Source organism: Rhodococcus sp. NPDC055024 (assembly GCF_053608585.1).
Genome location: NZ_JBSGVT010000018.1, coordinates 56052 through 112223, shown reverse-complemented (window position 1 = coordinate 112223; position 56172 = coordinate 56052). Strand labels below are relative to the sequence as shown.

At 62.7% G+C, this 56172-nt stretch carries 60 protein-coding genes (2 of these 60 running past the window's edge); 16 read left to right on the top strand and 44 right to left on the bottom strand.

The genetic code is table 11. From position 1 onward, the window contains the following. The 3 genes from ACWF6P_RS28210 to sigE form a co-directional block, all read right to left on the bottom strand. Positions 1-716, bottom strand: the 5' end (the start) of a protein-coding gene (locus ACWF6P_RS28210; protein WP_452623245.1) for a S1C family serine protease. The gene continues 763 nt to the left of window position 1, outside the view; the window shows 716 of its 1479 coding nt (coding positions 1-716); it begins with the start codon at positions 714-716; its stop codon lies off the left edge, out of view. A gap of 75 nt (positions 717-791) precedes the next feature. Beyond that, the gene (locus tag ACWF6P_RS28205) at positions 792-1151 is read right to left on the bottom strand and encodes a hypothetical protein (protein ID WP_003945180.1); all 360 of its coding nucleotides are present in this window, start codon (positions 1149-1151) and stop codon (positions 792-794) included. A 52-nt stretch (positions 1152-1203) separates the two neighbouring features. Further along, entirely contained in the window at positions 1204-1800 is a 597-nt protein-coding gene (sigE, locus tag ACWF6P_RS28200; protein ID WP_029255812.1) for an RNA polymerase sigma factor SigE, read from the bottom strand. 330 nt (positions 1801-2130) lie between these two features. On the opposite strand from sigE, the gene ACWF6P_RS28195 reads away from it, so the two are divergent. Continuing rightward, entirely contained in the window at positions 2131-2766 is a 636-nt protein-coding gene (locus tag ACWF6P_RS28195) for an O-methyltransferase (protein ID WP_007736091.1), read from the top strand. Here ACWF6P_RS28195 and glgC read toward each other — a convergent pair. Next, on the bottom strand, positions 2763-3977 hold the full coding sequence (glgC, locus tag ACWF6P_RS28190; RefSeq protein ID WP_003945185.1) for a glucose-1-phosphate adenylyltransferase: 1215 nt from the start codon (positions 3975-3977) through the stop codon (positions 2763-2765). The genes ACWF6P_RS28195 and glgC overlap by 4 nt on opposite strands. Before the next feature lie 132 nt (positions 3978-4109). Between glgC and glgA the strand changes: the two genes are divergently transcribed. Next, entirely contained in the window at positions 4110-5282 is a 1173-nt protein-coding gene (glgA, locus tag ACWF6P_RS28185; RefSeq protein ID WP_452623244.1) for a glycogen synthase, read from the top strand. 6 nt (positions 5283-5288) lie between these two features. On the opposite strand, the gene ACWF6P_RS28180 is transcribed toward glgA, so the two are convergent. The 10 genes from ACWF6P_RS28180 to dapE form a co-directional block, all read right to left on the bottom strand. Further along, positions 5289-6128, bottom strand: a complete 840-nt coding sequence (locus ACWF6P_RS28180) for a putative RNA methyltransferase (RefSeq protein WP_452623243.1) — start codon at positions 6126-6128, stop codon at positions 5289-5291. A 117-nt stretch (positions 6129-6245) separates the two neighbouring features. After that, positions 6246-6413, bottom strand: a complete 168-nt coding sequence (locus ACWF6P_RS28175) for a DUF3117 domain-containing protein (protein WP_003945169.1) — start codon at positions 6411-6413, stop codon at positions 6246-6248. Positions 6414-6564: 151 nt separating this feature from the next. Beyond that, positions 6565-7134, bottom strand: coding sequence for a DNA-3-methyladenine glycosylase I (locus ACWF6P_RS28170; RefSeq protein WP_452623242.1), 570 nt, complete (start codon positions 7132-7134; stop codon positions 6565-6567). After that, on the bottom strand, positions 7134-7517 hold the full coding sequence (locus ACWF6P_RS28165; protein WP_452623241.1) for a DivIVA domain-containing protein: 384 nt from the start codon (positions 7515-7517) through the stop codon (positions 7134-7136). The genes ACWF6P_RS28170 and ACWF6P_RS28165 overlap by 1 nt, the downstream gene beginning before the upstream one ends. 32 nt (positions 7518-7549) lie before the next feature. Beyond that, a complete protein-coding gene (locus tag ACWF6P_RS28160) occupies positions 7550-8491 on the bottom strand; it encodes a glucosyl-3-phosphoglycerate synthase (RefSeq protein ID WP_283301488.1) in 942 nt (313 codons plus the stop codon). Further along, a complete protein-coding gene (gene folP, locus ACWF6P_RS28155; RefSeq protein WP_452623240.1) occupies positions 8488-9387 on the bottom strand; it encodes a dihydropteroate synthase in 900 nt (299 codons plus the stop codon). Before folP ends, ACWF6P_RS28160 begins: the two co-directional genes overlap by 4 nt. Before the next feature lie 30 nt (positions 9388-9417). Continuing rightward, complete coding sequence (locus ACWF6P_RS28150) at positions 9418-11190, bottom strand: long-chain-acyl-CoA synthetase (RefSeq protein WP_452623239.1); 1773 nt, start codon at positions 11188-11190, stop codon at positions 9418-9420. Between the two features lie 88 nt (positions 11191-11278). After that, positions 11279-11836, bottom strand: a complete 558-nt coding sequence (locus ACWF6P_RS28145) for an LOG family protein (RefSeq protein ID WP_452623238.1) — start codon at positions 11834-11836, stop codon at positions 11279-11281. Continuing rightward, positions 11830-12633 carry an LOG family protein gene (locus ACWF6P_RS28140; RefSeq protein ID WP_003945176.1) on the bottom strand — a complete coding sequence of 268 codons (804 nt, stop codon included), beginning with the start codon at positions 12631-12633 and terminating at the stop codon, positions 11830-11832. The genes ACWF6P_RS28145 and ACWF6P_RS28140 overlap by 7 nt, the downstream gene beginning before the upstream one ends. Positions 12634-12649: 16 nt before the next feature. Further along, a complete protein-coding gene (dapE, locus tag ACWF6P_RS28135) occupies positions 12650-13720 on the bottom strand; it encodes a succinyl-diaminopimelate desuccinylase (RefSeq protein ID WP_378449042.1) in 1071 nt (356 codons plus the stop codon). 49 nt (positions 13721-13769) lie between these two features. Here dapE and dapD point away from each other — a divergent pair, with 49 nt between their 5' ends. Beyond that, complete coding sequence (gene dapD, locus ACWF6P_RS28130; protein ID WP_452623237.1) at positions 13770-14723, top strand: 2,3,4,5-tetrahydropyridine-2,6-dicarboxylate N-succinyltransferase; 954 nt, start codon at positions 13770-13772, stop codon at positions 14721-14723. Then, a complete protein-coding gene (locus tag ACWF6P_RS28125) occupies positions 14723-16105 on the top strand; it encodes an amino acid permease (RefSeq protein WP_230817386.1) in 1383 nt (460 codons plus the stop codon). Before dapD ends, ACWF6P_RS28125 begins: the two co-directional genes overlap by 1 nt. A gap of 9 nt (positions 16106-16114) precedes the next feature. Here the strand turns inward: ACWF6P_RS28125 and ACWF6P_RS28120 are convergent, their stop codons facing one another. Beyond that, positions 16115-16873 (bottom strand): ABC transporter permease, encoded by a 759-nt coding sequence (locus ACWF6P_RS28120; RefSeq protein ID WP_452623236.1) that lies wholly within the window; start codon positions 16871-16873, stop codon positions 16115-16117. Beyond that, positions 16873-17877 carry an ABC transporter ATP-binding protein gene (locus ACWF6P_RS28115; protein WP_452623235.1) on the bottom strand — a complete coding sequence of 335 codons (1005 nt, stop codon included), beginning with the start codon at positions 17875-17877 and terminating at the stop codon, positions 16873-16875. Before ACWF6P_RS28115 ends, ACWF6P_RS28120 begins: the two co-directional genes overlap by 1 nt. 125 nt (positions 17878-18002) lie before the next feature. On the opposite strand from ACWF6P_RS28115, the gene ACWF6P_RS28110 reads away from it, so the two are divergent. After that, positions 18003-19295 carry a DUF222 domain-containing protein gene (locus tag ACWF6P_RS28110; RefSeq protein ID WP_452623234.1) on the top strand — a complete coding sequence of 431 codons (1293 nt, stop codon included), beginning with the start codon at positions 18003-18005 and terminating at the stop codon, positions 19293-19295. Here the strand turns inward: ACWF6P_RS28110 and ACWF6P_RS28105 are convergent. The 8 genes from ACWF6P_RS28105 to ACWF6P_RS28070 form a co-directional block, all read right to left on the bottom strand. After that, on the bottom strand, positions 19292-20893 hold the full coding sequence (locus tag ACWF6P_RS28105) for a substrate-binding domain-containing protein (protein WP_452623233.1): 1602 nt from the start codon (positions 20891-20893) through the stop codon (positions 19292-19294). The genes ACWF6P_RS28110 and ACWF6P_RS28105 overlap by 4 nt on opposite strands. A gap of 213 nt (positions 20894-21106) precedes the next feature. Then, complete coding sequence (locus tag ACWF6P_RS28100; protein ID WP_452623232.1) at positions 21107-22519, bottom strand: acyl-CoA synthetase; 1413 nt, start codon at positions 22517-22519, stop codon at positions 21107-21109. A gap of 12 nt (positions 22520-22531) precedes the next feature. Beyond that, complete coding sequence (locus tag ACWF6P_RS28095) at positions 22532-23212, bottom strand: rhomboid family intramembrane serine protease (protein ID WP_378539213.1); 681 nt, start codon at positions 23210-23212, stop codon at positions 22532-22534. A 64-nt stretch (positions 23213-23276) separates the two neighbouring features. Next, positions 23277-24380, bottom strand: a complete 1104-nt coding sequence (gene dapC / locus ACWF6P_RS28090) for a succinyldiaminopimelate transaminase (protein WP_003945226.1) — start codon at positions 24378-24380, stop codon at positions 23277-23279. Between the two features lie 5 nt (positions 24381-24385). After that, entirely contained in the window at positions 24386-24709 is a 324-nt protein-coding gene (gene fdxA, locus ACWF6P_RS28085; RefSeq protein WP_003945248.1) for a ferredoxin, read from the bottom strand. 146 nt (positions 24710-24855) lie between these two features. Continuing rightward, the gene (locus ACWF6P_RS28080; RefSeq protein WP_452623231.1) at positions 24856-25614 is read right to left on the bottom strand and encodes a hypothetical protein; all 759 of its coding nucleotides are present in this window, start codon (positions 25612-25614) and stop codon (positions 24856-24858) included. Further along, the gene (locus tag ACWF6P_RS28075; protein WP_452623249.1) at positions 25614-28172 is read right to left on the bottom strand and encodes a bifunctional FO biosynthesis protein CofGH; all 2559 of its coding nucleotides are present in this window, start codon (positions 28170-28172) and stop codon (positions 25614-25616) included. The genes ACWF6P_RS28080 and ACWF6P_RS28075 overlap by 1 nt, the downstream gene beginning before the upstream one ends. A 118-nt stretch (positions 28173-28290) precedes the next feature. Continuing rightward, on the bottom strand, positions 28291-28479 hold the full coding sequence (locus ACWF6P_RS28070) for a hypothetical protein (protein ID WP_283301526.1): 189 nt from the start codon (positions 28477-28479) through the stop codon (positions 28291-28293). 82 nt (positions 28480-28561) lie between these two features. On the opposite strand from ACWF6P_RS28070, the gene ACWF6P_RS28065 reads away from it, so the two are divergent. Beyond that, positions 28562-29065 (top strand): PH domain-containing protein, encoded by a 504-nt coding sequence (locus tag ACWF6P_RS28065; RefSeq protein WP_214885416.1) that lies wholly within the window; start codon positions 28562-28564, stop codon positions 29063-29065. After that, positions 29062-30633: a PH domain-containing protein gene (locus ACWF6P_RS28060; protein ID WP_452623230.1), complete on the top strand. Its 1572-nt coding sequence runs from the start codon at positions 29062-29064 to the stop codon at positions 30631-30633. Before ACWF6P_RS28065 ends, ACWF6P_RS28060 begins: the two co-directional genes overlap by 4 nt. On the opposite strand, the gene ACWF6P_RS28055 is transcribed toward ACWF6P_RS28060, so the two are convergent. The 6 genes from ACWF6P_RS28055 to typA form a co-directional block, all read right to left on the bottom strand. Then, positions 30593-31438, bottom strand: a complete 846-nt coding sequence (locus tag ACWF6P_RS28055) for a uroporphyrinogen-III synthase (protein ID WP_378539217.1) — start codon at positions 31436-31438, stop codon at positions 30593-30595. The two genes, ACWF6P_RS28060 and ACWF6P_RS28055, sit on opposite strands and share 41 nt — an antisense overlap. Positions 31439-31489: 51 nt before the next feature. Next, entirely contained in the window at positions 31490-31906 is a 417-nt protein-coding gene (locus tag ACWF6P_RS28050) for a hypothetical protein (RefSeq protein WP_378632539.1), read from the bottom strand. A gap of 93 nt (positions 31907-31999) precedes the next feature. After that, positions 32000-32158, bottom strand: coding sequence for a hypothetical protein (locus ACWF6P_RS28045; RefSeq protein ID WP_003945210.1), 159 nt, complete (start codon positions 32156-32158; stop codon positions 32000-32002). 107 nt (positions 32159-32265) lie between these two features. Then, entirely contained in the window at positions 32266-33150 is an 885-nt protein-coding gene (mshB, locus tag ACWF6P_RS28040; RefSeq protein WP_452623229.1) for an N-acetyl-1-D-myo-inositol-2-amino-2-deoxy-alpha-D-glucopyranoside deacetylase, read from the bottom strand. Continuing rightward, the gene (locus ACWF6P_RS28035) at positions 33147-34931 is read right to left on the bottom strand and encodes an ABC transporter family substrate-binding protein (RefSeq protein ID WP_452623228.1); all 1785 of its coding nucleotides are present in this window, start codon (positions 34929-34931) and stop codon (positions 33147-33149) included. The genes mshB and ACWF6P_RS28035 overlap by 4 nt, the downstream gene beginning before the upstream one ends. Positions 34932-35082: 151 nt before the next feature. After that, complete coding sequence (gene typA, locus ACWF6P_RS28030; protein WP_378449029.1) at positions 35083-36990, bottom strand: translational GTPase TypA; 1908 nt, start codon at positions 36988-36990, stop codon at positions 35083-35085. Positions 36991-37314: 324 nt separating this feature from the next. Between typA and ACWF6P_RS28025 the strand changes: the two genes are divergently transcribed. Then, entirely contained in the window at positions 37315-37491 is a 177-nt protein-coding gene (locus ACWF6P_RS28025) for a hypothetical protein (RefSeq protein WP_019744526.1), read from the top strand. Here ACWF6P_RS28025 and ACWF6P_RS28020 read toward each other — a convergent pair. Then, entirely contained in the window at positions 37469-37894 is a 426-nt protein-coding gene (locus tag ACWF6P_RS28020) for a (deoxy)nucleoside triphosphate pyrophosphohydrolase (protein WP_452623227.1), read from the bottom strand. The two genes, ACWF6P_RS28025 and ACWF6P_RS28020, sit on opposite strands and share 23 nt — an antisense overlap. A 16-nt stretch (positions 37895-37910) precedes the next feature. Between ACWF6P_RS28020 and ACWF6P_RS28015 the strand changes: the two genes are divergently transcribed. From ACWF6P_RS28015 to ACWF6P_RS28005, 3 genes are all read left to right on the top strand, one after another. Next, positions 37911-38213, top strand: coding sequence for a 4a-hydroxytetrahydrobiopterin dehydratase (locus ACWF6P_RS28015; RefSeq protein ID WP_283301546.1), 303 nt, complete (start codon positions 37911-37913; stop codon positions 38211-38213). A gap of 270 nt (positions 38214-38483) precedes the next feature. Then, positions 38484-39227 (top strand): Rv1157c family protein, encoded by a 744-nt coding sequence (locus ACWF6P_RS28010; RefSeq protein WP_095972224.1) that lies wholly within the window; start codon positions 38484-38486, stop codon positions 39225-39227. Between the two features lie 78 nt (positions 39228-39305). After that, positions 39306-39707, top strand: coding sequence for a hypothetical protein (locus ACWF6P_RS28005; RefSeq protein ID WP_347874272.1), 402 nt, complete (start codon positions 39306-39308; stop codon positions 39705-39707). Here the strand turns inward: ACWF6P_RS28005 and ACWF6P_RS28000 are convergent. Continuing rightward, the gene (locus ACWF6P_RS28000; RefSeq protein WP_230814148.1) at positions 39698-40156 is read right to left on the bottom strand and encodes a MarR family winged helix-turn-helix transcriptional regulator; all 459 of its coding nucleotides are present in this window, start codon (positions 40154-40156) and stop codon (positions 39698-39700) included. The two genes, ACWF6P_RS28005 and ACWF6P_RS28000, sit on opposite strands and share 10 nt — an antisense overlap. An 86-nt stretch (positions 40157-40242) precedes the next feature. On the opposite strand from ACWF6P_RS28000, the gene ACWF6P_RS27995 reads away from it, so the two are divergent. Both ACWF6P_RS27995 and ACWF6P_RS27990 read left to right on the top strand, forming a co-directional pair. Then, complete coding sequence (locus ACWF6P_RS27995) at positions 40243-41688, top strand: MFS transporter (RefSeq protein WP_452623226.1); 1446 nt, start codon at positions 40243-40245, stop codon at positions 41686-41688. A 235-nt stretch (positions 41689-41923) separates the two neighbouring features. Further along, the gene (locus ACWF6P_RS27990) at positions 41924-42424 is read left to right on the top strand and encodes a nuclear transport factor 2 family protein (protein WP_448277485.1); all 501 of its coding nucleotides are present in this window, start codon (positions 41924-41926) and stop codon (positions 42422-42424) included. Here ACWF6P_RS27990 and ACWF6P_RS27985 read toward each other — a convergent pair. Then, positions 42411-43193 (bottom strand): DUF1906 domain-containing protein, encoded by a 783-nt coding sequence (locus ACWF6P_RS27985; RefSeq protein WP_452623225.1) that lies wholly within the window; start codon positions 43191-43193, stop codon positions 42411-42413. The genes ACWF6P_RS27990 and ACWF6P_RS27985 overlap by 14 nt on opposite strands. 893 nt (positions 43194-44086) lie before the next feature. Here ACWF6P_RS27985 and ACWF6P_RS27980 point away from each other — a divergent pair. Further along, a complete protein-coding gene (locus ACWF6P_RS27980) occupies positions 44087-44317 on the top strand; it encodes a PLD nuclease N-terminal domain-containing protein (RefSeq protein WP_452623224.1) in 231 nt (76 codons plus the stop codon). Here the strand turns inward: ACWF6P_RS27980 and ACWF6P_RS27975 are convergent. The 8 genes from ACWF6P_RS27975 to ACWF6P_RS27940 form a co-directional block, all read right to left on the bottom strand. Next, positions 44305-45246, bottom strand: coding sequence for an antibiotic biosynthesis monooxygenase (locus ACWF6P_RS27975; RefSeq protein WP_452623223.1), 942 nt, complete (start codon positions 45244-45246; stop codon positions 44305-44307). The two genes, ACWF6P_RS27980 and ACWF6P_RS27975, sit on opposite strands and share 13 nt — an antisense overlap. A gap of 1 nt (position 45247) precedes the next feature. Then, the gene (locus ACWF6P_RS27970) at positions 45248-46648 is read right to left on the bottom strand and encodes an amidohydrolase family protein (RefSeq protein WP_452623222.1); all 1401 of its coding nucleotides are present in this window, start codon (positions 46646-46648) and stop codon (positions 45248-45250) included. A gap of 69 nt (positions 46649-46717) precedes the next feature. Beyond that, positions 46718-47416, bottom strand: coding sequence for a CPBP family intramembrane glutamic endopeptidase (locus ACWF6P_RS27965; protein WP_452623248.1), 699 nt, complete (start codon positions 47414-47416; stop codon positions 46718-46720). 168 nt (positions 47417-47584) lie between these two features. Continuing rightward, a complete protein-coding gene (locus ACWF6P_RS27960; RefSeq protein ID WP_452623221.1) occupies positions 47585-48547 on the bottom strand; it encodes an ABC transporter substrate-binding protein in 963 nt (320 codons plus the stop codon). 110 nt (positions 48548-48657) lie between these two features. Further along, on the bottom strand, positions 48658-49137 hold the full coding sequence (locus ACWF6P_RS27955; protein ID WP_452623220.1) for a VOC family protein: 480 nt from the start codon (positions 49135-49137) through the stop codon (positions 48658-48660). 85 nt (positions 49138-49222) lie between these two features. Continuing rightward, positions 49223-50209 (bottom strand): alpha/beta hydrolase, encoded by a 987-nt coding sequence (locus ACWF6P_RS27950; RefSeq protein WP_452623219.1) that lies wholly within the window; start codon positions 50207-50209, stop codon positions 49223-49225. After that, positions 50206-51210 (bottom strand): alpha/beta hydrolase, encoded by a 1005-nt coding sequence (locus ACWF6P_RS27945; RefSeq protein ID WP_452623218.1) that lies wholly within the window; start codon positions 51208-51210, stop codon positions 50206-50208. The genes ACWF6P_RS27950 and ACWF6P_RS27945 overlap by 4 nt, the downstream gene beginning before the upstream one ends. 332 nt (positions 51211-51542) lie before the next feature. Further along, positions 51543-51674 (bottom strand): hypothetical protein, encoded by a 132-nt coding sequence (locus ACWF6P_RS27940; RefSeq protein ID WP_285236466.1) that lies wholly within the window; start codon positions 51672-51674, stop codon positions 51543-51545. A 272-nt stretch (positions 51675-51946) separates the two neighbouring features. Here ACWF6P_RS27940 and ACWF6P_RS27935 point away from each other — a divergent pair, with 272 nt between their 5' ends. Beyond that, on the top strand, positions 51947-53068 hold the full coding sequence (locus ACWF6P_RS27935; protein WP_452623217.1) for a winged helix DNA-binding domain-containing protein: 1122 nt from the start codon (positions 51947-51949) through the stop codon (positions 53066-53068). 114 nt (positions 53069-53182) lie between these two features. After that, positions 53183-54880, top strand: coding sequence for a fumarate hydratase (locus ACWF6P_RS27930; protein WP_452623216.1), 1698 nt, complete (start codon positions 53183-53185; stop codon positions 54878-54880). Positions 54881-54941: 61 nt separating this feature from the next. Here ACWF6P_RS27930 and ACWF6P_RS27925 read toward each other — a convergent pair whose 3' ends face one another. The 3 genes in view from ACWF6P_RS27925 to ACWF6P_RS27915 are tightly spaced (at most 53 nt apart) and all read right to left on the bottom strand, a layout consistent with a single transcriptional unit that may run on beyond the window. Next, positions 54942-55292 carry a hypothetical protein gene (locus tag ACWF6P_RS27925; RefSeq protein WP_192712331.1) on the bottom strand — a complete coding sequence of 117 codons (351 nt, stop codon included), beginning with the start codon at positions 55290-55292 and terminating at the stop codon, positions 54942-54944. Positions 55293-55345: 53 nt separating this feature from the next. Further along, a complete protein-coding gene (locus ACWF6P_RS27920) occupies positions 55346-55909 on the bottom strand; it encodes a mismatch-specific DNA-glycosylase (RefSeq protein WP_452623215.1) in 564 nt (187 codons plus the stop codon). Between the two features lie 20 nt (positions 55910-55929). After that, positions 55930-56172, bottom strand: the 3' portion of a protein-coding gene (locus ACWF6P_RS27915) for a WS/DGAT domain-containing protein (protein ID WP_452623214.1). The gene runs 1086 nt beyond the window's last position; 243 of the gene's 1329 nt are visible here — the last part of the coding sequence; its start codon lies off the right edge, out of view — the gene reads right to left on this strand; it ends in the stop codon at positions 55930-55932.

The window sequence follows — 56172 nt, the reverse complement described above, 5'->3', positions numbered from 1 at the left end:
ATCACGTGGTTGTTGGTGACGATGTATCCCTCGCCCGAGATGACCACACCCGATCCCGTACTTCCCTGGTCACCGACGGCAACCTGAATCGACACCACGGAAGGCAGCACCGCGTCGGCGACCTTCGCCACCTGCGACTCCGGTTGTTCCCCACCGCCGGATTGGACGAGCGTGACGCGTGAGCTGGTGAGTGAACTGCGATCGGCGGTGATGACCGTGGCGAGTAAGCCGCCGACGAGCGCGATGACGAGCGCCATCCCGGCGAGTGCGGCCAGCGCCGAGGGAGCGACCTTGCGACCGAACAACACCTCACGCACATCGAGCTTCCGGGCGGGCTGCAACTGCACCGGCGTCTCGGACTCTGCGGGATTGCCCAGGGAGACCGCGGATTCCGGATCACGCCACGGATCGCTCGGCGGCTCTTCTTCGGGCGCGTTGTTCGCCGACGCCTCGGGATCGCGGCCGATCGACTCGGTGGCGTCCGCTGGTCGTCCGAATGCCTCGGCCAGAACCGGGTCCGGAGCGCCGATCACGACGTCGGAGGACGGGGTCGATCGCGCGGCCACCGGAGTGAACGAGCCTTCCACTCCACTCGGCCGACCGAACACCTGGCGCGAGGCCGGATCGATCTGGGGTCGATAGACCGGACGGGGGTCGAGAACCGGCGCATCTGCCGGTCTGTCCACCGAACCGTTTGCCGAAGAATCCGAACTCACTCCGGAGTGCCCCCTTTTTCCGTCAGTCACATCGTCCAGTATCACTGATCCGCGCCGGGAAGCAGGCGCGCGGCGTCATTTGCGCCAGCGACGGGACAACCTCTTGCTGATGGTGGAGAAGCCGGCGGGCTGATTACCGACGGAACTGTCGGCGTTTTCCGAATTGGGTCCGGTAGTCGGACTGTTGCACGAGGGAATCTGGCTGAGAAGTCCCACCAGGGACAACGGCATCGTCATCTCGCCGCTTCGACGCAGCGCACCACGCGCCTGCTGCTGAGCATCGACGGCTGCTGCGCACTCGGCGCAGATCGAGATGTGATGGGAGGCCCTCAGGTAGGCCTGCATTCGGAGCTCTCCGTCGACGTAGGCAGCGATTGCCTCGCTGGCCAGATGTTCGGTCGAACCGAACTGGCGATGTGCCCGCGCCTCCGTCATTCGTCCCTCCAGGTGATTGACCACGTCCCGCTCTGTAGCTCGAACCCGACCGTCAGAAACCGACGAGTTCGGATTCGGCTGCGCGCTGCGCTGCCAGATGATCACGAATCGCCTGTCGCCCACGATGGATACGGCTACGAACCGTTCCGAGCTTCACTCCCAGTGTGGCACCGATTTCCTCGTACGACAGACCTTCGATGTCACAGAGCACGACAGCGGCACGAAATTCGGGTGCAAGCGAGTCCAGTGCGGCCTGCAGACCTGCGTCGAGGCGCGCGTCATGGTAGATCTGCTCGGGGTCAGGACCGGGTGAGGGAACGCGGTCGTAGTCCTCGGGCAGTGCTTCCATACGAATGCGGTTGCGTCGGCGAACCATGTCGAGGAACAGGTTTGTGGTGATGCGGTGCAACCAGCCCTCGAACGTTCCGGGCTGATAATCGGAGAGCGAGCGGAACACCCGGATGAAGGTGTCCTGCGTCAAGTCCTCGGCGTCCTGGGCATCGCCGGACAACCGGTAGGCCAGGCGGTACACCCGGTCACCGTGCTGACGCACGAGTTCGTCCCAAGACGGCATGGAGGACTTCTCACCAGTTGCATCGAACACAGCTGTGCCGATCAATTCGGAATCCACAGCCGATTCCGTCGTCAAAACTTCCGACTCTCGAGGGCGAGGCTCGTCGTTGACCTGGTAAATAAGTTGATCCTCCTGCTCGGGATCGCGTAGTTCGATCACCGCGTTGTCCGAATCACGTGATGCGCGATATTCGGGAGAACCAGCCGATGCTGTGATTTGTTCCCGATCACCGAGCTGCGAAAGATCAACTTGGTAGAAATCGATACCGCCGTGCGATCTTCGATCCGGCGATGTATACACCTTTTCTCATCGCGGTGTGCACGCCATATGAGGAGCCTGAGGGATTCCTGAGAATCCTGGTGACTGCGCGCCTTGCAGCGACAATCCGAACCGCCCGATAACCTCATGAGCGTGACCCACGCCGAACAGATACTCCGCCACGTCGAGGACGTAGTTTCCGAGGACGAGATTTTGACCGCGGCGCGAGATCGAGCGCTGGATCTCGGAGCCCATCCGGTGACGCCCGCCGTCGGCGCGACTCTCGCCATGTTCGCGAGAATGCTCGACGCGAAGACAGCCGTCGAGGTGGGCACCGGAGCCGGCGTGAGCAGCCTGTGGCTTCTGCACGGCATGCGCGACGACGGCGTCCTGACCACGATCGACAGCGAACCCGAACACCAGCGGGCGGCCAAACTGACCTTCCGCGAAAGTGGAATCGCTCCGGCACGCACTCGCCTGATCAACGGACGCGCACTCGACGTCCTTCCCCGTCTCGCCGACGGCGGCTACGACCTGGTGTTCGTCGACTGCGCCGCGATCGACCACCCGCACTACGTCCGCGAAGGTGTCCGCCTGCTGCGCTCCGGCGGAGTCATCGTTCTGCACAACGCCCTCGCCGACGGCCGTGTTGCCGACAGCTCCGCTCGCGATGCGACGACTGTTGCGGTCCGAGAAGCAGCGAAGGCCGTGACCGAGGACGAGCGACTCATTCGAGTGCTCCTCCCCCTCGGCGACGGCCTCCTCTGCGCGAGCAAGCTCTAGATCCAGACGCCTTTCCCGATGGCGACGACGCCACCCTGACTGACGGCGAACCGTTCGCGGTCACGTTCGAGGTCGACGCCGATGATTTCGCCGTCACCGACCACGACGTTCTTGTCGAGGATCGCGCGCCGTACGACGGCACCCTTGCCGATGCGCACACCCGGCATCAGCACGCTGCCCTCGACGGTTGCGCCGTCCTCGATCATCACGTTGGAGCTGAGTACCGAATTGCGGACGGTCGCGGCAGAGAGGATCGACCCCGCACCGACCACCGATTCCTGGGCGAGTCCGCCCTTCACGAACTTGGCGGGCGCGAGGTTCTCGGTGGCGCCGCGGATGGGCCAGCGACGGTTGTAGAGATTGAAGATCGGATGCACGGACACGAGGTCCATGTGAGCGTCGTAGAAGGCGTCGAGGGTACCGACGTCGCGCCAGTAGCCACGGTCTCGATCGGTGGCGCCGGGAACGACGTTGTCCTTGAAGTCGTAGACCGACGCCTCACCTGCGGCGACCAAGGCGGGAATGATGTCGCCGCCCATGTCGTGGTCGGAGTCGGAGTTCTCCGAATCCGCGCGGATGGCGTCCACGAGCACCTTGGTGGTGAACACATAGTTACCCATGGACGCGAACGTCGAGTTGGGGTCGTCCGGTGTCCCGGGAGGATGGGCGGGCTTCTCGAGGAACTGGGTGATGCGTCCGGACTCGTCACTGTCAATGCAACCGAAAGCAAAAGCCTCGCTTCGCGGTACACGAATTCCCGCGACGGTCACCCCTGCCCCGGATTCGATGTGATGCTGCACCATCTGTTCCGGATCCATCCGGTACACGTGGTCGGCACCGAAAACCACGATGTACTCGGGGTCCTCGTCGTAAACGAGATTGAGCGACTGCAGGATTGCGTCGGCGCTGCCGGTATACCAGCGCGGCCCGAGCCGCTGCTGGGCCGGGACCGGAGTGATGTACTCACCCGCGAAACCGGACAACCGCCACGTCTGCGAAATGTGGCGGTCCAGTGAATGTGACTTGTATTGCGTCAACACACAAATACGCAGATATCCCGCGTTGACAAGGTTGCTCAACACGAAGTCGATAAGTCGATATGCACCTCCGAAGGGCACTGCGGGCTTCGCTCTGTCCGCGGTCAGCGGATACAAGCGTTTGCCCTCGCCCCCGGCGAGCACGATTCCAAGCACATGCGGCTGGCTTCTCACACCGCTAACCTATCCGCACTGGTGAACTCCCGCTAGCGAAGCAGTCCGAGAGGTCCGATCGTGTCCCTCTCCGAACGGGCGGGGAAAGCGCGATCGGTAGCCGGATCGACCACGGGCGGTTAGGTTTAGCGCGTGCGAGTCGCGATGATGACCAAGGAATACCCGCCGGAGATCTACGGCGGCGCAGGAGTACACGTAACCGAGCTTGTCGCTCAGATGAAGCGGTTGTGCGAGGTCGACGTGCACTGCATGGGCGCCCCGCGCGAAGGCGCGATCGTCCACTCTCCCGACCCCGCACTCGCCGGATCCAACCCCGCCTTGACTACGCTCTCGACCGAACTGCGGATGGCGGACGCAGCGGCGGGCGTCGACATCGTCCACTCCCACACCTGGTACACCGGACTGGCCGGACATCTCGCCTCGGCGCTCTACGACGTACCGCACATCCTCACTGCCCACTCACTCGAGCCCAGACGCCCGTGGAAGGCCGAGCAGCTAGGTGGTGGCTATCGGATCTCGTCGTGGTCCGAACGCAACGCCGTCGAGCACGCAGACGCGATCATCGCCGTCAGTTCCGGAATGCGACTCGACGTCCTCGACGCGTATCCCGCCGTCGATCCGAGTCGCGTGCACGTGGTGCGCAACGGAATCGACACCGCGGTATGGCATCCCGGCGGATCTGCGCCGGGAGCGCCGTCCGCGCTCGCGTCGATCGGTGTCGATCCAGCCAAACCCGTCGTGGCCTTTGTCGGACGCATCACCAGGCAGAAGGGAGTTGGTCACCTCGTCGCGGCGGCACACCACTTCGACCCGGAGATTCAACTCGTGCTGTGCGCCGGCGCTCCCGATACACCGGAGATCGCCGCCGAGACGGAGAAGGCGGTGGCCGAACTCGCCAAGCATCGAGGCAACGTCTTCTGGGTGCGCGAAATGCTCCCGACCGAACAGATCAGGGAAATACTGTCGGCAGCAACGGTATTCGTCTGCCCCTCGGTGTACGAGCCCCTCGGGATCGTCAATCTCGAGGCCATGGCGTGCGAGACCGCCGTGGTCGCTTCCGATGTCGGCGGCATCCCCGAGGTGGTCGCCGACGGCATCACCGGGCGACTCGTGCATTACAACGCCTACGAGCCGAACGCATTCGAGGAGTCACTCGCGGCCACCGTCAATGCCGTTGTCGCCGACCGAGAGGGCGCCGAAGCGATGGGCCGGGCGGGCAGAATCCGTGCGATCGACGAGTTCTCCTGGGCCGAAATCGCCAAGCAGACGCTCGAGGTCTACGCCGACGCCGTCACGAGACGCTGATCCAGGTCAGATTTTGCGGTAGGTCGAAATCGTCGCCGACGCGGTCACGGTGCTCGGCTGCGGCAGCTTCGCCACGGCGGCAGCAAGATCGGCGGGCGTCAGGTGTCTCGCCGACGGTCCCATACCCACCAGGTCGAGGATGTCCTGGTGCGACAACGGCATCGTGAACTCGACCTCGTCGCTGCTCACGCGGTCGAAGTAGCCGGCCATCGAGGATTCGAGGCGTTCCACCTTGCGATCGTCGACCCGCACCATCTCAAGGATGTCGATCAGCTCGCGCAGATGCCTGTCGGTGGGCGTGAGCACCACCAGAACGCCGTCATCTGCGAGAACGCGATGGGACTGCGGACCGTTGCGCGGAGCGAACACACAGAGCACGTGAGACAACGCTCCGTCGCGAATCGGTAGTGGTTGCCAGACGTCTGCGACGATCGAGCCGATTCTTTCGTGGACCTTCGCAGCTCGCCGTGCCGCGAACTTGGACACATCCAAGGCTATTGCGCGAGAATCACGCAGAGAATCCACCACGTGCGCGAGGTATTGACCTGTGCCTGCACCGATTTCGACGATCCGCGCAGGATCCGACCCGGCCGTAGTCGAACAGGCCCGGGAGACGGCATCCATCAGTGGGTCGAAATGGCCCGCGCCGAGCAGTCGTGCACGCGCCGCGATCATCTCGGCACTGTCGCCGGTGAACTTCGTGGCTCCGCCGCTGATCAGGCTCACGTAACCCTGGCGAGCCACGTCGAATCGATGTCCGCGGTTGCACTCGGCGGCGCCGTCCACCAACTCCAACTCGGCAGCGCACTGCGGGCAGGACAGAAGATCGATCACGGCAGCAAGCATTGATCCGTCCTTTCGGCTACCTGTGGTGCACACACACTTCAGGCCCCGTACCGAAACGGATACGGAGCCTGCGTGCAATCACGTGCTGTTGTTCGTACTGCTACAACCTGGACCCGACTAGCTGGTGACGTTCGTGAGTTCCACACCGAGCGCTGCAGCTTCATCCGGGGTCAGCTCGACGACGAGGCGTCCGCCACCCTCGAGTGGAACCCGCATGACGATTCCTCGTCCCTCTTTGGTTGCTTCGAGGGGACCGTCCCCGGTCCGGGGCTTCATGGCCGCCATCCTCTGCTCCCTCCAGATCTGCGCTGCATTGCTCTGCGCCTCGACTAACGGTGCGCCCCGCCAACAATCAGCGAGGCTCGTACCCTCCATTGTTCCCTATGGATGCGGGAACCGGGAATCTGAGTCACATTTAGGGGTGTTCAGTCGACCATCACACCTGCGTCGGAACCCAACAATCAGCCACGTGATCATCGACCATTCCGGTGGCCTGCATGAGCGCATAAGCCGTGGTAGGACCCACAAACTTGAACCCACGTCGCTTGAGTTCCTTAGCCATGGCAGTCGACTCGGGAGTGACCGCCGGAACCTCTGCAATTGATGTCAGTCGTCTGGTGCGTCGAGGCGGCGAGAACGACCAGAGTAACGAATCGAGGTCCAGATCGGGTGAATTCACGAGCACTCGGGCGTTGGAAATCGTCGCTTCGATCTTCGCGCGATTGCGGACGATCGCGGCATCAGAGAGCAATCTATCGACATCCGCAACTCCGTACGCTGCGACCTTGTCCGGATCGAACCCGTCGAAGGCTTCGCGGAAGGACTCGCGTTTGCGCAAAATCGTGATCCACGAAAGCCCCGATTGGAATGCCTCGAGAGCGAGCCGCTCGAACAATTCGTCGCGTCCGTGCAGTGGACGCCCCCACTCCTCGTCGTGATAGTCGCGGTAAAGCGTGTCGCCGGGCGTCTCGACCACCCAGCCGCATCGAACCAGTCCGTCTGCCATCAGCCCTGAGGATCCTTCGATTCGGACTCGGACGCGGTCTCAGGGTCCTCGTGCGATGCTTCGGCCACGGCGGGAGCATCCGCCTTCACCAGGACCTCAGACCGCTCGTCACGGCCCAGTTGTGCACGCAGAGAATCGATTTCCAACCCGAGGCGATGCAGAGCCCAATCGACTTCGCTCGCCTTGTAGCCCCGCAGCACCTGCTGAAAGCGCAGAGCGTCGACATCCGCCCCCGTGACGTCCTCCGCCGGCAGCACGGTCGCCGTCGTGCCGGGAGGCAGCGGCGGCAGCTCTTCCGAGCGCCCGAACACAGCGCTGGCGGCGAGGAAGATCATCGCGCCGACCAGTGCCATGACAATCAGGTACAGGAGGATCGTCATCATGGACCGATACTCCCATACCCGTGGGTAAGCGGTCAGACCCCCGCGGTGCGCACTATCGAATTCATCGGGGGTCGATCGACCAGAGATACCTCCGTGGTCTCGGGCACGAAAGAATCACCGTCGACCAGGAATTGGGTCAATCCGGCACCCGAATCCTCGATCCCACACCGCCTGAGCATCGTTCCGATGATCTGCCGACTCATCACGCCGAGGTCGGCGAGTGGCCGGTTGCGATGCTTACGCACGCCCAGATTGACCTGACCGATCGCCGCCAGTCCCAACGTGTCGTACGTATCGAGCAGCAAGCCGATCTCGACACCGTAGCCCGGGGCAAACGGGACTGCGGAGAGCAACTCTCGGGTGCCCGCGTATTCACCACCCAATGGTTGCAGCACCGATGTGAGTTCGGGCCGCAGCGCAGCCAACATGGGCCGCGCCACCAATTCAGTGACTCGTCCGCCACCGTTGGCGTCCTCCGTGCCGCTCACGCGCAGCGGACGGCGGTAGTAACCCTTCACCAGATGGATGCCGTCAACGGTGAGTAGCGGCCCCAGCAATTTGGGCACGAACGCCGGATCGGGATTGATGAGGTCGGAGTCGACGAATGCGATCAGATCGCCGGTCGTCGCGGCGACCGAACGCCAGAGCACCTCACCTTTGCCCGCGGTCGGCGGGATGGACGGGACGGCGCTCTCACGACTGATCACCGTCGCTCCGGCCGCGCGAGCACGCTCGGCGGTACGGTCGCTCGAACCCGAATCGAGAACGATCAATTCGTCGACCAGGCCGCCGAGCAACGGATGAATGGTGTCGACCACCGCAGCAACGGTGTCTTCTTCGTTGAGCGCGGGCAACACCACCGAGACGGTTCGGCCACCCTTTGCCCGTTCGAGTTCGGCCACCGTCCAACTCGGATGGTCCCAACTGTTGGCTTCTGCCCATACGCGGGTCGGGCCCGCACCGGTGATGCTCATGCCAGACCTCGAACCGTACGTACCGGGGCGCGGCGTCCCTGGATCGCGGCCACCATGTCGACTACTCGACGGGTGGACGCCACCTCGTGAACACGGAACACCCGGGCGCCGCCCGCCGCGGCCATTGCTGTCGCTGCCAATGTTCCCTCCAACCTCTCGGAAAGCTCCACACCAAGAGTCTCCCCGATGAAGTCCTTATTGCTCAGTGCCATCAGCACTGGCCACCCGGTGTTTACAAGAACGTCCACTTTTCGCAACAACTCGAGCCCGTGGAAGGTGTTCTTGCCGAAGTCGTGGGTGGGATCGATCAGAATCGCGTCACGCGGAACACCGAGAGCCAGGGCGCGTGCTGCCGCCGACACCACCTCGGAGACCACATCTGCGACGACGTCGTCGTAGCGAACACGGTGCGGGCGGGTGCGCGGAACCGCGCCGCCCGTGTGCGAGCAGACGATGCCGGCGCCCGTCTCGGCGGCGACCACAACGAGTTCGGGATCCGCACCGGCCCACGTGTCGTTGATCAGGTCGGCGCCTTCGTCGCGTGCCAGCCGTGCGACGCCACTACGCCAGGTGTCGACGCTGATGATCAACTCGGGGTACTTGGCCCTGATCGCGGCGACGAACGGGACCACCCGCCTGACTTCCTCGTCGGCGTCGACGAGGTCACCCGGTCCGGCTTTCACTCCCCCGATGTCCACCAGATCGGCGCCCTCGTCGACGGCACGATCGACGGCAGCCATCGCCGCCGAGTCCGAGAACGTCGCGCCCCGATCGTAGAAGGAATCGGGAGTGCGATTGACGATCGCCATCACCAATGCACGGTCGACCGCAACCGGACGCCCACACAGGGTGGGCGCCGGACCTGGCTGCGCGGTAGAACCGGAGAGTGAAGACATGCCACTCATACTGGCATGACGGAACTCGGTCTAGCCCTTGGGTACCGAGCCTGCCGCGACCTTTCCCACGTATTCGTCGTACGAGTCCACGTAACCACCCTGGCGGCCTTCGAGAACGTGCAGAGTGTCGGCGCCGACGTCGTAGCCCTCATTACGCAATTCCACCTTGCGCGACTTGAAAGTGCTGGTGTGTTCGAGTGAGTCGACGATGCGGATGAACAGCGGGACCGCGTAGTTGGGGAGCTTGCCGTAGAGGTGAGCCGCGACTTCACTTCCCTCCAAGCTTTGACCGTCCCGCAGCTTGACCGCCGCCATGCCCGCGCGCCCGTCGGTGCCAGGAATCTCGACGCCGTAGACAACCGCTTCCTCGACGGCCGGGTGCGAACTCAGCGCGCCTTCGACCTCCGTGGTGGCGACGTTCTCCCCCTTCCAACGGAAGGTGTCACCGAGGCGGTCGACGAAGGCGACGTGGCCCCATCCCTGCTTGCGCACCAGGTCTCCGGTGTCGAACCAGGTGTCGTCGTCCTTGAATCCACCCCGTACGAGTTTGCTGTTGCTCGCCGCTTCGTCGGTGTAACCGTCGAAAGGCGCCCGATCCGTGACCTTGGACAGCAGGAGCCCGACCTGACCCGTGGAAACCTTGCGGAGTCGACCGTCGGCTCCACGCAACGCTTTTCCGGTGTCCTCGTCGAACTCCACGACGGCGTGCGGCAGCGGGCAGATGCCTGCTGTCTTGTCGACGTTGAGTGCGTTGACGAACGCGATGTTGCATTCACTGGCACCGTAGAACTCGGCGACGCGGGGAATCCCGAAGCGCTGTGTGAATTCGGCCCAGATCTCCGGGCGCAGACCGTTGCCGACCATGAGCCGAACAGCGTTGTCACTGTCGGTCGGCTTGGCCGGCTGGTTGAGCAGATAGCGGCACAGCTCACCGATGTAAGTGAAGGCGGTCGCTTTGTTGACTGCGATGTCCTCCCAGAACCGCGAGGCGGAGAACTGACGTCCGATCGCGATGGTCGCACCGGATGCGAGCACCGAGGACAACGAGACCGTCAACGCGTTGTTGTGATAGAGCGGCAGGCAGCAGTACAGAGTGTCCGAGCCGCGCAAGCGCACGCCCATCAACCCGAGCCCGGACATCGACTTCAACCATCGGAAGTGAGTCATCAAGCTGGCCTTGGGCATTCCGGTGGTGCCCGAGGTGAAGATGTAGAACGCTTTCTCCTTCGCCAGCACCTCGGCGGTGACCGCTGGGTTGGCCGGATCAGCCGTCTTCGCCAGATCCGAAAGTTCACTGACCAGAAGTTGATCGGGCCCGGCAAATCCGGCAGGCAACGATTCGAGGGCTTCTTCGCACTCGTCGGCGACCACCAGGACGCGAGCGTCGAGCAGCTTAAGGCTGTGTGCCAGAACGTCGTCACGCTGGTTGTAGTTCAGCATGCCCGCTGCCGCACCGAGTTTGACGGCAGCGAGTGCGATCAACAGGGCTTCGGGAGTGTTCTTTGCCAGCACTCCGACGACGTCTCCGCGGTCGACTCCTCGGCCGCGGAGAACGTCCGCGTAGCGGTTCACCAGTTCGTTGGCCTCGGCATAACTGGTCGCGTGGCCTTCGAACCGGATGAACGGGCGCGACGGGTGAGCGTGCGCAGCCTTCTGGAAGATCAACCCGATCGATTCCTTGGCCGAAGGCTTGCGGGTGAGGCCGGCGGCCCCCCGCGCCAGGATCGGCACCTCGGTGATCATCGACGGCAGTTTCGCCGCCAGATCCAGCAGGCCGACGGTCGAACGGGCTTCCGAACTCATGGCTCCCCTAACACGTATCCGGCGCCCATTCGGCCGCCCAGTCTGCGGCCACCTTACTTCACGGTAATAAAGCCTGCCATGCCCCAGGTCAGCGTTTCACGCACGCGTCGAGTGCTGCCTCGACGTCCGTCCTCACCAGCAGGGTGTCAAGCGCCTGACGCCCGACGAAGCCGGTCCCGTCGAGCTTGTTCAACCACTCGAGCAGGCCGGTGAAGTGCCCGACCGGATCGAGCATCACCACTGGTTTCTCGTGCATTCCGAGGTAGCCGGCGGTCCACGTTTCGAACAACTCTTCCAGCGTCCCGATTCCGCCCGGCAGCGTGATGAACGCGTCGGCGTGATCTTCCATCAGCTTCTTGCGTTCGCGCATGGTGTCCGTGACGATCAGCTCGTCGGCATCGACGTCGGCAACTTCCTTGTGCACCAGGGCCTTCGGAATGACGCCGACGGTCCAAGCGCCCGCCGCGCGAGCGGACTCGGCGACCGCGCCCATCATCGAGACGTTGCCACCGCCCGAGACCAACTGCCATCCGCGTCGACCGATCGCGGTTCCCACCTCTGCCGCCAACGCCAGGAACGACTCGTCCACCGGCCCCGACGCGCAGTACACGCAGATCGAGTACTTCTTGTCGGAATCGGTCACCATTCTTCTTCTTTCCCCAGATCTGCGGCCTCGTCGACGCCCTTGTCTGCGTTGAGGACGATTCGTACTGCTTCTTCGACGCTGTCGGTGACGTGCAGCAGATTCACGTCACCCTCGGAAATCTTGCCGTCACGCTCGAGGGTCCCGCGAATCCAGTCGACGAGTCCGGACCAGTACTCGGTGCCGAACAGGACGATCGGGAAGCGCGTGACTTTGTGGGTCTGCACCAGGGTGAGGGCTTCGAACAGCTCGTCGAGTGTTCCGAAGCCGCCGGGCAGGCAGATGAATGCCTGGGAGTACTTCACGAACATCGTCTTGCGTGCGAAGAAATACCGGAAGTTGATTCCGAGATCCACCCACTCGTTGAGTCCCTGCTCGAACGGCAACTCGATGCCGAGACCGATCGAGTATCCGCCTGCTTCGCTGCAACCACGGTTGGCAGCTTCCATGACTCCCGGCCCACCACCGGTGATGACGGCGTACCCGGCTTCGGCCAAAGCGGTTCCCAGTTCACGGCCGGATTGGTACTCGGGATGATCGACCGTGGTGCGGGCCGAACCGAACACCGTCACCGCACGTGGGACCTCGGCGAGCGCGCCGAAACCTTCGATGAATTCGCTCTGGATGCGCAGCACACGCCACGGATCGGTGTGTACCCAATCCGTGGGTCCGCGCTTGTCGAGCAAGCGCTGATCCGTCGTGGTCTTCTCGTCCTTGCGCTTGCGTCGAAGCTGAACCGGCCCGCGGTGCTTGATCGACGAGCTCTGCTTCTTCGAAGCCGAATTCTTCTCTGGTGCCATGCGGCAAGGCTAACGGTCAGGCCGACAGATACTTCCTCAGCACGGCCGCGACGTCGGTGATCTGCTGCACCGGAACGTGCTCGTCGCGCTTGTGCGCGAGATTCGGATCACCCGGTCCGTAGTTCACGGCAGGAATGCCGAGCGCCGAGAACCTGGACACGTCGGTCCACCCGTACTTCGCACGGAACTGACCACCGGCCGCCTCGATCAGGGCGGCAGCGGACGGGTTCGCCAAGCCAGGCAGCGCGCCGGGTGAGGAGTCCGTGACCTCGAATCCGAGGCCCAGACCGTCGAACACTTCGCGTACGTGTGCCTCGGCTTGTGCCTCGCTGCGATCGGGCGCGAATCGGAAATTGACGTCCATCTCGGCTTCGTCCGGGACGACGTTTCCGGCGACACCGCCGGAAATCCGCACCGCCGACAAACCTTCGCGGTAGCCGCAACCGTCGATGTCGACCGAGCGCGGCTGGTAACTCGACAACCGCTCCAACGCACCGCCGAACTTGTGAATGGCGTTGTCCCCCAGCCAGGACCTGGCCGAATGTGCGCGAGTTCCCGAAGCCGTCAACCGAACCCGCATCGTGCCCTGGCACCCGGCCTCGATGAAACCGGCCGTCGGCTCACCGAGAATCGCGACGTCGGCCGTGAGCCATTCCGGGATCTCGCGTTCGATTCTTCCCAGGCCGTTGTACGTCGCGGCGATCTCTTCGCAGTCGTAGAAGACGAGAGTCAGATCGTGGGCCAAGTTCTCGATGGTCGCAGCCAGGTGAAGAAACACCGCGTCCCCCGACTTCATGTCGACGGTCCCGCATCCGTGCAGAATGTCGCCTTCGCGTCGCGAAGGAACATTGTCGGCGATCGGCACCGTATCCAGATGTCCGGCGAGCATGACGCGACTGGGCAAACCGCGCGACGTACGCGCCAACACGGCGTTGCCGTTGCGGATGATCTCGAAGCCCGAAGTCTGCTCACGCAGCGCATCCTCGACGGCCTGCGCAATGACGGATTCGTCGTGTGAGACGCTGGGGATGTCGACCAGGGCGGCCGTCAAGTCGATGGGGTCCGAAGCAAGATCGAGGATGCTCACACGCACCAGCCTAGGCCGGTGCACCCACCACCCAGTAATCTCTAGTCCCGTGAGCGCACAGGGAGCAACAGCAGTAGGTATCGCCAACGTGACCGCGGACGGAACCGTCCTCGACACCTGGTTCCCGGCACCGGAGCTGGGAACATTCGACAAGACCGGTACCGAGAACGTCGAGGGAACAGACATTCCCTCCGATCTTGCCCTGCTGGCAGGCACTGACGACGCTCGCGAGGTCTCGCAGATCGTCGTGCGCACCACCATCGCCGATCTCTCCAAGGCACCGGTCGACGCCCATGACGTCTACCTGCGCCTCCACCTCCTCTCGCACCGTCTCGTCGCCCCCCACGGCGTCAATCTCGACGGCCAGTTCGGCCTGCTCAGCAACGTCGTGTGGACCAACTTCGGTCCGTGCGCCGTCGAGGGCTTCGAGCAGGTTCGCTCGCGTCTGCGCATCCGCGGAGTCGTCACCGTGTTCAGCGTCGACAAGTTCCCCCGCATGGTCGACTACGTCGTGCCGTCCGGAGTTCGCATCGGTGACGCGGACCGTGTCCGACTCGGCGCACACCTCGCCAGCGGAACGACCGTCATGCACGAGGGCTTCGTCAACTTCAACGCCGGCACCCTCGGCAACTCGATGGTCGAAGGCCGCATCTCTGCGGGCGTCGTCGTCGACGACGGATCCGATGTGGGCGGCGGCGCCTCGATCATGGGCACCCTCTCCGGCGGCGGCAAGGAAACCATCTCCCTCGGCAAGCGCTGCCTCCTCGGCGCCAACGCCGGCCTCGGCATCTCACTCGGCGACGACTGCGTCCTCGAAGCGGGCCTCTACGTCACCGCGGGCACCAAGGTCACCGGCCCGGACGGCACCGTCGTCAAGGCCAAGGAACTCAGCGGCAAGTCAAACCTTCTCTTCCGTCGTAACTCGGTCTCGGGTGCCGTCGAGGTCGTGCCGTGGAAGGGCACCGGCGTCGAACTGAACGCTGCTTTGCACGCCAACGACTGATGAGTAGCACCGACGTCTCCGACGGAACAACCACTGCTCTCGGCCACGGTCTCAAGGTCCGCCATCTGACGATGATGGGCCTGGGCTCGGCCATCGGCGCCGGCCTGTTCCTCGGAACCGGCGTCGGTATCGCCAAGGCCGGCCCGGCCGTCCTGATCTCCTACATCCTTGCGGGCGCCGTCGTGGTGTTCGTGATGCGCATGCTCGGTGAGATGGGCGCGGCGATTCCGGCCAGCGGTTCCTTCTCGCACTACGCGCGCCTGGGGATCGGCGAGTGGGCCGGCTTCGTGATGGGCTGGCTCTACTGGTTCATGCTCATCATGGTGCTGGGGGCCGAGATCACCGGGGCTTCTGCGATCGTGAACGACTGGGTGCCGTCGATCCCGCAATGGGTTGTCGCCCTCGTCTTCGTGGTGTTCTTCGCCGTCGTGAACCTGGCCAAGGTCAGCAACTTCGGCGAGTTCGAGTTCTGGTTCGCGGCAATCAAAGTCACCGTCATCATCGGCTTCCTGATCATCGGTGTCCTGCTGGTGTTCGGCCTCCTGCCCGATACCGACCCGGTCGGTACGAGCAATCTGTTCGGGCAGGGCGGCTTCATGCCCAACGGGTTGTCCGGCATTGCCGCAGGCCTTCTCGTCGTGGCCTTCGCCTTCGGCGGGATCGAGATCGTCACCATCGCTGCAGCCGAATCCGAGAATCCGGAACGCTCCATCGCCGTCGCTGTCCGCAGCGTCGTGTGGCGCATCAGCGTCTTCTACATCGGCGCCATCTCGATCATGGTTCTGCTGCTGCCCTGGAACGACCCCGAACTCGAGAGCGGCCCGTTTGTGGCCGTCTTGAACAAGGCGAACATTCCGGGTGTTGCCGGGTTCATGGAACTCGTCGTAGTGGTGGCTTTGCTTTCCGCGTTCAACGCCAACATCTACGGCACCTCTCGTATGGCGTTCTCACTGTCGCGTCGCGGTGACGGGCCCGCTTTCATGGCGAAACTGTCGAGCACCGGAGTTCCGACGAATGCCGTTCTGCTGTCGGTGTTCTTCGGCTTCGTCAGCGTCCTGCTCAACTGGCTGCTCCCCGACGACCTGCTCGGCATCCTGCTCAACGCAGTCGGCGCCGCGCTGCTGGTCATCTGGATCTTCATCGTCGTCTCGCATCTGCGACTGCGTAAACAACTCGAAGCGTCGGGCAAGCTGACAGTTCGAATGTGGCTGTTCCCGTATTTGAGCTACGCGACACTCGCGATGCTCGGCGTGTTCGTCGTCCTCATGCTCTTCGACGCCGATGCCCGTGCACAGTTGATCTCGACCACCGTGCTGTTCCTCGTGATCGCGGCATTGGGCTTCCTGAACGCCCGCTGGCGTAAGCAGAATCAGCCCGCCTGATCTGCGTGCCTACGCATCTCGTCTGTTCACGACGACGATGCTGAGGCCGAAGACGACGAGCACGAAGAGGGCGAAGTAGATCAGGCTGCCCCAAGGTCCCCAGTGGAAGTCGACGCTACCGCCGGAACCGAGAAAGTTATTGGCGTTCATGAACGGCAGGAACGGCATGATCTTCTCGCCGATGCTGCCGAACAGGTTGAACAGATTCTCGATGAGCAGGGGCCACAACAGCAGTAGCGCGATCGCACCCGCAGACTGCCGGAGCAACGCCCCCACTCCGACTGCCAGAACCACGCAGAAGAACGCGTAGATCGGTGTTCCGTAGACGACCCGCCAGTTCTCGTCGCCGGACAGAGTAAGGAATGTTCCGGCGTCACCTGCTGTGGCCTTCGTCAGAGCGAAGGCGCCGAACGACAATACGAGCGTCAATACCGCTCCGAAACCGCCGATGAGGCCGGCCTTGGCGATCAGCACCGAAGCACGGTTCGGAACTGCCTGGAAGGTGGTTCGGATGGTCCCGAAGCGGTACTCGCTGGTGATCGCGAGCGCCGCCATGATCATCAGAACCAACACACCGAAGCCGGTCACTCCACTGAGCGCCCCCGAGACGGTCGGCATCATTGTGCCGTTCGAATTGCGGAGCGACGACTTGGCGCTGAGTCCGAAAACGGTAGCGAGCCCCAACCCGAGCACGATGATGATGACCGAGCACCACAGCGGCGACTTGGTCGTGGTGATCTTGATACGTTCAGCACTGAGAACAGCCATTACAGTGCACCTCCCATAGCCTGCTGTGTGTTTGCCTGGTGTGTGTTTGCCTGGTGTGCATTTGCTTGGTGGGCTCCAGCGCCCGGATCGATACCGGATGCGTGGTACTGGACATCGTCTCCGGTCAACTTCATGAACGCATCCTCGAGCGACCCCTGCTGAGACGCCAACTCGTGCAACACGATTCCCTGCGAACCAGCCAGACCACCGATCACATCGGTGGTCGAATCCACCACCACCAACACCGGCTCCGATCCTGAATGCTCCACGCGGACAGTCAGTCCGTGGGCAGTCAATGCGGCATGGAGAGCGTCCAATTGTGGGCTGCGCACCCGCACCGTCGACTCCGACGAACGATCCACGAACTCCGCCACCGTCGAATCCGAAATCAACCGACCCCGACCGATCACCACCAACTGCTCCGCCGTCAACGCCATCTCCGACAGGAGGTGACTCGACACCAGCACCGTGCGGCCCTCCGCCGCCAACCGCTGCATGAACTTACGAATCCAGACAATGCCCTCCGGATCGAGACCGTTGACCGGCTCGTCGAACAACAACACCTTCGGATCACCCAACAACGCACCCGCCAACCCCAGACGCTGCGACATACCCAACGAGAACCCGCCGGCCTTCTTGCCCGCCACCTCGGACAACCCGACCAACCCGAGCACCTCGTCGACGCGGGACTTCGGGATCCCGTTCGAAGCGGCCATCCACTGCAGATGCGCCCGCGCACTGCGATTGGGATGCACCCACTTCGCATCCAACAACGCGCCCACCGTCCGCAACGGCGTTGTGAGCTCCCGGTACGGCTTCCCGTCGATCAACGCCGCACCCGACGTCGGCTGATCCAAACCCAGGATCATCCGCATCGTCGTCGACTTACCCGCACCGTTCGGGCCCAGAAAGCCCGTCACGATGCCCGGCTTGACCGTGAACGACAAATCGTCCACCGCTTTCGTCGGTCCGTAAACCTTGGTCAATCCCCTCAGCTCGATCATGTGGACCAGTCAACCACGAAAACCGAACTGTCGGAACTTTCCGCAGTTCACAGAGAAAACCGTTGCGCAAGTTCGTTGTCGACGTTATTGTCGAATGTATGTTCGACACTACCGGGGGGGTAAAAGTGACGACGCAAGCATCTGAACAGGCGATATCCGAAGAGGCGATCGGACAATTCCGAGCTTCACTCGTCAGCATGGATCGTTCCATCGACAACGCAGCGCGCGTGGATCTTCTACGCGCATTGGAAGAATTGAAGGCCAGTTGCGCTGGGGCCCAAGCGTTACTGGCTGCCGACCTCGATACCTTGACCCGCAAGGACCGCGGCGAACGGGGAGTTCGGCGCTCATACCAGGGCCGCGGCATCAACGCGCAGATTGCACTCGCACGGAGGGAGTCTGCGTGGTTCGGAACTCAGCATCTGAACCTGGCCCGCGCACTGAACGACGAGATGCCGCACACACTTCGACTACTCGTCGACGGCTCCATCAGTGAGCATCAGGCGACGATACTCATGCGCGAGACTTCATGTCTCACCGCCCAGGATCGCGCTACATTGGATCGCGAGTTCTGCTGCGACGCTGCAATCTTGGACGGATGCGGCAACCATCAACTGACAGAAAGAATCCGCGCACGCACTGCCGAAATTGACGCCGACAGTGTCGCCAGACGAGCACGCAAAGCCGTGGGAAACAGACGAGTGACGGCGCGGCCTGCGCCCGACACGATGTGCTGGCTCAAGGTGCTTCTTCCCGTTGCCGAAGGTATCGCCGTACATGCCACGCTCGGGCGCGATGCAGATTCCGTTCGTGCCGGCGGGGATGAGCGCACGCGAGCTCAGATCATGGCTGACCTCCTGGTCGAGCGTGTCACCGGAATCGGCCGCGCCACACCGACACCCGTTACCGTGAATCTGGTTGTCTCGGATCAGTCACTGCTGGGCGACAGCACCGACCCTGCACACGTCCACGGGTACGGACCTATACCAGCCGACATTGCACGCGAGTGGATCGCCAAGTCCAGCGAAGACTCCGAAACGATGGCAATGGTCCGAAAGATCTACGCATGCCCCGACACCGGCGCGATGACCGCGATGGAATCAACGGCGAGAACCTTCCCGAAGGGGTTGGCGCGATTGATCGAACTCCGTGATCGAAGCTGCCGCACTCCGTGGTGCGACGCGCCGGTTCGCCACCGCGACCACATTCGCGATCACAACAAGGGTGGACCTACCAGTGCAGCCAACGGCGCAGGATTGTGCGCGGCATGCAATTACGCCAAGCAGGGCTTGGACTGGTCTGCCGAACCTGCACCAGGCGACCGGCACACCTTCACCACGACGACACCTACCGGGCACCGATATTCGTCTGCGGCTCCGCCACTTCCGATACCGTGGGCCGGTCCCGATGCGGCCTAAGTTCCTCGGTGAGCCAGTGCATTCACGAACACCTCGGAAATTTCCGAGGGATCGCGAGCGATGTACGTCGAACCGCCCGTCACGCGGGAGATATCGGCGAGCGCCGCAGCATCAGCGTCGTCGGTGATGCCGATGGTAACGATGATGACCGGTCGAGCCGGATCCTGCTCGCGTGCAAGTACATCGAGCAGCTGCTCACGGCTGATGCTGTCAGGGTCTTCGTTGGCACCGTCGGTCAAGATGATGACGCTGTTGACCGCTCTCGGATCGTACGATTCCTGAACCTTACGGAAGGCGGCCAAAGTCGTGTCGTACAAACCTGTGGCGCCACGCTTGAGTTCGGTGAGCCGGTTCGCCTGATCCGCCATCAACTTTCGTTGAGTCACGCCGTCGACAATGGTGTCGTAGCGCCTGATCGGCACCAATTCCTGAAAGTCCTGGGTTCCGTTCATACCTTGGGAGAACGCCCACAGACCGGCAGCGACGCTGTCCGGGAAGACCTGATTGCCGGCAAGAGCCGCACCAGTTGTCAGCTGCATGCGGGTCTTGCCGCCGGCCGCCGGATAGTCCATCGAGGCCGACACGTCGATCGCGACGAGCGTTCGGATCGGCTTGGCCATCAACGCCCAAGCACCCAGTGTTTGATCTGCCACCGACTGTTCGGACACGGTCAGTGCCGTGACGTCACCGACGCCACCTTCGACGGCTCCACCGCCGGAAGTACGGAAACCGTTGCGTGTCAGAACTTCCTGTGCAGATTCACTGTGCAACAAGTCGGCGATGGCGTCACTCTTCTTGGCTGCGGCGTAGTGCCGATCCGGTGCCGAAGCACTCACCACGAGGGGGTAATCCATGATCATGGTTCCCGTCGCCGGCACTGTCGCGGAAATCTTCGACTCGGCATTCGTGAACTCCACTACCTGCTGCTCGGTCGAAACACCGACCTTCCCGGAGCTGACCAATTCGGTGAGCATCTTCTGTCCTACCGGCTGCTCTTCGGTACGAACACTCTCGGCTTGGGCATGGGGTACGAGGGCCGCTCGAACCGATTCGGAGGTGGCGCCGGTCTCCGCGAGAGCTCCGAGAATGGGCGCCGATGCAACCCCGGTGAACAACGGATTGCCCAGCGCGAGATCGGGGACCTGTAGCGCGGTGAGCCAACTGGCAAACTGTTCGCCACCGCCGGAGGCAAGAACAACAGGCGAGGTGGCGATCGAACCACCGGCGGCAGCGACCGGCCCCTTGGCCGTCAATGCAGCTTTGCCGACCCACGCTGTCGAATCCGGTATCCACATGTCCGGAGCGTCGACGCCCTTACCCAAAGTTCCCGCAACGTCGCCGGGCAGCGCAGAGGTGACCGTGATCCGCGAGCAGCCCGTCTGCTCCGGCGACGATTCTGCGAGGATCTCCGTGACCGCAGGCGCGATCGCAGGATCTGCTGCCAGCGAGTACTCGTCGACGCTCTCGCAGGAATCGGACTGTGTTGCCTTGAAGACCACCACCCCGGTGGCGACTACCGCGACGGCAACCAACCCACCCACTGCGTAGAACCCGATCGACCGCCCGCTGTCAGGACTCGAATGCCGTCCGCCCGCCATGAAATCTGCCCTTCCGAGGCCACTCGCACTGGGGCATACCGACGGCATGCGTGCGACTGGAGCTATCCCTACCGGGCGGTAGTGTAGCCAAGAACACAGAAATTCCAACTAGCACTGAATCATCCAAGAACCGGCGAGCCCACATTCCGGGACAGGTCGGCTGAATTCACGAACATTCAAGCGTTGCAGCGACTTTTCAGCAAACAGATCGGCTCAGAACAGTTCGCGCTTCTGGACCTTGCCCATCGCGTTACGCGGCAGTGTCTCGGCAAAGCGAACCTCACGGGGACGCTTGTGCACCGACAACTCTGCCCCGACCAACTCGACCAATTCAGCTTCGGTGACCTCAGCACTCCCGGGCTTTCGGACTACGACGGCGATGATCCGCTGCCCCAGGTCGGCGTCGGGGACACCGATCACCGCAACTTCGGAGACCGAGGGGTGCCCGAGGATGGCGGTCTCGATCTCGCCGGCGCCGACTCTGAATCCGCCGGTCTTGATCAAGTCGATGGATTCGCGGCCGACGATTCGGTGGAACCCACCCTCGTCGATGACGGCGACATCACCGGTCTTGAAGTAGCCGTCCTCCGTCCAGGACTCGGCGGTTGCGTCTGGACGGTTCAAGTAGCCGTCGAAAAGCATCGGCCCGCGTACCTGTAGGCCGCCGATGCTCTCGCCGTCGTGTGGCACGTCGTTGCCCTTCTCGTCACGAAGACGAGTCTCGACACCGCGCAGCGGCACGCCGACCCACCCCGGGCGTCGTTCGCCGTCGAAACGCGTGCTCAGGGTCAGCATCGTCTCACTCATGCCGTAACGCTCGATTGGCGTCAATCCTGTTCGCTCACGCAGCTTTTCGAAGACCGGCACAGGAAGAGGAGCGCTACCGGAAACCAGAAGTCGGGCACCGGACAACGCCCTGGCCGCTTCTTCGTCTTCGGCGATACGCGACCAGACAGTGGGGACACCGAAGTAGAGGGAGCCTTTGGCCCGTGCGTAATTTTCCGGCGTCGGCTTGACGGTGTGGATCACCCGGCTGCCGATCCGGAGTGGACCGAGGATTCCGAGAATCAGTCCGTGCACGTGGAAGAGCGGAAGCCCGTGCACCAGCGTGTCTCGCCACGTCCAGTCCCAGGCCTCGCCGAGCGCGTCGATCCCGGCTGCGATGGCCGAGCGACTGAGCAGAACACCCTTCGGTGGGCCGGTAGTTCCGGACGTGTACAGGACGAACGCTGTGGACTGTGGTGCCGGTTCGGGATAGCTGTGCCACGAGCGAGCGTGCAATCGGACGGGGACTACGGGCAAGCCTTCGCAGTGTTCGTCCGTTTCGCCGAGCCACGCCTGAGCACCGGAGTCACGCAGAATGTGCTCTCGCTCAGCCTTCCCCGAGTCCGGCGGGACCGGCACAACAGTGACGCCGGCAATCAATGCCCCGACGACGGCGAGGATCGTTTTTGCTGTGGGAGTTGCCAATACGGCAACCCGATCGGCCTGCGCCACACGCTCCGCGACCGAGGTCGCGGCACCGAGAATGGCACTCCGCGAGAGAACCGTGTCACCGATCGTCACGGCGTCGTCGAGGTCGTCACCGCGGGCAACAGCAAGGGGGTTCAGGGATCTCAGCAGCACCACGACAGCATCTCACAGCGCCGATGGTCGCAAACTTTCTCCTGCCCGACGCGCATCCATCGAGTGCGGCGGGAACAGCGTCACCAGCGCCGCCCCCAAGAGAGCCCCGGAAAGAACGGCGAATCCGTGCGCGTCGTCGACCGTCACCAGGGTTGCGCCGCCGACCACAATCACGGCAGTCAGAACAATCTCGGGCATTCGCGGGCGCACCAGAACGCCAATCCCCGCGGCCGCCGCTGCCAGAGCAAGTGTGGCGCCGGAGTTGCCTGCGCCGGTCGACGGGAACACTGCGGTGGTGAGCAACCCGAACAGCAGTTGACCGAGCAGGAAGAGAGCCCAGCCGCGTGCGGCGCCCCAGAGCCGAAACGCCGGCGGCGCCACCACCGCCAGCGTCACGAGATTGGTGACGGTTCCTGCGACCCCTCCGTCCTGAACGAGCACCGAAGTCAGAATGCGCCACCATTGACCGTCGCGAATCAAAGCGGGATCACGACGAAACATGTCCAGCAGTCCCGGCATCAGCGCCTGCAGGATCGACGGAACTGCCACCACCAGCCAAAGAACAGCGGCCGAAAGAGGGAAGTCTCCGAATATTCGACGATCCTTCAGCCAGGTGAGCATCAGCGCAACCGAGGCAACAACGACGGCGACGATCAGTACCGCGTCCAAGCCGCCGGTCCCTGAGGTGGTCACAGCGCGACCTTACATCGGACTGATACCGACATCAGGGAACCTGACACCTGCGAACGCACACAGTTCAGGCGGAGAGGCGCTTTGCTGCTGCGGCGATTCGTTCGTCTGTTGCGGTGAGCGCGATCCGAACGTGCTTGCTTCCGCTCGGTCCGTAGAACTCACCGGGAGCAACGAGAATCCCGCGATCGGCGAACCAACTGACCGTCGCTCGGCATTCCTCGCCGCGGGTTGCCCAGAGGTACAGGCCGGCCTCGGAATTGTCGACGGTGAATCCGGCGCCGCGAACAGCTTCGATCAAGACGCTGCGACGCTCGCGGTACCGCTCGCGCTGGATGTTCTCGTGTTGGTCGTCGCCCAAGGCTGCGGTCATCGCGGCCTGGATCGGCAGCGGCAAGATCATTCCCGCGTGCTTGCGCACCTCGAGCAGTTCCGACACCAGAGCCGGGTCACCGGTGACGAACCCGGCCCGATAGCTGGCAAGGTTGGACGTCTTCGAAAGTGAGTGGACCGCAAGCAAACCGGTCAGATCGCCGTCGTTGACGCGGGGATCGAGAATGGAGAGTGCATCCGCTTCCCAGGTCAATCCGAGGTAGCACTCGTCGGAGACGACGATGGCGCCGCGCTCGCGCGCCCAGGCCACGACCTTCTGCAAGTGCTCGAGGCCGAGCACCTTGCCGGTGGGGTTGGACGGCGAGTTCACGAAGATCATCGCCGCCGACTCGGGACCGAGCTTGTTCAAGCCGTCGGCGCGCAGGACGCGTGCGCCTGCCAACTTCGCCGCGACCTCGTAGGTCGGGTACGCCAACTCCGGAATGACCACTAGATCGTCGGCTCCGAGACCGAGTAGTTTCGGCAGCCACGCAATCATTTCCTTGGTACCGATGGCCGGCAGCACCGCTGCCGGATCGACGTCGGGAATGTTGTAGCGGCGATCCAGTGACTCCGCCACGGCCTCGCGAAGCGCGAGCGTGCCATGAGTCGTCGGATATCCGGGCACCTCGGCAACAGAGGCGAGAGCCTCCTGAATCACCGGATCCACCGGATCCACCGGCGTACCCACGGACAGGTTCACGATGCCGTCGGGATGAGAGTGCGCCTTCGCCGTGACGTCGGCGAGCGAATCCCACGGAAAATCAGGAAGCCCAGCGGCCACCGGAGTACGAGACAAGATCTCTATTCCTCACCCATGGGAGGCAGCGCCTTGATGAACGGCGTGTCGTAGTCGACCTTGCCGAGCTTGGCGGCTCCACCAGGCGAACCGAGATCGTCGAAGAAATCGACGTTGGTGCTGATGTACGCGTTCCACTGGTCCGGGACGTCGTCTTCGTAGAAGATGGCTTCGACGGGGCAGACAGGTTCACACGCGCCGCAGTCGACACACTCGTCGGGGTGGATGTAAAGCATGCGTCCACCCTCGTAGATGCAGTCGACAGGGCATTCTTCGATGCACGCCTTGTCCATCACATCTACACACGGTTCAGCAATCGTGTAGGTCACTGCCGATCTCCCTGCCTTCCTGTCGTGCATCGCCGCCGCAACACGCAGTTGCTCGGGGCCGAAAATCCGATACGACTCTCACGTACCGCGGGAACAGCCTATTATCCCCCTGCCTACCGACTCTGAGCAGGCGGGGGTAACACATTTCAGCCTACTGCGGTGATGTTCCTCGACCGAATCGCGATCCACTTCTCCCCCAGGGCCGCCGCGCGTACCAGAGCGCCCCGCTCACCGAGGTAATCCGCCACGACGCCGACCACGGGAATCTTGCCGAGAATCTCGTACGGTTTTGTCCGCGACGGCCGCTTGTGCAGCTCGTCCGTGATGGCACGGAAAGTCTTCGACGTGCGCCACAAGGTCCCGATCAATGCGAAGGGGCGCCAGGTCTCGTCGGCGGCGCTGACGGACTTTTCGGCGAAATCCTCACCGGCGAGCAGATCTCGGGACTTGGTCTCTCGCCGGCACAGCACCGACGCCAGGAGGTCCACCTGCTGATCCCGTTCGGTCACTCCGTGTTCACGGGCAACCGCAACGAGAACAACGGCCTGATTCGCGAAAGCCAGCAAGTCCTGGATCGGCAACCGATTGAGCAGGACGCCGAAGATGCCAGGGAACGCGACGGCAACGGTGTTGAGTGCACCCAACCTGGTAGTCCACCACTTCGAGCGCTGCTCGTCCGTCATCACCGACCACGCCGCCGTCCCGGGGAACTTGACGACATCGAGGACCCAAGCGGCTGCGTCCAACACCAGCGCGGCAGCGTTTCGCTCGGGATCGGTCGGCTCGAACGTCCGACGCTTGATACCGAGCGGATCGCTGTAGGCGAGGTCGAGAACCGGGTTGATCCCCCACACCGCTCGATCGAGAACCTCGACGACCTTGCGGTCCCCCAATACATCAGCCATCAGGCAATCGCTCCTTCGCGTCGTGCATGTGTGGTGGTTCGTTCGCGTGCCGGACGTCCGATTCCCTCGGCGATGGCGCGCAGTTCTGCGACGGTTTTCTCGGACCCGTGTTCGGAGCCGGCCATCCGCGAGATCGTCTCTTCCATCAGCGTTCCGCCGAGATCGTTGGCTCCGCCGTTGAGCATCATCTGTGTTCCGGTGATGCCCAGTTTGACCCAGCTGGTCTGGATGTTCGGAATGCGGCCGTGCAGCATGATGCGCGCCAGCGCGTGCGCAGCGCGGTTGTCCCGATTGGTCGGCCCTGGTCGAGAAGCGCCTGCCAGATACAGCGGCGCGCTCTGGTGGACGAACGGCAGAAGCACGAACTCCGTGAATCCGCCTGTGCGGTCCTGGATTCCGCGAAGAACGTTCAGGTGCCCGACCCAGTGGTGCGGCTGATCGACGTGTCCGTACATCATCGTCGAACTCGACCGCAGTCCTACCTCGTGGGCCGTGGTGACCACTTCGATCCACTCCGCTGTCGGCAGTTTCCCCTTGGTGAGAATCCAGCGCACCTCGTCGTCGAGGATCTCGGCTGCCGTACCGGGAATGGTGTCGAGGCCCGCCTCACGAAGGGCCGTCAGCCAATCCCTGATGCTTTCACCGCTGCGCGATGCGCCGTTCACGATCTCCATCGGCGAGAACGCGTGGACGTGCATCGACGGCACGCGCTTCTTGACGGCCCGGACCAGGTCGGCGTAACCGGTGACGGGAAGTTCCGGATCGATACCGCCCTGCATGCACACCTCGGTCGCGCCGGCGACGTGCGCTTCCCACGCACGGTCGGCGACCTGGTCTGCCGACAGTGTGAAGGCATCGGCGTCGCCCTTGCGCTGCGCGAACGCACAGAACCGGCAGCCCGTGTAGCAGATGTTGGTGAAGTTGATGTTCCGGTTCACGACGTAGGTGACGTCCTCACCTACGGCATCCTTGCGTAGCGCATCCGCCAGTGCCACAACGGCTTCCAAGCCGGGCCCCTCCGCGGTGGCCAGCGCCAGGTATTCGTCGTCCGAACATCCGGCGGGGTCGCGTTCGGCACTACGCAGCGCAGCCAACAGATCGGTGTCGACGCGAATCGGAGCGCTCAGCTCGAGCACCTGTTCGCGCACGGTCTCCCAGTCGCCGAACGCACTGCCCAGGTCACTGCGGGTCTCGGTGTTGCGCCCGTCCGTGTCGATCTCGCTGTTGAGGTCGACACGTCCGCTCGACTCCCAGGACTCGTCCGGCTCCTGCCACGGCCGACCCACCGGCTTCGTGTCGGGCAGGGCGAGGCCTGTTTTGGGGTCCGCAAGCGCCTGAACGTGACCCGCAATGCGCGGATCGATCCACGGAGCCCCGGCCAGAACATATGCCGGCTGAGCCGCAGTGCGTTCGGTCAGGGTGAAGCCGCCCTCGGCGCTGATCTCGGCCAAGGTCTCGAGATTGGGCCACGGACGCTCGGGGTTGACGTGATCGGGGGTCAGCGGTGATACCCCGCCCCAGTCGTCTACGCCTGCGCCGAGCAGAGCGAGGCACTCGCTGTTCGAGACGAGGTTCGGCGGACTCTGAATCCGCATCGTGGGCCCGAGAAGTAGGCGCGCGACGGCGATGGCCGCGAGAAATTCGTCGAGTCCTGCATCAGGGGTATTGCGCATTGCGGTATCAGGCTTGGCCAGGAAGTTCTGAATGATCACTTCCTGGATGTGGCCGAACGCCTTCTGCGACTTGCGTATCGCCATGATCGACTCGGCACGCTCGAGGAAGTTCTCCCCGATGCCCACGAGAATGCCGGTGGTGAACGGAATGTTCAGTCGGCCCGCGTCGGTCAGAGTGCGCAACCGAACCGCCGGGTCCTTGTCCGGGCTTCCGTAATGGCATTCACCCTTGTCGGTGAACAGCCGAGTTGCCGTCGTCTCGAGCATCATGCCCATCGACGGCGCGACGGGCTTGAGCCGCGAGAGTTCCTGCCAGGTCATCACACCGGGATTCAGGTGTGGGAGCAGTCCGGTCTCCTCGAGCACCCGAATCGACATCGCTCGCACGTAGTCGAGGGTGGAATCGTAGCCGCGTTCGTCCAGCCATTGCTTTGCTTCCGGCCAGCGAGCCTCGGGGCGATCCCCCAGCGTGAACAAGGCTTCCTTGCAGCCCAATTCGGCTCCTGCCCGGGCAATGTCCAGAACCTCGTCCGGCTCCAGGAACATGCCGTGCCCTTCGGCACGCAGCTTCCCCGGCACGGTGACGAAGGTGCAGTAGTGGCACTTGTCCTGGCACAGACGAGTCAGCGGAATGAAAACTTTCCGCGAATACGTCACGGTGTTCGGCCGACCCGCTGCCAGCAGACCGGCATCGCGAACCTTGGCCGCCGAGGAACACAGATCGGTCAGATCGGTTCCCCGTGCCTGCAGCAGCGTTGCCGCCTCGTCAACATTGAGCGTCGCTCCGTCGCGTGCGCGACGGAGAACTCGCCGCATCGCCGACGCTGACGGGCCGGGCGACGGACTGGACGAGGCGGACGCGGAAATACCTGGCATCGGAAGCATGGTGGGTTTGCCGGAGTCATCACCAGTTCGGTTCACCTAGCGATCATGCGCCATGTGAGACGACTAGTGCCACCCGGTGCCAGAAGTAGGAGGCCTTACTGCCGCGATACCGCCTCGGTCACGACGGCCGATAGTCGTCGTCGACCGAGACCTCGACGCGTTGATCCACCACGTCAGCCACTGGTGCGTCGAGCGGAATATCGGTCAGATCGGGTTCTTCGGGGGCGTTTGGATCTACGGGTGTCGATTGTTCGAGCGCATCTGATTCCGGAGCCTCCGGGTCGAATGTCGCATCTTGTTCGGTCATCACGTGCTCCCTTCGCGGTCGCCACACTCCACGATAGGGCCGATGTCGACAGATCGCCCCTCACTCGACCAAAGTAGTGCCCATGACTGCGCCGCAACCGCTCACCATGGCCGACCCACTATGGCGTCCCAGCACCAAAGCCCCGAGGCTGTGGGCAATCACTGCCTCACTGTTCTGGGTACCCGTCATCGTCGCCGAAATCGTCTGTGCCGTCTTGATACCCGGAATCCCGTCCTGGGTGGTCGGCACGGTATTCGCAGTCACCGTGCTCTTCGCCGCCACCTACATTCTGATGGTTCCGGCGTGGCGGTATCGCGTCCACCGATGGGAAATCAGTGACACCGCGGTGTACACACGCACCGGCTGGTTCACCCAGGAACGACGCATCGCACCGATCTCGCGCGTGCAGACCGTGGACACCGAGCGCGGACCGATCGACCGCATGTTGGGTCTGGCAACCGTGACTGTCACGACGGCGTCGTCGGCCGGCGCTGTCAAGATCTCCGCACTCGACCAGGAAATCGCCGACCGCACGGTGGCTCAACTGACTGAGATCGCTGGCACCAACGTGGGGGACGCAACATGAACGAGAAACAGTTGGGCGACCCGACCGCGATCGAGATCCCGGTCGAGGCGGAAACGGCAGCTGCCGAGGCAGCCGAAGAGGAGCAGCCCTGGCTCCGCCTCGACCGCCGCATGCTTCTGGTCCACCCCGTCAACGAAGTCGTCAAACTCCTCCCGGTCCTACTCGTCTCCGTCGTTCTCGGCAGCCAATCCGGAAACCACTGGTGGGGTCTCGGCGTCGTCACTCTGCTCGTCATCTTCGGCCTGTTGCGGTATTTCACCACCACGTACCGCATCGGGCCCGTTCACGTTCAACTGCGCACCGGGGTATTCCAGAAAAAGCTGCTCTCGGTCCCGCGCAGCCGCATCCGATCCGTCGACGTCGAGGCCGGGGTCATGCACCGACTGCTGGGGCTGTCGATCGTGCGCATCGGGACCGGCCAACGCGCTGGGAGCGGCCACGATTCGAACAAGTTCGAACTCAACGCCCTCGCGACTGCCCTGGTTCCGGACCTTCGTGCCGCGCTGCTGGCCGGCGCGCAACAGGCACGCAACCCTGAGGTCCCCGGCACTCCGGTCGAAAACATCGCCGAACCAGTCGATACCGAGATCGGCCACTGGGAGCCGAGTTGGGTTCGCTATGCCCCCTTTTCATTCACGGGAATCGCCATCATCGCGGCGATCATCGGCATCTCGTTCCAATACGGCATCGGCACTGCCGTCGCGAAGTCCTCGGCAGTCAGCGACAGCTTCGACTCCCTCGAGAGCCTCGGCATCGCGGTGATGGTCGTCATCGCACTCGTCGTGTTGCTGGTGCTGTCGAGCGCACTCGCCTGCGTTCAGTATCTGATCGCGTTCGGCAACATGAAACTCACCGACAACGGCCGCATCCTGCACGTCAGTCACGGCTTGTTGAAGACCCGGCAGACCACACTCGACCGAGCCCGACTCCGCGGCACGACGCTCAAGGAACCACTCCTGCTGCGTCTGGCCCGCGGCGCGCGCCTCGACGCCATCATGACGGGCGTGAGTGCCGAGAAGAAGGAATCTTCGCTGCTGCTCCCGCAGGGACCGCGCAAGGAGGCCGAGCGAGTGATGGCCACCGTGATCGGTGACTCACGCCAAGCGTCCGCTCCCCTGATGAATCACGGCCCGGCCGCGCGGCGTCGCCGGTACACCCGAGCGCTGTTTCTGGCGGCAGTGGCGTTCCTGGTCTGCGTGGCGTGCGCGGCATCGGGCCTCCACGTGCCGATCTATGCGTGGTTCGGAGTCGCTGTACTCGCGATCGGCGGCGCTGCCCTTGCGTACGACCGATACAACGGCCTCGGCCATGCAGTTCTGCCGGGGTGGTTGATCACCCGAAGCGGCTCGCTCGATCGCCAGCGTCACAGCCTCGAATCCGAAGGTGTCATCGGCTGGACGGTGCGCGAGACGTTCTTCCAACGTCGCGCAGGCGTGGCAACCGTCGTCGCCGCGACGCCCGCCGGCACCGGAAGCTACGAGGTGATCGATCTCCCCGCCGAGAACGCGTGGGCATTGATCGAGGCCGTCACTCCGGGCGGAGGCGACGTCTGGGCAGGTCGTCGATGATGAGCCTCGCCAGCGAACCGAGACGCGATCGCTCCGGCTGGATGGTGGGAACACCGAGCAGTTCCAGCGGGGCGGCCGTCACCGGTCCGACGCAGTAGGTCGGTACCGGTCCGCGCATGGCTGCGACGAACCGCTCCAGTTCGCCCATTTCTTTTGCCGTGCTGAGCATCGAGGAGACGGCGGGGGCGCTGGTGAAGGTCAGCGCGTCGATTGCGCCGGAACGAACTGCAGCAACCAGCGCGCGGACGGGCGACTGATCCGGCGGCCGGATCCACCGATAGACCGACACCGGAGTGACTATCGCGCCGGTATCGGCAAGGGAAGCGCTCAGATCCGTCAAAGGCTCCCATTCGGTGATGGTGCCGTGCAACTGGACTGCGACGCGTAAGCCTGCCACTCCCTCACTCCCGAGGTGCGCCAGAACTTCCTCGGACGACTCACCCGAGGGGGACCACTCCTCACGCAATCCCGCGCCTCGAATGGCGCCCGTCGCCTTCGGGCCACGGGCGATGATGCGTGTCCGGGCCAAAGCTCCGAGGAACTCGTCGGTCAAACCCCAGGAGGCGACGGCGTCGAGCCATCCGCGAAAGCCGATTCCGGTACTGATCACGACCAGATCCGGTGGATCGGCGATCAGTGCGGAGGTCTGGGTGCGCAGGTCTCGATCGTCCACTAACGGCAGGACATGGATCACCGGTGTCCGCACGATCTCTGCACCTCGACGCTCGAGGAGCGTCGCAAATTCTTCGGCACGCCGTTCTGCGGTCAAGGCGATCGTCGCGCCCGCCAGATCATGTTCAGCCACAGGCTGAGTGTCCCTTATGCACGGGTCAGTTTCCTACGCGCGCGCCGAGAACTATTGCGAACTGAGGGTGGCAAGCCTGTTGATCGCCACTTTGAAAAGGAAAACTGCGGCCGGAGCGATAGCACCGACCAAAAGCAAGAACGTCAGTGGGGACGACAGCACCAGCACGTCGCCGCCGGGGCCGCCCACCATGCACACCAAGAACCCGACGATCCAACCGGCGAGCGGCAATGCGGCTCTGCCCGGAGTCGTGACAGTGCGGGCCGCGATCACCAACACTAGGTTCGCGACTGCGGCTACGAGAATGCTGATGGGAAATGCCGTCGTACCGAGATGAGTCGGCAGGAACAGAACGGACAGCACCGCGCACAGGAATCCGTCGAAAATCAGGACGCCGAGGATGACAGGGTCGAGCCACGACAGCGACGTTCCTGTCGAGGCGTCCGTGTTCTTCTCGACCGTGATCATGGTTTTGATAGTGGTCTATCGGTCGCCATCGCGCGAGCGCGGGGTCCCCTCCCGACAAGCACCCCGGCTCGCGCCCGAAAAGAACGAAGACGATCAGGGAACCGGCGGGAACCCGAGCAGAGTCAGCAGATGACTCTGCTGATCTGCGAATGCGTAGAGCGACCCGTAATACAAGTCGTGGTAATAACCAGCCATCGGACGCAACGAATCGACAAAGGCGACGATCTGGTTCTGCAGGTCCCAGTTGTACATTTCTTCAGCCCCCAGGCTTTGCTGTTACCGAAAGGACCACCCATCCGGTGACACGCATCACACACCACTACGGCGTCGATCGCAATGCCTGTGAGCCGACGCCCAGGTCAGCTGTGCAGTCCGCCGAACAGATCGCTCTCGCGACCGTCCTCACCGACGGGACCGAGCGTGCCCGCCACCAACACGAAATGCTCGACCGTCAGGATCGGCTGGACCACGTTGTTCGACAATGCGAATTCGGCTCCGCTCGGGGATACCGTCACCTGAGTGGCATGGGCGCTCAATGCCCGCGCCTTCGCATCGATGACGCCGCGAACGTCGATTGCCGTTGTCACGTCGCCGTCATCGACGCTCGGCAATTCCGCGGGCTCGGGCAGGCGCCAGTTCACCGGGAACTCGGAAATGGCCGCGATGCCACGCTCGAGTCCGCTGCGCTCGGTCACGGTCCAGTAGAACTTCGGGGTCGTCCACGGATCGCCGGCGTCGGGATACGCCGTCGTTCCTGCAGCTTCGACGGCCGCTGTGGTGATCGCGTGCGCCTGGATGTGGTCCGGGTGCCCGTAGCCGCCGTTGGGGTCGTACGTGATCACGACGTGCGGCCTGATCTCACGAATGACGGCGACCACCGCGCCGACTGCCTCGTCGAGTCGAGCATTGACAAAAGCACGGGGATTGGCAGCCGACGGTGTTCCGATCATTCCGGAATCGCGATACCGACCGGCGCCGGCGAGGAATCGAGGAGCGGCACTTCCCAGGGCCGACAGAGCTGCGCTCAGTTCCGCAATCCGGTAGCCGCCGAGTTGATCTGCCTCGGCAGCCACGAGCCCCGCCCACGCGTCACCGATCACTTCGCCCTCCTCCCCCAACGTGCAGGTGAGGACCGTGACCTCAGCTCCTTCGGACGCGTAACGCGCGATGGTGCCTCCGGTGGTGATCGTTTCGTCGTCCGGATGGGCGTGCACCAGCAGCAGTCGTTTCGCCGACGCGGTCACTTTGCCACCCTCACCCAGTCCGTAGCGTTTCCGAATATCCCCACCTGCACCGGTCCGTCGAGGACAACGCCCTCGACTCCGGTCCCGACCGCTACCAGCGCTCGGCTCTGCACGATCGGCAAGACCGCCGCAAGGTCCCACAGCTTGGGCTCCGCATCAGCGATCAATGATCCGAGATCCCCGACGCCGCTGAGCGCTTCGTCGATCCGACCTTGCAGCGCAGGATCACAGAGCCCGGACAGGTTGCTCGGAGCCTCGACGCTTGTCGTGCGGACAGGCTCCGGAGACTGCGACGGCGTCGGTGCAGGTACCGCCGAACTGGTGGCCGGAGCGGGAGGTGCGCTCGGGCAACTGAACCGCGAGGCCAGTGAAGTGGCCGTGTCGGCGCCTGCCCGGCTCCAACCGACAATCATGTCGACGCGTCCTGTAGTCAGGTCCTCGCCGTAGAGTTCCTCCGGCGGCACCGATTCGACAGTCGCGAGGATCCCCACGTCGCGCAATTCGTCGGCCGCGGTGTTTGCCACGGCGATCGCGATGTCGTCGTTCTCGGGAGCTCCGATCAGCAGGGTCAACTGAGCGCCGTCCCGGACGATCGATCCGACCGTTCCAGTGCCCGTGACGATTCCGGTGGCCGGCGTCGTCAGGTATCCGGCTGCAGTCAGCTCGCCCAGCGCCTGCTCTCTGGTCGGCTTCGGCGGCGCGGTGGGCGCATATCCCGGATCCGACGGAGCGAGGATCTGAGCTTTCACCGGGGCCGACGCCGATTCGCTCCCGGCCGCCACTACGGCGAGCAGGTCCGGATCGAGCAGTCCCAGAACACCTTTACGGACCCGGACGTCCGCGAAGTTCTTGCTGCGCCCGTTCACATTGATGTCGAGAGTGCGCGGAACGTAGGAGAATGCAGTACTGACACCCGGGATCGCAGACAGCTGAATATCCGTGGCACTACCCGAATGAACTTGCGCCACTTGAGCGTCGTCGGTGCGCAGTGCATCCGCCAACTGCGACGCCGTTCCTCCGCGTCGCAGAACTATCTGATCCGGGTCGGACGGCTTGCCCCAGAATCGGTCGTTGCGTTCGAGCACGATTTCGTCCCGGCCACGGTCGACAGAGCGCACGTGAAAGTGGGCTCCCGACACCGGAATCCCCTCGCTCAATCCAGTGCTGAAACCGCCGGGAGTGTCCTTGATCAGGTGGGACGGAAGAATATCGGTGAACAACTCTCGCCACGCCGGGTACGGTGCACGCATCACCACGTTGACCGTCTTGCCACCGCCGGACGAGTTCACGTCGTCGATCATCTGATAGCCCGCGGGGTTGACCACACCGGGAACCGAGATCATCTGCTGCCACAGGTAGCGAAAGTCTTCTGCCGCAATGGGAGCACCGTCCGACCACTGGGCTTCGTTGCGCAGTTGGTAGCGAATCGTGAACGGAGCCTCTGACGTCACTTCAGCCGAAACGAGAAAAGAATCGTCGATGGCCCACTCCGTCACACCAGGTTGCGTCGGCGATTTGATCGCGCGAAACGCACTGGGCAGCACGAGGTTACCGACTGCGGAGTTGACCGGCGACTGATCCGCGAGCAGGTGCGGGTTGAATCCGCCTCCTACCTCGTCGATTGCCACAGTCACCTGCTTCGTCGCCGGCACGACCGGAGTCGGTGTAGGCTTGACGGTTTCGGTGCTCTCGACCGGAGGCGGCGGATCGGCTGTACATGCAGTCAGCGACAACGCCGTCACTGCCACTGCCAACGCCAGGTAGCGACGTCCTGAGGCCACAGACAATTCCTTCCGTACGGGGCCGCGTCGCCCCTTCGCACTCGATTTCCGGGCAGAACTTTCGCCCGGAAACCATGAAGGCGAATGTACCTTTCCGCCGAAAACTCGGCCGAAAGGCACATCCGCCTGTCAGGTTGTAACCGACGAAAGACTACAGAGCAGCCTTGTCGCGAGACTTGCTGCGCGAACGCTCGCGAGCGCGCTCGGTTGCATTGAGATGCACCTTGCGGACGCGGACGTCCTCGGGGGTGACCTCGACGCACTCGTCGCCGGAGCAGAATTCCATGGCCGCTTCGAGCTCGAGCTTGATGGGCTTCGCGAGGGTCTCCATCACGTCTGCGGAAGACTGACGCATGTTGGTCAGCTTCTTCTCGCGGGTGACGTTGATGTCGAGGTCTTCCTGACGGGGGTTGATACCGACGACGTGACCCTCGTAGGTGTCTGCGCCGGGCTCGACGAAGAAGGTTCCGCGGTCAGCGAGCTGGATCATGGCGAACGGCGTCACTGTGCCGGAACGGTCCGACACGAGAGAACCGGTGTGGCGTGCACGAATCTCGCCGGCCCAGGGGCCGTACCCGTCGAAGACGGCGTTGGCGATGCCGGTTCCGCGGGTATCCGTGAGGAATTCCGTACGGAAGCCGATAAGACCACGTGAAGGAACGATGAACTCCATACGAACCCAGCCTGCGCCGTGGTTCGACATCTGAACCATCTTGCCCTTGCGGTTGGCCAGAAGCTGAGTGATGGCACCGAGGTACTCCTCGGGGCTGTCGATGGTCAGCTCTTCGAAAGGCTCGTGGATCTTACCGTCGACGGTCTGGGTGACCACCTGCGGCTTTCCGACGGTCAGCTCGAAGCCTTCGCGACGCATCTGCTCGACGAGGATGGCGAGCGCGAGCTCTCCACGACCCTGGACCTCCCACGCATCGGGACGCCCGATGTCGAGGACCTTGAGCGAGACGTTACCGACCAGCTCCTGGTCCAGGCGAGCCTTGACCATGCGTGAGGTGAGCTTGTGACCCTTGACGCGGCCGACCAGCGGTGAGGTGTTGGTACCGATCGTGACCGAGATGGCCGGCTGATCGACGGTGATGCGAGGCAGCGCAACCGGATTGTCGAGGTCGGCGAGCGTGTCGCCGATCATGATGTCCGGGAAGCCCGCAACAGCGCAGATATCGCCGGCAAGCGCGACCTCGGCGGGAACACGCTCGACACCGATGGTGGTGAGCAGTTCGGTGATCTTGGTCTTGGTGATGACGGGCTCGCCGTCGACCTCTCGGCACCAGGACACGGTCTGACCCTTGCGCAGCTCGCCGTTGTGGATGCGAACCAGCGCGAGGCGACCGAGGAATGCCGACGCGTCGAGGTTGGTGACGTGAGCCTGAAGCGGCGCGTCGACCGTGCCCTTGGGGGCCGGGACGTACTCCATCAGGACCTGGAACAGAGCGGCGAGGTCTTCGGCGTCGGGTGCCTGACCGTTCTCGGGCTGCACTGTCGAAGCCTTGCCCTCGCGACCGGAGGCGTAGAGAACCGGCAGACCGAGCGCAAGCTCGGCGGCCTCTGCAGCCTCGTCGGAGAGATCGGACGCGAGGTCCAGGAGCAAGTCCTGAGCCTCGGAGACAACCTCTTCGATGCGCGCGTCGGGGCGGTCCGTCTTGTTGACGACCAGGATGACGGGCAGCGAAGCGGCGAGCGCCTTGCGCAGCACGAAACGCGTCTGCGGAAGCGGGCCCTCGGACGCATCGACGAGCAGGACGACGCCGTCGACCATGGACAGACCGCGCTCGACCTCGCCACCGAAGTCAGCGTGGCCCGGGGTGTCGATGACGTTGATGACGGTGACCGAACCATCCTCGTTGCGCTTGTGCACCGAGGTGTTCTTCGCGAGGATCGTGATGCCCTTCTCGCGTTCGAGGTCGCCGGAGTCCATGACGCGATCGACCAGCTCGGCGCGCTCCTCGAACGCGCCGGACTGACGAAGCATGGCGTCGACGAGGGTGGTCTTGCCGTGGTCGACGTGTGCGACGATGGCAACGTTACGGAAGCTGGTGGTGGTCACGCGATGGCTCTCCTGGCTGAGTTGATTCGGCCACGCGAAAGTCAAGTCGCACGGCTCTTCTGGTGGCCGCTGCACGAGTGTGTGATCCGAATCAGGGCACGAATCGCCTGAATAGGCACCGCGGCCTAGTAAATACTACTCGCTCCGAGCGGATACTCCTGCATTGTGCGGCCTCTATCACCGCCCCCACCAGCCAATAGTGATTTGCACCACGCTGAAGCGGGTAGGATTACGACCTGGAGAAACAGGGTGTTTAAGGGTACGCTAACCTCGTTCCAAGAGCGGGCTCTCCGCCGTAGTGAAACAGGAAAGCCGCAGCGTCACATGGGAAAAATCAAGGCAAGCAAGGTCTCGAAGCTCAAGCCGAAAAAGAAGTGCTGCCGGAAGAAGACACGGTGCATCAAGTGCCCCGTCGTCATCATGCGGATGAAGAAGCTCGAGAACGAGGGCGCATCCAAGAAGGAACTGAAAGCCGGTCTCAAGAAGGCCCGCGCGGCGTAAGCGCCCTCAACTCCTCGAGCAGTTCGGGGATCCAGGCCCGATCGTTGTCGACCAGATCAATCGACAACAGTTCTTCGGCGTCGACCCATGCCAACTGAGCATGGTCGAGCGCGACCGGTTCGCCGGACACCAACTCCGCCCGGTACGCCCGCAGGACCAACCCCGGCGACAGAGGCACATCGACGCCGATTCTGGCGCCGCACCGAACTTCGACCGCGAGTTCCTCGAGTAGCTCTCGCACCAACGCGTTCTGTGGTGATTCGAACTCCTCGACCTTCCCACCCGGCAGTTCCCAGCGGCCGGCCAACGCCGGCGGGCTCGTCCGCTGCGCGAGGAGCAGCCTTCCTCCACGGAAGATCGCGCCGGCAACAACTTCGCGATCCCTTGCAGGCACATCACTCATCGCACCATGATGGAGTATGGCCACTTTGTTGTCCGACTCAGCAATCCAAAGCGCACTCGACGAACTGCCCGCCTGGCAGCTGTCCCCGGGCTCGATCACTCGCACCGTCGACTCCGCGACCTTCCCTGACGCGATCGCCCTTCTCCAACGCATCGCGGCCGTCGCCGAGGCCGCAGATCACCATCCCGACATCGACGTTCGATGGCGCAAGGTCACGTACACGCTCTCGACACACTCCGCCGGCGGGCTCACCGATCTGGACTTCGACCTGGCCCGTCGAATTGACGTACTTGTCGACGATTCGGTCCGTTTCGACTGATCTTCGCGTGAACAATCCTCGCAATCTGACGTAACAGTTGCATCAACTTTCACATAGATCACTTCAGTCACAGGTATGGTCGCCGTAAATCACGATCGAGGCCGGTCATGCCATAGACTCCCCCGGTGCGTAGCTGCTCAGCAACTGAACAGCTGTACAACCCGGGGGCTCTGTACATAGAGTGACCCCTCGAGCCGTCAAACGCGGAGCTCGCCTAGGCGCCCGCGCGGTATGACTAAGGATGGGGAAACAGTGCTTCGAACCCGAGGTATGCGAAAGGCGTTCACCGCCGTCGCTATTGCCGCAGTAGCAGGACTGGCATTGCCGGCACAGGCAATGGCCGATCCGGCAGCACCGCCCGCACCCGAAAGTGTGCCGATCGAGTTCCTCGCATCGTTTGCGCCCGCCATCATCGGCGCCGCTGCAGGTCCGGCTGACGTCGCCGGCGGCCCGCAGCAAGCGTTGCTCGACCAGGCTCGCGCGATCCTGAACTCCCCCGGCATTCCGCCCGAGATCAAAGCCACCCTCGAGAAGGTCATCACCTTCCTCGACGGCAGCGGCGGCGGCGGACCGGAAATCCCGAACGAGAACGCCCCCGTCATCGCCCAGTTCCTCTACCCGACGCTGGGCAAGGGCTGCATCTCGGCAACCGCCGATTCGGTCGGAACCGCACTTGCTGTTCCCGGCCCGGCACACCTGCCTCCTCCCGGCCCCGCTGCCGGTCAGGCCGGATTCGTCTTCACCGCTCTCGGTACGGCTCCCGCGGTCGACGACCAGCCGGTGCCGATGACCGTTACCTGGGTCAACATCGACAACCAGCGCAGCGCCACCCAGAACCTGACCAACGCCGCGCGCATCAACCCGGACGGCCCCGCCACGCTGTCGGCTATCGCAGACACGGGTCCCGGACGCGTCCTCTCGGTGATCAGCGGTTCGCTGACCACCCAGCCGGAAGGCGCAGATCGCATCACCTGCAGCTTCCTCCCGACCGTGGGCATGTTCGCGGTAGCTTGATCGAAGTCTTGTGAAAGGGACCCACCGAATTTCGGTGGGTCCCTTTTGCATCTCCGATCACCGTGATAGACCCGATAGATGGGACATCTACGAGTGGACATCACGCATGGCCGTTCAGACCGGAAATCAAGCCCAGACGACCAGTCGATACGGTCGCACAAGTCGACTCGGTCGATACTGTCCATCCGATCCGAGGGGTCCATCCTGTCGATCGGATCGGCGTACTCGATTCTGTCGATCGGTAGTGTCGGCTCTTTCCTGTCCATCGGAAGCATCGGATCTACGGCATCGGTCCTGAGTTCGGGCTCGTTCGCCAGTCTCGGGTCCGCGCTGTCCGGACTGTCACGCTGGTCGTTGCTCTCCTGGCGTGGAAATCATGCAGCGCCCGAGGAACATCCGAAACTTGTTGTCATTGCGCCGGAATCGGATTCGAGCGATCCGGATCGCTCGTTGCGGTCCGTTTCGCACTCTCAGACCTGATTCGGTCGCGGCCAGTCGCGGCCCTCCAAGTTCTCCACCGAGCGATTGAATTGCCGGAGTAGATCACCGAGCGCAAGACGCTGCTCCGGCGTCCACTCGCGCAGGACCTTTTCGACGCCCGCTGTCGAATGTTCGCGATCAGCACGAAGTTTCGACAGCCCCTGCGCTGTCGGTCGAACCTTTCGCGCCAGGCCACCGTCCGGATCCTCCACCCGCTCCACCAAGCCCAACCGGCGTAGCGCACCGATCTGCCGGTTGATGGTCGAGATGTCGAGGGAGAAAGCGCAGGAGAGCTCCTTGAGGCTCATGGGATGCTGTAATTCCAGTCGTCCGAGCAGCAGATACGCCGACCGGTCCAGATGAAGTTCCGCCCGTTGAGCGAGCGCGTGATAGCGCGAGAGCAGAGTCAACTCATATTCGATATTCACCAGTTCGGGGTCCCGGTCCATCCTCATATTGTGCAGACTACACACGATGTGTAGCGTGCACACTGGGGCGAACGCACCAAAACCGAACACGCCATGGCGGGAGCCGAATGTCCGTTCACGCAGATTCGTCGAGCGTCGACGGGAATACCCCTGAGACGAAAACCACGGACACGAACTACGCACCATCGGGTCCCGTGCTCACCGTTCTCGGACTGTGCGGAATCGTCGTCGCCTTGATGCAGACGCTGGTCGTCCCGATCATTCCGCAATTGCCGCACCTGCTGAACTCTTCTCCCGCCGACACGTCGTGGGCGGTCACGGCAACACTCCTCGCCGCTGCCGTGATCACGCCGATCAGCGGACGCCTCGGCGACATGTTCGGTAAGAAACGAATGCTGCTGGTCAGTCTCGGGATGGTCGTGCTGGGCTCGGCGATCTGCGCGATCGCGCCCTCACTGATCGTGCTGGTGATCGGACGTGCACTTCAAGGTGCGTCGGTCGGTGCAATTCCGTTGGGTATAGCCATCATTCGCGACGTTCTTCCGCCGAAGAAGGTTGCCGGTGCCATGGCCGTCATGAGCGCGACCCTCGGCGTCGGCGGTGCGATCGGACTACCGATCGCTGCAGTGATTGCACAGAATGCCAACTGGCACTTCCTGTTCGTCACTTCGGCGGCTTTCGGATTGATCTGCATCGCACTGGTTGCCTTTGTCATTCCCGAATCGAAAGTACGTCGCCCGGGACGTTTCGACTTCATCGGGGCGCTTGGTCTCACCATCGGACTGATCACCCTGTTGCTCCCGATCACGAAGGGCGGAACCTGGGGGTGGGGCGACGCGAAAACACTGGGGCTCCTGGCGGTTTCCGCGCTCAGCTTCCTGGTGTGGGGATGGTGGGAACTTCGACGCAGCGCACCACTGGTAGACCTCCGCGTATCGGCCCGGCCGCAGGTTCTCTTCACCAACTTCGCGTCGATCGCCGTCGGTTTTGCCATGTACGGCAATTCCTTGACGCTCCCCCAACTCCTCATGGCACCGACGTCCACCGGCTATGGTCTCGGATTGTCTATGGTCGCAGCGGGACTCGCACTGGCCCCGGGCGGACTTGTCATGATGGCTCTCTCACCCGTCTCCGCTCGGATTTCGGCTTGGCGTGGCCCACGAATCACGCTGATGCTTGGTGCCCTTGTCATCGGATTGGGTTATGCCTTCGCCTATTTCACGGTGTCGAGCGTCTGGCAGGTCGCCGTGGCCGGAATGTTCATCGGCGCGGGCGTCGGGCTCTCGTACTCGGCCATGCCGGCCTTGATCATGGGCGCGGTGCCCATCACGGAATCCGCAGCCGCGAACGGACTGAACTCTCTGATGCGATCGATCGGCACGTCGACGTCTGCCGCGATCGTGAGCGTCGTTCTGGCCGGGATGACCATCACGGTCGGTACCGCAGTGATCCCCTCGTTCGAGGCGTTCCGCGCCACGTTCCTGATTTCCATCGCCGCTGCCGTCGTGACAATGGTGTTCGCCGGATTGATTCCCAAACAGAAAGTCTCATAAGGGAATCAACCCGGCGGAGGACTCACTTCTCCGAAGAGCCTTCGATGCTGCCCGTCTGCAACTTCGACAGAAGTGTGTAAATGAAGTCGATGATGAATTCCACGTGTTGCCCTCTCACCTAATGGGTCCCCGACCCGTCAACGACGGTACCGCAGAACTCTTCTGCATCGAATCGCCGACAATCAATTCTGCAACGTGTTCTAATTTGAGGCGACGTCTACCCGAGGAGACTTTCATGACCTGGACACGCACGGAACTCGAAGATGCCTTCGCGGGTTACCAGAACACCGTTGTCGAATGCACTCGCTCCGGCGACTGGAACGCCTTCGCGGACATGTTCACCGAGGACGTCGTCTACGTGGAACACGCTTTCGGCACCCTCGACGGCCGAGAAGCCGTACGCAAGTGGGTGACTCGCACGATGACCGAGTTCCCGGGGCGCCGGATGACCGAGTTCCCGGCCAACTGGTTCGTCGTCGACGAGCAGCGTGGATGGATCGTGTGCGAGATCGACAACCCGATGGAGGATCCGGGTGACGGATCCAAGCACGGAGCCGCCAACATCACGATCCTGCATTACGCAGGCAACGGATTGTGGTCTCGCGAAGAAGACGCCTACAACCCGATGAACTTCCTGTCGATGGCAAAAGCATGGTGCCTCGCCGCCGAAGCAGCGGGCACCCTCCCCGATGACGCAAAGGCCTGGCTCGCCAAATTCGGCGCTATGGTGCGATAGATCCCGTCGGCAACGAGGATCCGTCGGGCTGGACCGGACCGACCGAGCCGGCCAACGACCACTGCCCGTAGTCGCGAGTGAGGATCGAGTTCAGATCCACGCCGACGCCGTCGACCTTGCGCTTGTCGATTTCGAACTGGTGCAGGTTTGCCCGCGGGTGCACATACCCTGCGGGCGAACCCCAATTGTGCTGCCAGAACCAGGTTCCGACGCCTGCACTGATCATCGCGTCGATCACGCGAGTGTTTCCGTAGACACCGAGTGCCCCGTTGCCCACAACCGAGGCCCACCCCTCGAGGTATGGCGCAATCAGCGTCGTGATCTCGGTACTGGTGGGATTGTCGTCGATCGACGCGTAGATCGGCCGACCTGACGGCCCACCGGCCGCAGCATGTAGTTCGAGGCCACGGGACGCGTGACGCTTGCCGGCCTCGCGGGCCCCGCGCCAGTCAGCCGTACCGCCCTTGCCGAATTGATAGCAGGAAACGACTTGGAGTCCGGCCGCCGTCAACGCGTCGGTTTCCCGCGCCAGTACGGGCTTACCGACCATCCAATCGGCGCCCGGCCGTCGATCCGAGACGTACCGGATGGCGCCTGCGTACCCGGCGGCCTTGATTGCCTGGGCCGACGGCACACCGGCGGCGTAATCGAGCAGGGTCCCGAGCGAACCGGCATTGGCCACCGACGTCGTACCGCTCAATGCAGCGAGTCCGGCCGCTGCCGATCCAGCGGCTGCGTACTTGAAGAGGTTTCTTCGCGAGACGTGCACAAAGCTCCGATCATCGGCGTGTCCCGCTCGAAGTGGCGGGCAGGCAAGCTATCTTCTTTCGCTCGCATTCCACCACAGTCACATCAACCCCGCCATGCACTTGGCCAACAATGCTCACATTGTCACCAAATTGGACGCTAGGCAGATAATCAGACAGATAGACAACAGTGGCCCCCGAAGACGTCGTCTTCGGGGGCCACTGGGTCGGCCTATAGGCCGGAAGCTATCAGCTGAGCGAGGTGAAGAAGCTCAGAGCGCTGAAGAGATCAGACGCGTTGCTGAAGAAGTCGTTGAGGAAGGTGAAGGCATCCGAGAATTCTGCGCTGCTCATGCGATGTGCTCCTGTCGAAGATACGGTCCAGAGGATTTGCTGCCATGTGAATGGCTGCTGGCGATAAGAGTAGAGGCCTTCCGTTACTTCCGCGACACCAAATGTGTCCGGGACGTTACATTTCGGCCCCTTCAGGTCACAGACATACACACAGGTAACGCACACCTGCAGTGATCAAACTGTCACCTACGGACGATTTTTTGACACATTCCGAACATCGTTCCCGATAGTAGCTACCCTTCAGCATTAAATCTGTACATCGACTACAAGATTGGCAAGCCTTACTTAATAAAGTGGAGGTTGCACTCCATAGTGCGCGTACCAGCAGATTGGCCAAATCACTTTCGCGGATCGGGCCACGCGAGCTTAGCGCTCACGCAAACATTCAGCCACAGTTCGAGTTAGCGAGATCTTTACGCCGAAAACGACCGTCCCGCCGCGGTCCCACACCGTACTTAGCGGTCATGATGGTGACGCTATTCACACCGTTTCGGGGAACTTCGGGTGCCGATTGCAACCCCAGCTCGACATGGATCGGACGTTCGAGGGCAAAGTGGAGTTCATGAACCTCACGAAAAAGAAGTCCTGGAGTGAGCTGTCACCCGCACAGCGCCGCGCCGTCGCCCTGCTCGCAGCGATTCAGTCCTTGTTGGCGATTGCCGCGTGGACCGACCTCGCGCGACGACCTGCCGAAACAGTGAACGGCAGCAAGAAGAAGTGGGCAGCGATCATCTTCGTCAACTTCTTCGGACCGCTCGCCTACTTCCGCCGAGGCCGGATTCAGTCGAAGTAGTCCCAGAACTGCAGCCACTTCACCGACGCGAACAGCGTCAGAGTCGCTGCATACACCCCAATTACCGCCGCTACGCCGCGCCAGTTGGTGTGGGGAACGGCGCCGTCGACCGGGTCCAGCCAATGGCGGAACCACCTGGTGACCGTCGGCATCAGGAACCACGTCATGGCGCCGACGCTCACTATCTGGCTCAGCCACATCGAGAGCCATGGCGGCGCTCCGATCCCGTCGAGCAGCGGTCCGAGAAACCTCGACAGCGTCATCACCGTCGGATACAGAACGAGCAGAATGATCATCGCCGTCTTCCAATTCGGCGTCGCACGGGTCTGCCCGTTCTCCGTACGCAGAATCGTGCCGAACGGTGTCGACCGCGTGGTCTCGGTGAAGTCCTCGGCTAGCTCGGCTCGCAGTTTCGGTAGTGCCGCGGCCCTTTCGGGCGACGCCATCCACACCGCCAACTGGTGCTCGGTCCGGAACCGAAGGACGGACTTCCACTGGGTCGAGTCGGTGACCGACCGCAACAACATCACCGACTCGTAACCGGAGAATCGCGAACTGAGATCTATGAGGTGTCGTTGCGTTCGCAGAAACTCGTTCTCCTTACCCACGACGACGGCATGGTCGTACACACCGATACCGGGCGGCGGCAGAATGCCGTCGACCAGCACCAGATCACTCGTCTGCGCGAGAATTCCCGTTGCTGCAGCAGATCTTTCGAGATCGCGGCGATCAGTCGACTCCAGCCAGCGATGAAGATCGTCGGCACTGTCGAAAGTGACGGACAACCCGTGCGACACCGGTTCCGGTTGATCACTGACAGCGCAGCTCAGGTAGCCGTCGAATCGACCGGCGATCTCGGCCGCACGCTCTACCCACGCCCGGAATCCCGAACTCGTTCGGTGGTATCCGGTGATGGCGGTTGCGGACACGTCAGCCCGACACCCGGCGCCCTTGCACGTACACGTGCGCAATCGCGGGCTCGCGCATCGCCATCAGGAGCCCGAAGAGCGTCTGGTCGCGGGCGAGTATCGGATCATCCGAGCGCGTTCCATGGTTGACGAGACCGGCGAGCGGCGGCCATCCGGACGGATCGATCACCAGGAAGTCGGCCTCTTTGCCCTCGTCGAAATTGCCGATCCGGTTCTCCATGTCCAGCGCGCGAGCACCGGCGAGAGTCCCGGTGAACAACAGTTCGGCGGGGTGCATCGATACTCCGTCGTCGCCGGCTTCGGAGATGTGAACCTTGAAGGCGTCGCCGAGGACTCGGGTGAGCAGGCACTCGTCACCGCCGCCGAAGTCCGATCCGATCGCGATGTTGACCCCTGACGCAACGGTTCGTTTCCACGGCATGGTGCCGGAGCCGAGAAACTGTTGGGACGTCGGACAATGTGCGATCGAGGTTCCGGTCTCGGCCATTCGTGCGAGTTCGGAGTCCTGGCAGTGCACCGAGTGCGCGAGAATCGCGCGCGGACCCAGGAAGCTCTTTCCGCCGACCTGCGAGCCGGGTAGGAACTTGCCGTCGTACGTGTCGAGATAGGTCTCGACCTCGTACTCGGCCAGCGTGGTTGCCACCTCGCCGGTTCCCGGCCGATTGTTCTCGTTGAGGTGACTGTGGAAGTAGACGCCGCGGTCGCGGACCGAGTCGTACAACTCCCCCAGCTCTTTCAGTGTTCGGGTCGTCACCGCAAGGGAGAAGCGCGGAACCACTGCGACGTGAACCAACGCAGTATTCACGTCACCGGTGTCGGCCGCGTGCCACTTGTCGATCTCCTCGCGAGTGAGCCTGATCGCGTCCTCTTCAGAAGTGATCAGTGGAGCGGCGGAGGCCGGGCCGGTGGTTTGAATCCCCCGCCCGCTGACCACCCGAAGGCCACGTTTCAGAGTTTCCGAGAACAGGGCGTCCTGCGCGTGCGGGAAGGCCGATCCGAACACCATCGCGGCCGTGGTTCCCGTGGCGATTCGGCGAGCGCAGAAGGCCTCGGCGGCATGCTGGGCGAACTCAGGATCAGCAAACCTCGATTCGGAGGGAAAGACACAGAGGTCGAGCCACTCGAGGAGTTGACCGCCGCCGTACGCGTCGCCGGCGTACGTCTGCGGGAAGTGAATGTGCGCGTCGACGAATCCGGGCAGCAGAAATCCTGGCCGGTGATCGTGGGTTTCAGCTCCTTCGAGTGCGCTCGGGAGTGATTCGAATTCTCCGCAGTAGACGATGGTTCCCGCATCGTCGATCGCCAACACGCCGTCGGGGATCGAGACGAGCGACTGCGCCGCATCCTCAACCGTCGGACGACCGGAAATGTGGAAGACATGGCCTCGATGAAGGTGCGTCACTTACTGAGCAAAGCACAAAACTACCCAAAACCGCGCGGCGAATGCTGTCCTTTTTGTCAGATATTGGGATCAAGCAAGAGTTGCATGCCAAACGAGAGCCGCAGCCAGCGCGCCCGCCCCGTTCAACGACCAATGCAGTGCGATCGGCGCAATGAGGCTGCCGCTGCGATGACGGAGCCAGGTGAATACGAGACCGGCTGCAGCGGTGGCGAGAACAGCCCCGAGGATTCCGGCGACCTGACCGACGACTCCGGTACCGAGAAAGCCGGAAAGCCCTTCGTTGCCGCTGGTCAAACCCATCGACGACGCGATGTGCCACAGTCCGAACATCAATGAACCGGCCGCTGCGACGCCCCGGAATCCACTGACCCGGTTCAACGTGCCGTGCAAGACGCCGCGGAAAGCCAACTCTTCGGGAATGACGGTCTGGAGCGGAATGACGATCATCGACGCGATGATGGCGCCGGAAATTGTGGCGTAGCGATCCGCCATGAAGAACGGGCGCGTAAACGGAAGCAGCGCGCCGACGGCGACAACCGTCAGGACCAGGCCGACGGCGGCCAGGGCGTACTTCGAACCCTTCCGCAGGTCACGAGGCGACAGCCCGAGCTCCGCCCAACCCATTCCCCGGCGCTTGGTGAGCGCCAACAGAACAAGAGCAGAAATAGGTACCGTGGCGATGCTCGCCCACGCGGTGGTGAAGTGTGCAATCAGATTGGTTCCCACCAGCACCACGATCACAACAGCGATATCCACGTACGCATGCATCCGCGGAAAACGAGGAGCGGTCGCTGCGACCTCCACGGGACCGATCTCCACGGGGGCGCCGCTGGTTAGCTGAAAGTTCACTTTTTCCAGTGTACGGACGCACGAGAACCGCCCGCCACTGATTGCGAACACGCTCACAGTGACGGGCAGGCTCTGAAATGGCTCTGATCAGGCTCCGAGCGTGCTCGCGAATTTCGGAACCGCGTTGTCGATCGCGTAAGTCAGCCCCGGTGCGGAGCCACTCGAGAACGCATTGACGAGTGAAGCGTCATCGAGGATCAACAAGTGTCCCTGTTGGACTGACGGAATTGCACGCAACAGCGGATCGTTTGCAAACGCACTGCTGTCGAGGAAGATCGGGAACAGCACGGTGAGATCGGCGTCGAACAGGTTGAGGTTCTCGTTGGCGACCGGAACGTAGAAATTGCCGGTGGCCTTCTCGGTGATCGCGGCCGGAATCGTGAAGCCGAGACGGGTCATGAAGTCTGCGCGCGCGTCGCCGGGTACGTAGGCGCCGTAACCGTCGGAACTGTAGGCGCCGACCGCCGCGGTCTTGCCCGCGAAGTTCGGATTGCCGGCAATCGCGGCGTCGAACTTGGCGTCGAGGCCGTCGAGTAGCGCCTTGCCTTCCGAATCTTTGCCGAGTGCCTTGGCGACGAGTTCGGTCTGCTGTTCGACCGTCGTCCCGTAGGCCGTCGCGAGACCTGGAGGCGGCCCGACCGTAGGCGCGATGGCACTGAGCTTGTCGTAGGTCGCCTGCGTGTTGTCGCTTCGCGTCCACAGAATGAGGTCCGGCTCGAGTGCGATGACGTCTTCGACGCTCAGGTCCATCGTTCCGAGGATCTTTGGGTCGGCGGTGAACTCGTCCGCAATCCACGGTCCGACGCCCTTGCCACCGAACGCCATCCAGTCCGCGACACCGACCGGCTGTGTTCCGAGGGCAAGTGCCGTCTCGGCATCCGACCAACCAAGCGCCACGACGCGCTCCGGGTTGGCCGGGACCTCGACGTCACCGAACATCGTCGAGACGGTTGCTCCCGCCTCCGCGGGTGCGTCAGCGCTGTCGCTACTGCAACCGGCAAGCCCGGCGACGGCAAGCGAGGCCGCCAAGGCGGTGACTGCAATCTTCATTCGAGAGACTTTGATCCGCATGGTTACCAGCACTCCTCCAACGCTCCAGCGAGAATTAGGGAAGGCTAGCATCAGCTAAAGAAGACCGTCGCCCAACGGCCAGATCGTGTTCAGGACGCGTCTGCGGCCCGTTCGAGCTCTGCGATATCGATCTTCTTCATCTTCATCATCGCGTCCGTGGCGCGTTGTGCCCTGGCTCGGTCTGGATCCTTCATCAGTTCGAGGAGGCGATTCGGGACTACCTGCCAGGACAATCCGAACTTGTCCTTGGCCCAGCCGCACGGGCCTTCTTCCCCGCCTTCGGTCAGCCTGGACCAGTAGTGATCGACCTCCGCCTGATCGACGCACGGAATCTCGAATGACACCGCCTCCGAGAACGTGAACATCGGTCCGCCGTTCAGTCCGGTGAATCGCTGACCGTCGAGCTCGAAGCTGACAGTCATCACCGATCCCGCCGGCATTCCGGAGGGCGATCCTTCGACGTACCTTTCAATTCCGAGGATCTGCCCGGAACCGAACACCGAGATGTAGAAGTTGGCTGCTTCTTCTGCTTGGTTGTCGAACCACAAACAGGGAGTGATGGAAGGCATGTTCTGTCCTTGTCGGAGAGGTTACGAAACAGGTGTACAGGGTTATAGACCCGACCCGAAACGAAAACTCATCGCAAGGAACCGCTCAAGCGGACAACGCAGATTCGAGCATCGGCCAGGAACGAACGAGTTCGTCGCGCCAGTACGGCCAACCGTGCGTCCCCACCGGCTGAGCGCTGCGGGTGACATCGACTCCACGATCGCGCAGCACCTGCGTGATCTGGTCGGTGCACAGATTCGATCCCAGTTCCATGACCCCGCCTACGACCAGCACACGACCCAGGGCCGGAGTGTCGAGGGTTTCGTGTGGGCCTGGCAGTCCCGATCCCGACGCAAGGTACACCTTGGTTCCGCGGAGCTTGTCGGCATTGGCGAAGATGTCGTGCTCTTGCCAAGCGTCACTACCGGCCGGACCCCACATCTGCTCCGAACGGGCATTTCCGTTGATGACCACAAGATCGGTCAACGCCTTGCCGAATCCTCCGACGGTTGTGTAGCAGCCGCTGTAGCCGGCGACCGCGTCGTACAACCCGGCCGAGCGTTGGGCCAGGATCAGCGCGGCTTCTGCGCCCATCGAAATCCCGCCGATTGCGTTGTGCCCGTTGGTCGCGAACCTCGCGTCGATCAGTGAGGGAAGCTCTTCTGTCAGAAAGGTCTCCCACTTCAGACGACCGAATTTCGGGTGATCTTCCTGCCAGTCGGTGTACATGGTGCCGGTGCCGCCGATGGGGAGTACGACGTTCACGTTCTTGTCGGCAAAGAACGGGACGATATCGCCGTTAGCGGGGGCCAACCAGTTGTTCTCTTCGATCTGCCCGGAATTGCCGTCCAGGAGATACAGCGTCCCGCGCGGTTCCGAGCGGTCGGCCGGAAGCAGTACTTTGACCTGCATGGTACGCCCCATGGCGGCACTGAGAACGTCGAGAAGAACCAAGCGCGAGGACAGTTCAGTGACGCTCGTTATTTTCGGGGACTCGTCGGCGAGTGCGGTCGACGGCAGCGCCAGTAGTGAAGTCAGGGCGAGCGCGCCGACGAGAACAACGCTTCGAAGGCTCGCTCGACGGGAACTCACACGCCGAGCGACGTGGCGATCATCGGCCACGAGTCGTGTAAGTCGTCTTCCCAGTATCCCCATGAATGCGTTCCTGCCGGCTTGAAGTTGTAGCGAATGTTGTTCATACCCAATGCGTTCGTCTTGTCCGCAAGCTGGGTAGTGCAGTAGTGAGTTGCTGCCTCGATTCCGCCACCGAGAACGAGCTGCAAAGCCAAATCTGTGACGTCGTTGTCGATCCGTGGATCGGCAAGTGTGTCGTACGGACCGGGAATCCCCGTTGCGGTGGTGATGTACATCGGAATGCGAGGTAGCTTGTCCGCGTTGACAACCGGATCGTGAGCCGGCCAACCCGGACCATCGTACGGACCCCACATGTTCTCCGCGTTGCCGCCACCCACCGCGACCACGAGTTTCACGAAATCCTGACCGATCCCGGGACTCGTCATCGCACACCCACTGAAGGACCCGACGCTGTTGTACAACGCGGGTGCTGACATCGCCAGGTCCAGTACCGACGTGCCCGCCATCGACAACCCGGCCAGTGCGTTCTCGCCGGTCGTCCCGAACGTCGAATCAATTACTGGCGGTAGTTCTTCCGTCAGGAACGTGGTCCACATGTTGACCCCGTTGTTATTGCCGGATTTCGCGAGGCCGGGGTCCGGCCGCTCCCAATCGGTGTAGTAGCTGAATGCTCCACCGAGAGGGGTGACCACGTTGACGTGCTTGTCGGCGAAGAACTTCGGTGCATCGGTCCGCACCGACCACGTCGCGTCGTCTTTTCCTCCGTCTACTCCATTGAGTAGGTAGAGCGTCGGAGCGGGCGTGGAGGTATCAGCCGGCCGCAAGACCTGCAACGGAATGTCGCGCCCCATCGACGGTGAGTACACCGAGATGTCGACCAGCCTGCTGTTCACTGATTGAGCCTGACCCGGTGCCGTGAGGAGCTGGAGCCCACATACTGCCATGGCCAACGCCACGAAGACGCGGAAAACCGTTCGCAAAGCACGAGTCTCGATCATTCGGGTCACTCTCTTCGGCAGCGGATCCTTTCGAACGGTACCGCCTGAAACAGGCAAACCCGACGTGATCGGAAAAACTCGATCCGGTCGACGCGGAAAGGCTCACGCACCGAGTGCGTGAGCCTTTCTAGTCAGACGACGCTTACTTGGGCGTAACCGTGCCGCCGCTGAGCGTGGTCAGCGAATTGAAGAATGCGGTGCCGACGTTGTTGACGGCCGTGATGACGTTCCCCACGATTTCGAAGGATCCCATGAAAACTCCTACAGTTGTTTAGGTCTCGGTAACCCGAGCGGAAGTTTGTGGTCGAACAGTCCGATTCCGGCGGGCGGGATCAGAGGAGCGGCTTGAGGCTGCCCGTGTTCGTCTGAACCGAACCGATGAAGGTTTCGAACAACTGGTCGCCGGCACCGAGCGAGCCAATGCCCTTGAGTGCAAGTTCGACGATCGACATCAGTGAACCCATGTGAATCTCCTAGAGAAGTCAGAGGTCAGCTGCCAAAAAGCACCCGACAGTGCTGTGACAGCTGCGTCACATCTGTAATGTATCCGTGACGTGGGTAACAGTAATCATACGAACGACCAGTTGGCAAAGGATTCCGACAATGGGGTCATTATTTCGACTAATAAGGTCTGCTACTGAAAAAATTCCGGCCAATCGGTCGAATCTGACCGATTCTGTCGCCGTATTGATCAACCGCCCCAAATCCTGCGGTTACCCACCAGTAAACTGAAATCATGTCTAGCGCAGCGTCACTCACGCAGGTAGCTAATTTCCGGTGGCACCGTCATCAACTCGACAGGCCACATTCCGGTGACGCCGATCACAACGATTGCGACATTCTCGACCTCGGGATTCAGAACACCGGACCTGACGGCGCCGCGTGGGCACTGCGGATCCGCGGCATGCGCGTCGACGCCACTGACCTCGCTCTTGCCTGGACGTTGCGCGGAGCTCCCCACTACTACCGTCGTCGCGATCTGCCTGCTGTCGCTGTCGCCACGTCGCCGTTCAGTGAAGCCGATGCAGCCACACGCATTTACGACGCGAACCGGCCGCTGAAGGCCGCCGGCATCCCGACGCTGACTGCCCTGCAAACAGTTGCTACTGCGATGCGGGACATCGTCTCGAAACCAACCGTCAAGGGCGAGATGTCCGCGCAATTGACCACGCGAGTGACCGAGCCCTTTTTGCGATTCTGCCGACCGTGCAACGCCACTCATCTGTACGAGATGCCGTTCCGGCTCGCGGCGCTTCAGGCGGGCCTCGAACTGCAGCCGGGCACATCTCCCCCAGTGCTCGAACGCATTCCGGGTTGGCGTCGACCCCCGTACACAGCCTCAGGTTCTGACGCCGATCCCCGCTTCGACGTGATTCGCGGGTATCTGCGCTTCTACGGACCCGCCACTCCTGCTCACATCGCGTCGTTTCTCGATGCTCAGGTCAAGGACGTCAAAGCCCACTGGCCCACCGACGCCGAGGAGGTCGAGGTGAACGGCGAGAAGCGGTGGATTCTCGAACAGGACCGCGAAGCCTTGCTCGGCTCCCCCACCGATTCGAGTACGCGCCTGCTCGGGCCTTTCGATCCGTATGTACAGCTCAAGGATCGGGAGACCCTCGTTCCCGACCCGGCCGCACAGAAGACGGTATGGCCGACCCTCGGGCGACCGGGCACCGTGATGGTCGGCGGCGCGATCACCGGACTGTGGCGCCCGCGAACGTCCGGAAAGAAGCTGAAGGTCGCGATCACCCCGTGGGGAACGTGGTCACGATCAGCCCGCGAAGCAGTGACCGAGCAGGCCGAAATACTTGCCGAATTTCGTGGAGTCGAACTCTCCGAACTGGTCGAAGCATCTTGATCGAGCCAGTGAGGTCCGGATAATTCCAGCTCACACCCGCCCCGATTCAGAGAAGGAAACCCCCAACGATAACCTGAATGCGACCTTCGCACGCACCCTTGTTCAGGAGAGATGATGGCCGACTTCCTCTATGAGGACCTGTTGCCGATCGGTGATGACACCACCGAATACCGATTGCTCACCACCGAAGGGGTGTCGACAGTCGAGGGACCGGACGGCCGCACCTTCCTGCAGGTCGAGCCGGAGGCGATGCGTCTGCTGACCGAAACGGCGCTGCACGACATCTCTCACTACCTGCGCACGGATCACCTGACGCAGCTGGCGAGCATCCTCGACGATCCCGAAGCGTCGAACAACGACAAGTTCGTAGCGCTCGATCTTCTCAAGAACGCCAACATCGCCGCTGCCGGTGTTCTGCCGATGTGCCAAGACACCGGAACCGCCATCGTCATGGGCAAGCGCGGGCAGCACGTGCTCACCCCCGGCGACGACGAGAAGGCCATTGCCCGCGGTGTCTACGACGCCTACACGCGCCTGAACCTGCGCTACTCGCAGAACGCGCCCATCACGATGTGGGACGAGAAGAACACGGGCAACAACCTGCCCGCGCAGATCGAGCTGTACGCCGATACTGCTGCCGGACACGAGAACTCGTACAAGTTCCTCTTCATGGCCAAGGGCGGCGGAAGCGCCAACAAGTCCTACCTGTACCAGGAAACCAAAGCGATCCTGAACCCCGACTCGATGATGCAGTTCCTCGAGGCGAAGATCCGCTCACTCGGCACCGCAGCCTGCCCGCCGTACCACCTTGCAATCGTCGTCGGCGGTACCTCGGCCGAGTTCGCGATGAAGACGGCGAAGTACGCGTCGGCGCACTACCTCGACGAATTGCCCACCGAAGGCGCCATCACGGGTCGCGGCTTCCGCGATCACGAGCTCGAGAAGAAGGTCTTCGAGCTCACGCAGAAGATCGGTATCGGAGCACAGTTCGGCGGCAAGTACTTCTGCCACGACGTCCGCGTCGTCCGACTCCCCCGCCACGGCGCTTCGTTGCCCGTCGCCATTGCGGTGTCCTGCTCGGCAGATCGACAGGCGAAGGCCAAGATCACCCCGGAGGGCGTGTTCCTGGAACAGCTCGAATTCAACCCGGGCCGTTTCTTGCCCGAGGTCACGGACGCTCAGCTCGACGAAGAGACCGATGGCATTTCGGGTACCGGCAAGGGTGCTGCGGTCAAGATCGATCTGACCAGGCCCATGTCGGAGATCCTCGCCGAGCTCTCCAAGCACCCGGTGAAGACTCGTCTCTCCTTGACCGGTCCGCTCGTCGTGGCACGCGACATCGCGCACGCCAAGATCAAGGAACGCCTCGACGCAGGCGAAGAGATGCCGCAGTACCTCAAGGATCACCCGGTGTACTACGCCGGCCCCGCCAAGACGCCCGACGGCATGGCGTCCGGTTCGTTCGGCCCGACCACGGCCGGCCGTATGGACTCGTACGTCGAGCAGTTCCAGGCCGCCGGTGGCTCGATGATCATGCTGGCCAAGGGAAACCGTTCCAAGCAGGTCACCGACGCCTGCAACTCGCACGGCGGTTTCTACCTCGGGTCGATCGGTGGACCCGCGGCTCGTCTGGCCCTCGACTGCATCAAGAAGGTCGACATCCTCGAGTACGCCGAACTGGGTATGGAAGCCGTCTGGAAGATCGACGTCGAGGACTTCCCCGCCTTCATCGTCGTCGACGACAAGGGCAACGACTTCTTTGCGCACACCGGTGAAGTAACCCTGACGATCGGCAAGCGTCCAGGTCTGTAGACACGTCAACAGCAAAGAGCCCCGGCGGGTTTCGATCGCCGGGGCTCTTCTTCGTGTTTGGTCAGGTCCAGAGCGCAGCCACGAAAACGGTCACGATCGACAACCCGCCGACGACGTGTACCAGATTCGGATTGGGTTGATCCTTCTTCTGCTTCGCCCGGGTGATCTCGGCAAGCGCCACGATGACCAGTGAAAGTACAAGTTTCACAGCGATCTTCGCATGAATGTAGTTCTTGTCCAGGGCGCCTTCGCCCAACCCGACGATGATCAGGCCGGACACGAACTGCATCCTGGCACCCCACACCATGACCTCGGTGATCGAGGGAGCCTTGAGGACGGTGAAGTAGCTACCGACCAGGGCAGCCATACCGAGTAGATGAATCACTACAAAGATGTTGTAAAGAACAGACATACGGCCACTCTATCCCGTACTTCGTTCCAGGCGAACGGAACTGAGAGTTCTTGTCAGACAATTCCGGCTTCAGCTGCAGCAGAACGGTATTTGGCGGCCAGGGTCTCCACAGTCTCGTGTGCATTGAGACCGCTGGGATTGGGCACAATCCACAGTGCTGCCCCCTCGAAAGCCTGATCCTGCCGCCCCGCCTTGGCTCGTTTGTCACCGAAAGCAGTGCGATAGGCGGTGATTCCGGCAAAGGCAACCACTTTCGGTTTTGTCGCACGCACAACCACCCGCACCCGCAGTCCCCCGGCAGCAAGTTCCTCCGCCGTCAACTCGTCGGCTCTGGCCGTAGCGCGTACCGCCAAATTGGTGATACCCACTCCCCGATCGATCAGGTGCTGTGCGTCAGCGTCCGACATACCCGCGGAAGGATCGATCGCATGCTCGATGATGCCTGCCCGCAGCAGTGCCGGATAGAACCGATTGCCCGGCCTGGCGAAATGCGCGCCGGTCGCCGCCGTCCACAGTCCCGGATTGATACCGACGAACAACAGCCGACAATCGGGCCCGATCAGATCCTCGATCTCGGCGTCTCGGAACGATTCCAGTTCGGCGCGCGTGAATCCCATGCTGCCAGTACATCAGGCCGTCACGACAGCGCCTCGCGCACCTCGTCGATTGCGTCGTGCATCATCTGCTCGTACACATCGATGTCGGGAATCGAGGCCGGACTGCTGGTGATGCTGATCGTCACCGTGTCCCCGATCCCGTGTACGCCGTGGGTCAACGACATGACCGGCGACAAACTCGGGAAGCCCGCTGTGAACCGAACGACGCCGCCTCCGAGCACCAGATCCGCATCACCGCGCGCGACACTCGACACGACGGTGTT

Bases quoted from the DNA above. Each gene is read 5' to 3' on its own strand.
- ACWF6P_RS28205 (WP_003945180.1), bottom strand. From the start codon at position 1,151: ATGACGGAGGCGCGGGCACATCGCCAGTTCGGTTCGACCGAACATCTG.
- ACWF6P_RS28195 (WP_007736091.1), top strand. From the start codon at position 2,131: ATGAGCGTGACCCACGCCGAACAGATACTCCGCCACGTCGAGGACGTA.
- ACWF6P_RS28180 (WP_452623243.1), bottom strand. From the start codon at position 6,128: ATGCTTGCTGCCGTGATCGATCTTCTGTCCTGCCCGCAGTGCGCTGCC.
- ACWF6P_RS28175 (WP_003945169.1), bottom strand. From the start codon at position 6,413: ATGGCGGCCATGAAGCCCCGGACCGGGGACGGTCCCCTCGAAGCAACC.
- ACWF6P_RS28170 (WP_452623242.1), bottom strand. From the start codon at position 7,134: ATGGCAGACGGACTGGTTCGATGCGGCTGGGTGGTCGAGACGCCCGGC.
- ACWF6P_RS28165 (WP_452623241.1), bottom strand. From the start codon at position 7,517: ATGATGACGATCCTCCTGTACCTGATTGTCATGGCACTGGTCGGCGCG.
- ACWF6P_RS28160 (WP_283301488.1), bottom strand. From the start codon at position 8,491: ATGAGCATCACCGGTGCGGGCCCGACCCGCGTATGGGCAGAAGCCAAC.
- folP (WP_452623240.1), bottom strand. From the start codon at position 9,387: ATGTCTTCACTCTCCGGTTCTACCGCGCAGCCAGGTCCGGCGCCCACC.
- ACWF6P_RS28150 (WP_452623239.1), bottom strand. From the start codon at position 11,190: ATGAGTTCGGAAGCCCGTTCGACCGTCGGCCTGCTGGATCTGGCGGCG.
- ACWF6P_RS28145 (WP_452623238.1), bottom strand. From the start codon at position 11,836: ATGGTGACCGATTCCGACAAGAAGTACTCGATCTGCGTGTACTGCGCG.
- ACWF6P_RS28140 (WP_003945176.1), bottom strand. From the start codon at position 12,633: ATGGCACCAGAGAAGAATTCGGCTTCGAAGAAGCAGAGCTCGTCGATC.
- ACWF6P_RS28125 (WP_230817386.1), top strand. From the start codon at position 14,723: ATGAGTAGCACCGACGTCTCCGACGGAACAACCACTGCTCTCGGCCAC.
- ACWF6P_RS28120 (WP_452623236.1), bottom strand. From the start codon at position 16,873: ATGGCTGTTCTCAGTGCTGAACGTATCAAGATCACCACGACCAAGTCG.
- ACWF6P_RS28115 (WP_452623235.1), bottom strand. From the start codon at position 17,877: ATGATCGAGCTGAGGGGATTGACCAAGGTTTACGGACCGACGAAAGCG.
- ACWF6P_RS28105 (WP_452623233.1), bottom strand. From the start codon at position 20,893: ATGGCGGGCGGACGGCATTCGAGTCCTGACAGCGGGCGGTCGATCGGG.
- ACWF6P_RS28080 (WP_452623231.1), bottom strand. From the start codon at position 25,614: ATGGCTGATGTATTGGGGGACCGCAAGGTCGTCGAGGTTCTCGATCGA.
- ACWF6P_RS28075 (WP_452623249.1), bottom strand. From the start codon at position 28,172: ATGCTTCCGATGCCAGGTATTTCCGCGTCCGCCTCGTCCAGTCCGTCG.
- ACWF6P_RS28070 (WP_283301526.1), bottom strand. From the start codon at position 28,479: ATGACCGAACAAGATGCGACATTCGACCCGGAGGCTCCGGAATCAGAT.
- ACWF6P_RS28065 (WP_214885416.1), top strand. From the start codon at position 28,562: ATGACTGCGCCGCAACCGCTCACCATGGCCGACCCACTATGGCGTCCC.
- ACWF6P_RS28060 (WP_452623230.1), top strand. From the start codon at position 29,062: ATGAACGAGAAACAGTTGGGCGACCCGACCGCGATCGAGATCCCGGTC.
- ACWF6P_RS28050 (WP_378632539.1), bottom strand. From the start codon at position 31,906: ATGATCACGGTCGAGAAGAACACGGACGCCTCGACAGGAACGTCGCTG.
- ACWF6P_RS28045 (WP_003945210.1), bottom strand. From the start codon at position 32,158: ATGTACAACTGGGACCTGCAGAACCAGATCGTCGCCTTTGTCGATTCG.
- ACWF6P_RS28025 (WP_019744526.1), top strand. From the start codon at position 37,315: ATGGGAAAAATCAAGGCAAGCAAGGTCTCGAAGCTCAAGCCGAAAAAG.
- ACWF6P_RS28020 (WP_452623227.1), bottom strand. From the start codon at position 37,894: ATGAGTGATGTGCCTGCAAGGGATCGCGAAGTTGTTGCCGGCGCGATC.
- ACWF6P_RS28015 (WP_283301546.1), top strand. From the start codon at position 37,911: ATGGCCACTTTGTTGTCCGACTCAGCAATCCAAAGCGCACTCGACGAA.
- ACWF6P_RS28010 (WP_095972224.1), top strand. From the start codon at position 38,484: ATGCGAAAGGCGTTCACCGCCGTCGCTATTGCCGCAGTAGCAGGACTG.
- ACWF6P_RS28005 (WP_347874272.1), top strand. From the start codon at position 39,306: ATGGGACATCTACGAGTGGACATCACGCATGGCCGTTCAGACCGGAAA.
- ACWF6P_RS28000 (WP_230814148.1), bottom strand. From the start codon at position 40,156: ATGGACCGGGACCCCGAACTGGTGAATATCGAATATGAGTTGACTCTG.
- ACWF6P_RS27995 (WP_452623226.1), top strand. From the start codon at position 40,243: ATGTCCGTTCACGCAGATTCGTCGAGCGTCGACGGGAATACCCCTGAG.
- ACWF6P_RS27990 (WP_448277485.1), top strand. From the start codon at position 41,924: ATGACCTGGACACGCACGGAACTCGAAGATGCCTTCGCGGGTTACCAG.
- ACWF6P_RS27980 (WP_452623224.1), top strand. From the start codon at position 44,087: ATGAACCTCACGAAAAAGAAGTCCTGGAGTGAGCTGTCACCCGCACAG.
- ACWF6P_RS27965 (WP_452623248.1), bottom strand. From the start codon at position 47,416: ATGCATGCGTACGTGGATATCGCTGTTGTGATCGTGGTGCTGGTGGGA.
- ACWF6P_RS27960 (WP_452623221.1), bottom strand. From the start codon at position 48,547: ATGAAGATTGCAGTCACCGCCTTGGCGGCCTCGCTTGCCGTCGCCGGG.
- ACWF6P_RS27955 (WP_452623220.1), bottom strand. From the start codon at position 49,137: ATGCCTTCCATCACTCCCTGTTTGTGGTTCGACAACCAAGCAGAAGAA.
- ACWF6P_RS27945 (WP_452623218.1), bottom strand. From the start codon at position 51,210: ATGATCGAGACTCGTGCTTTGCGAACGGTTTTCCGCGTCTTCGTGGCG.
- ACWF6P_RS27940 (WP_285236466.1), bottom strand. From the start codon at position 51,674: ATGGGTTCACTGATGTCGATCGTCGAACTTGCACTCAAGGGCATTGGC.
- ACWF6P_RS27935 (WP_452623217.1), top strand. From the start codon at position 51,947: ATGTCTAGCGCAGCGTCACTCACGCAGGTAGCTAATTTCCGGTGGCAC.
- ACWF6P_RS27930 (WP_452623216.1), top strand. From the start codon at position 53,183: ATGGCCGACTTCCTCTATGAGGACCTGTTGCCGATCGGTGATGACACC.
- ACWF6P_RS27925 (WP_192712331.1), bottom strand. From the start codon at position 55,292: ATGTCTGTTCTTTACAACATCTTTGTAGTGATTCATCTACTCGGTATG.
- ACWF6P_RS27920 (WP_452623215.1), bottom strand. From the start codon at position 55,909: ATGGGATTCACGCGCGCCGAACTGGAATCGTTCCGAGACGCCGAGATC.